The 54,656-nt window shown below is 57.3% G+C and carries 66 protein-coding genes and 3 pseudogenes (2 of these 69 cut by a window edge); 29 read left to right on the top strand and 40 right to left on the bottom strand.

What is annotated here, in order from left to right:
* From ACA068_RS11065 to ACA068_RS11055, 3 genes and pseudogenes are all read right to left on the bottom strand, one after another.
* Window positions 1–263, bottom strand: partial view of a diguanylate cyclase gene (locus tag ACA068_RS11065; RefSeq protein ID WP_497309761.1) — the 5' portion only. Its footprint begins 1,309 nt before the window's first position; only the first 263 of its 1,572 coding nucleotides appear in the window; the start codon lies at window positions 261–263; the stop codon falls past the left edge of the window.
* Window positions 264–328: 65 nt separating this feature from the next.
* Window positions 329–826: pseudogene (locus tag ACA068_RS11060) on the bottom strand (aldolase); the annotation flags it as partial.
* A 50-nt stretch (window positions 827–876) separates the two neighbouring features.
* Window positions 877–1,127: pseudogene (locus ACA068_RS11055) on the bottom strand (HAD hydrolase-like protein); the annotation flags it as partial.
* Window positions 1,128–1,199: 72 nt separating this feature from the next.
* Here ACA068_RS11055 and ACA068_RS11050 point away from each other — a divergent pair.
* A complete protein-coding gene (locus tag ACA068_RS11050; RefSeq protein WP_497309759.1) occupies window positions 1,200–1,667 on the top strand; it encodes a hypothetical protein in 468 nt (155 codons plus the stop codon).
* Between the two features lie 102 nt (window positions 1,668–1,769).
* Here ACA068_RS11050 and ACA068_RS11045 read toward each other — a convergent pair whose 3' ends face one another.
* Entirely contained in the window at window positions 1,770–3,518 is a 1,749-nt protein-coding gene (locus tag ACA068_RS11045; protein WP_497309757.1) for a L,D-transpeptidase family protein, read from the bottom strand.
* Window positions 3,519–3,599: 81 nt separating this feature from the next.
* Between ACA068_RS11045 and ACA068_RS11040 the strand changes: the two genes are divergently transcribed.
* The 12 genes from ACA068_RS11040 (at window position 3,600) to ACA068_RS10985 (ending at window position 13,748) form a co-directional block, all read left to right on the top strand.
* A complete protein-coding gene (locus tag ACA068_RS11040; protein ID WP_497309755.1) occupies window positions 3,600–4,304 on the top strand; it encodes a murein L,D-transpeptidase catalytic domain family protein in 705 nt (234 codons plus the stop codon).
* A 160-nt stretch (window positions 4,305–4,464) separates the two neighbouring features.
* Window positions 4,465–6,165, top strand: a complete 1,701-nt coding sequence (locus ACA068_RS11035) for a copper resistance system multicopper oxidase (RefSeq protein ID WP_497309753.1) — start codon at window positions 4,465–4,467, stop codon at window positions 6,163–6,165.
* Window positions 6,166–6,175: 10 nt separating this feature from the next.
* Window positions 6,176–7,063, top strand: coding sequence for a copper resistance protein B (locus ACA068_RS11030; RefSeq protein WP_497309751.1), 888 nt, complete (start codon window positions 6,176–6,178; stop codon window positions 7,061–7,063).
* 54 nt (window positions 7,064–7,117) lie between these two features.
* The gene (copC, locus tag ACA068_RS11025) at window positions 7,118–7,489 is read left to right on the top strand and encodes a copper homeostasis periplasmic binding protein CopC (protein ID WP_497309749.1); all 372 of its coding nucleotides are present in this window, start codon (window positions 7,118–7,120) and stop codon (window positions 7,487–7,489) included.
* A gap of 3 nt (window positions 7,490–7,492) precedes the next feature.
* Complete coding sequence (gene copD / locus ACA068_RS11020) at window positions 7,493–8,425, top strand: copper homeostasis membrane protein CopD (RefSeq protein WP_497309748.1); 933 nt, start codon at window positions 7,493–7,495, stop codon at window positions 8,423–8,425.
* A gap of 86 nt (window positions 8,426–8,511) precedes the next feature.
* A complete protein-coding gene (locus tag ACA068_RS11015) occupies window positions 8,512–8,904 on the top strand; it encodes a hypothetical protein (protein WP_497309746.1) in 393 nt (130 codons plus the stop codon).
* A gap of 100 nt (window positions 8,905–9,004) precedes the next feature.
* Entirely contained in the window at window positions 9,005–9,412 is a 408-nt protein-coding gene (locus tag ACA068_RS11010; protein ID WP_497309745.1) for a hypothetical protein, read from the top strand.
* Window positions 9,413–9,510: 98 nt separating this feature from the next.
* Complete coding sequence (locus ACA068_RS11005; RefSeq protein ID WP_497309743.1) at window positions 9,511–9,780, top strand: heavy-metal-associated domain-containing protein; 270 nt, start codon at window positions 9,511–9,513, stop codon at window positions 9,778–9,780.
* A gap of 160 nt (window positions 9,781–9,940) precedes the next feature.
* Window positions 9,941–10,732 (top strand): transporter substrate-binding domain-containing protein, encoded by a 792-nt coding sequence (locus ACA068_RS11000; protein ID WP_497309741.1) that lies wholly within the window; start codon window positions 9,941–9,943, stop codon window positions 10,730–10,732.
* Window positions 10,733–11,383: 651 nt separating this feature from the next.
* The gene (locus ACA068_RS10995; RefSeq protein WP_497309739.1) at window positions 11,384–11,767 is read left to right on the top strand and encodes a hypothetical protein; all 384 of its coding nucleotides are present in this window, start codon (window positions 11,384–11,386) and stop codon (window positions 11,765–11,767) included.
* Between the two features lie 155 nt (window positions 11,768–11,922).
* Window positions 11,923–12,291, top strand: a complete 369-nt coding sequence (locus tag ACA068_RS10990; protein WP_497309738.1) for a hypothetical protein — start codon at window positions 11,923–11,925, stop codon at window positions 12,289–12,291.
* A gap of 71 nt (window positions 12,292–12,362) precedes the next feature.
* Window positions 12,363–13,748 carry a restriction endonuclease gene (locus ACA068_RS10985; RefSeq protein WP_497310571.1) on the top strand — a complete coding sequence of 462 codons (1,386 nt, stop codon included), beginning with the start codon at window positions 12,363–12,365 and terminating at the stop codon, window positions 13,746–13,748.
* A gap of 47 nt (window positions 13,749–13,795) precedes the next feature.
* Here the strand turns inward: ACA068_RS10985 and ACA068_RS10980 are convergent, their stop codons facing one another.
* From ACA068_RS10980 to ACA068_RS10815, 34 genes and pseudogenes are all read right to left on the bottom strand, one after another.
* Window positions 13,796–14,326, bottom strand: a complete 531-nt coding sequence (locus ACA068_RS10980; protein WP_497309736.1) for a lysis system spanin subunit — start codon at window positions 14,324–14,326, stop codon at window positions 13,796–13,798.
* Window positions 14,323–14,760: a cell wall hydrolase gene (locus tag ACA068_RS10975; protein WP_497309734.1), complete on the bottom strand. Its 438-nt coding sequence runs from the start codon at window positions 14,758–14,760 to the stop codon at window positions 14,323–14,325. Before ACA068_RS10975 ends, ACA068_RS10980 begins: the two co-directional genes overlap by 4 nt.
* 58 nt (window positions 14,761–14,818) lie before the next feature.
* Window positions 14,819–15,226 (bottom strand): tail fiber assembly protein, encoded by a 408-nt coding sequence (locus tag ACA068_RS10970; RefSeq protein ID WP_497309732.1) that lies wholly within the window; start codon window positions 15,224–15,226, stop codon window positions 14,819–14,821.
* 10 nt (window positions 15,227–15,236) lie between these two features.
* Window positions 15,237–16,115, bottom strand: a complete 879-nt coding sequence (locus tag ACA068_RS10965) for a hypothetical protein (RefSeq protein WP_497309730.1) — start codon at window positions 16,113–16,115, stop codon at window positions 15,237–15,239.
* Window positions 16,116–16,126: 11 nt separating this feature from the next.
* Window positions 16,127–16,726 carry a YmfQ family protein gene (locus ACA068_RS10960; RefSeq protein WP_497309728.1) on the bottom strand — a complete coding sequence of 200 codons (600 nt, stop codon included), beginning with the start codon at window positions 16,724–16,726 and terminating at the stop codon, window positions 16,127–16,129.
* On the bottom strand, window positions 16,717–17,760 hold the full coding sequence (locus tag ACA068_RS10955; protein WP_497309727.1) for a baseplate J/gp47 family protein: 1,044 nt from the start codon (window positions 17,758–17,760) through the stop codon (window positions 16,717–16,719). Before ACA068_RS10955 ends, ACA068_RS10960 begins: the two co-directional genes overlap by 10 nt.
* Window positions 17,750–18,148, bottom strand: a complete 399-nt coding sequence (locus tag ACA068_RS10950) for a phage GP46 family protein (RefSeq protein WP_497309725.1) — start codon at window positions 18,146–18,148, stop codon at window positions 17,750–17,752. Before ACA068_RS10950 ends, ACA068_RS10955 begins: the two co-directional genes overlap by 11 nt.
* 2 nt (window positions 18,149–18,150) lie before the next feature.
* Window positions 18,151–18,657: a phage baseplate assembly protein V gene (locus ACA068_RS10945; protein ID WP_497309723.1), complete on the bottom strand. Its 507-nt coding sequence runs from the start codon at window positions 18,655–18,657 to the stop codon at window positions 18,151–18,153.
* Window positions 18,654–19,769, bottom strand: a complete 1,116-nt coding sequence (locus ACA068_RS10940) for a phage baseplate assembly protein (RefSeq protein ID WP_497309721.1) — start codon at window positions 19,767–19,769, stop codon at window positions 18,654–18,656. Before ACA068_RS10940 ends, ACA068_RS10945 begins: the two co-directional genes overlap by 4 nt.
* A 2-nt stretch (window positions 19,770–19,771) precedes the next feature.
* Window positions 19,772–21,058 carry a DNA circularization protein gene (locus ACA068_RS10935; RefSeq protein ID WP_497309719.1) on the bottom strand — a complete coding sequence of 429 codons (1,287 nt, stop codon included), beginning with the start codon at window positions 21,056–21,058 and terminating at the stop codon, window positions 19,772–19,774.
* Window positions 21,055–23,118, bottom strand: a complete 2,064-nt coding sequence (locus tag ACA068_RS10930; RefSeq protein WP_497309717.1) for a phage tail tape measure protein — start codon at window positions 23,116–23,118, stop codon at window positions 21,055–21,057. Before ACA068_RS10930 ends, ACA068_RS10935 begins: the two co-directional genes overlap by 4 nt.
* Window positions 23,119–23,248: 130 nt before the next feature.
* Window positions 23,249–23,545: a phage tail assembly protein gene (locus ACA068_RS10925; protein WP_497309716.1), complete on the bottom strand. Its 297-nt coding sequence runs from the start codon at window positions 23,543–23,545 to the stop codon at window positions 23,249–23,251.
* Window positions 23,542–23,889 carry a phage tail tube protein gene (locus ACA068_RS10920; RefSeq protein ID WP_497309714.1) on the bottom strand — a complete coding sequence of 116 codons (348 nt, stop codon included), beginning with the start codon at window positions 23,887–23,889 and terminating at the stop codon, window positions 23,542–23,544. Before ACA068_RS10920 ends, ACA068_RS10925 begins: the two co-directional genes overlap by 4 nt.
* 60 nt (window positions 23,890–23,949) lie before the next feature.
* Window positions 23,950–25,446, bottom strand: a complete 1,497-nt coding sequence (locus tag ACA068_RS10915; RefSeq protein ID WP_497309712.1) for a phage tail sheath subtilisin-like domain-containing protein — start codon at window positions 25,444–25,446, stop codon at window positions 23,950–23,952.
* Window positions 25,446–25,652, bottom strand: a complete 207-nt coding sequence (locus tag ACA068_RS10910; RefSeq protein ID WP_497309710.1) for a DUF2635 domain-containing protein — start codon at window positions 25,650–25,652, stop codon at window positions 25,446–25,448. Before ACA068_RS10910 ends, ACA068_RS10915 begins: the two co-directional genes overlap by 1 nt.
* Window positions 25,649–26,239 (bottom strand): phage tail terminator protein, encoded by a 591-nt coding sequence (locus ACA068_RS10905; protein ID WP_497309708.1) that lies wholly within the window; start codon window positions 26,237–26,239, stop codon window positions 25,649–25,651. The genes ACA068_RS10910 and ACA068_RS10905 overlap by 4 nt, the downstream gene beginning before the upstream one ends.
* A gap of 78 nt (window positions 26,240–26,317) precedes the next feature.
* The gene (locus ACA068_RS10900; RefSeq protein ID WP_497309706.1) at window positions 26,318–26,839 is read right to left on the bottom strand and encodes an HK97-gp10 family putative phage morphogenesis protein; all 522 of its coding nucleotides are present in this window, start codon (window positions 26,837–26,839) and stop codon (window positions 26,318–26,320) included.
* Window positions 26,829–27,194: a phage head closure protein gene (locus tag ACA068_RS10895; RefSeq protein WP_497309704.1), complete on the bottom strand. Its 366-nt coding sequence runs from the start codon at window positions 27,192–27,194 to the stop codon at window positions 26,829–26,831. Before ACA068_RS10895 ends, ACA068_RS10900 begins: the two co-directional genes overlap by 11 nt.
* A complete protein-coding gene (locus tag ACA068_RS10890) occupies window positions 27,195–27,545 on the bottom strand; it encodes a head-tail connector protein (RefSeq protein ID WP_497309702.1) in 351 nt (116 codons plus the stop codon). It abuts the gene before it with no gap.
* A gap of 2 nt (window positions 27,546–27,547) precedes the next feature.
* Window positions 27,548–27,835, bottom strand: a complete 288-nt coding sequence (locus ACA068_RS10885) for a DUF7210 family protein (RefSeq protein WP_497309700.1) — start codon at window positions 27,833–27,835, stop codon at window positions 27,548–27,550.
* 41 nt (window positions 27,836–27,876) lie between these two features.
* Window positions 27,877–29,094, bottom strand: coding sequence for a phage major capsid protein (locus tag ACA068_RS10880; protein WP_497309698.1), 1,218 nt, complete (start codon window positions 29,092–29,094; stop codon window positions 27,877–27,879).
* Between the two features lie 2 nt (window positions 29,095–29,096).
* The gene (locus tag ACA068_RS10875; RefSeq protein WP_497309696.1) at window positions 29,097–29,981 is read right to left on the bottom strand and encodes a head maturation protease, ClpP-related; all 885 of its coding nucleotides are present in this window, start codon (window positions 29,979–29,981) and stop codon (window positions 29,097–29,099) included.
* Between the two features lie 16 nt (window positions 29,982–29,997).
* Complete coding sequence (locus tag ACA068_RS10870; protein WP_497309694.1) at window positions 29,998–31,419, bottom strand: phage portal protein; 1,422 nt, start codon at window positions 31,417–31,419, stop codon at window positions 29,998–30,000.
* Window positions 31,419–33,179 carry a terminase large subunit gene (locus ACA068_RS10865; RefSeq protein ID WP_497309693.1) on the bottom strand — a complete coding sequence of 587 codons (1,761 nt, stop codon included), beginning with the start codon at window positions 33,177–33,179 and terminating at the stop codon, window positions 31,419–31,421. The genes ACA068_RS10870 and ACA068_RS10865 overlap by 1 nt, the downstream gene beginning before the upstream one ends.
* On the bottom strand, window positions 33,145–33,672 hold the full coding sequence (locus ACA068_RS10860) for a phage terminase small subunit P27 family (protein ID WP_458725659.1): 528 nt from the start codon (window positions 33,670–33,672) through the stop codon (window positions 33,145–33,147). Before ACA068_RS10860 ends, ACA068_RS10865 begins: the two co-directional genes overlap by 35 nt.
* A 202-nt stretch (window positions 33,673–33,874) precedes the next feature.
* Window positions 33,875–34,162, bottom strand: coding sequence for an HNH endonuclease (locus tag ACA068_RS10855; RefSeq protein ID WP_497309691.1), 288 nt, complete (start codon window positions 34,160–34,162; stop codon window positions 33,875–33,877).
* 77 nt (window positions 34,163–34,239) lie between these two features.
* The gene (locus ACA068_RS10850) at window positions 34,240–34,557 is read right to left on the bottom strand and encodes a hypothetical protein (RefSeq protein WP_497309690.1); all 318 of its coding nucleotides are present in this window, start codon (window positions 34,555–34,557) and stop codon (window positions 34,240–34,242) included.
* Entirely contained in the window at window positions 34,557–34,928 is a 372-nt protein-coding gene (locus ACA068_RS10845; RefSeq protein ID WP_497309688.1) for a chemotaxis protein, read from the bottom strand. Before ACA068_RS10845 ends, ACA068_RS10850 begins: the two co-directional genes overlap by 1 nt.
* Window positions 34,929–35,133: 205 nt before the next feature.
* Window positions 35,134–35,616, bottom strand: a complete 483-nt coding sequence (locus ACA068_RS10840; protein WP_497309686.1) for a hypothetical protein — start codon at window positions 35,614–35,616, stop codon at window positions 35,134–35,136.
* A 328-nt stretch (window positions 35,617–35,944) separates the two neighbouring features.
* Window positions 35,945–37,591 (bottom strand): annotated as a pseudogene (locus ACA068_RS10835) (DUF5906 domain-containing protein); the annotation flags it as partial.
* A 65-nt stretch (window positions 37,592–37,656) separates the two neighbouring features.
* Window positions 37,657–38,694, bottom strand: a complete 1,038-nt coding sequence (locus ACA068_RS10830) for a PriCT-2 domain-containing protein (RefSeq protein ID WP_497309684.1) — start codon at window positions 38,692–38,694, stop codon at window positions 37,657–37,659.
* Entirely contained in the window at window positions 38,691–38,897 is a 207-nt protein-coding gene (locus tag ACA068_RS10825) for a TraR/DksA C4-type zinc finger protein (RefSeq protein ID WP_497309682.1), read from the bottom strand. The genes ACA068_RS10830 and ACA068_RS10825 overlap by 4 nt, the downstream gene beginning before the upstream one ends.
* On the bottom strand, window positions 38,890–39,378 hold the full coding sequence (locus ACA068_RS10820) for a phage regulatory CII family protein (protein ID WP_497309680.1): 489 nt from the start codon (window positions 39,376–39,378) through the stop codon (window positions 38,890–38,892). The genes ACA068_RS10825 and ACA068_RS10820 overlap by 8 nt, the downstream gene beginning before the upstream one ends.
* Window positions 39,379–39,530: 152 nt before the next feature.
* Complete coding sequence (locus ACA068_RS10815) at window positions 39,531–39,776, bottom strand: YdaS family helix-turn-helix protein (RefSeq protein WP_497309678.1); 246 nt, start codon at window positions 39,774–39,776, stop codon at window positions 39,531–39,533.
* A 106-nt stretch (window positions 39,777–39,882) separates the two neighbouring features.
* Here ACA068_RS10815 and ACA068_RS10810 point away from each other — a divergent pair, with 106 nt between their 5' ends.
* From ACA068_RS10810 to ACA068_RS10760, 11 genes are all read left to right on the top strand, one after another.
* Entirely contained in the window at window positions 39,883–40,632 is a 750-nt protein-coding gene (locus ACA068_RS10810; protein ID WP_497310570.1) for a S24 family peptidase, read from the top strand.
* 325 nt (window positions 40,633–40,957) lie between these two features.
* Complete coding sequence (locus ACA068_RS10805; RefSeq protein ID WP_497309677.1) at window positions 40,958–41,527, top strand: deoxynucleotide monophosphate kinase family protein; 570 nt, start codon at window positions 40,958–40,960, stop codon at window positions 41,525–41,527.
* A gap of 10 nt (window positions 41,528–41,537) precedes the next feature.
* Window positions 41,538–41,819, top strand: a complete 282-nt coding sequence (locus ACA068_RS10800; RefSeq protein ID WP_497309675.1) for a phage antirepressor KilAC domain-containing protein — start codon at window positions 41,538–41,540, stop codon at window positions 41,817–41,819.
* Window positions 41,816–42,199 (top strand): hypothetical protein, encoded by a 384-nt coding sequence (locus ACA068_RS10795; RefSeq protein ID WP_497309673.1) that lies wholly within the window; start codon window positions 41,816–41,818, stop codon window positions 42,197–42,199. The genes ACA068_RS10800 and ACA068_RS10795 overlap by 4 nt, the downstream gene beginning before the upstream one ends.
* Window positions 42,196–42,438: a pyocin activator PrtN family protein gene (locus tag ACA068_RS10790; protein WP_497309671.1), complete on the top strand. Its 243-nt coding sequence runs from the start codon at window positions 42,196–42,198 to the stop codon at window positions 42,436–42,438. The genes ACA068_RS10795 and ACA068_RS10790 overlap by 4 nt, the downstream gene beginning before the upstream one ends.
* Window positions 42,439–42,497: 59 nt before the next feature.
* Complete coding sequence (locus tag ACA068_RS10785) at window positions 42,498–42,842, top strand: YfdP family phage-associated protein (RefSeq protein WP_497309669.1); 345 nt, start codon at window positions 42,498–42,500, stop codon at window positions 42,840–42,842.
* 28 nt (window positions 42,843–42,870) lie between these two features.
* The gene (locus tag ACA068_RS10780) at window positions 42,871–43,692 is read left to right on the top strand and encodes a YfdQ family protein (RefSeq protein ID WP_497309667.1); all 822 of its coding nucleotides are present in this window, start codon (window positions 42,871–42,873) and stop codon (window positions 43,690–43,692) included.
* 76 nt (window positions 43,693–43,768) lie between these two features.
* Entirely contained in the window at window positions 43,769–44,194 is a 426-nt protein-coding gene (locus ACA068_RS10775) for a hypothetical protein (RefSeq protein ID WP_497309665.1), read from the top strand.
* On the top strand, window positions 44,191–44,736 hold the full coding sequence (locus ACA068_RS10770) for a phosphohydrolase (RefSeq protein ID WP_497309663.1): 546 nt from the start codon (window positions 44,191–44,193) through the stop codon (window positions 44,734–44,736). The genes ACA068_RS10775 and ACA068_RS10770 overlap by 4 nt, the downstream gene beginning before the upstream one ends.
* Window positions 44,733–46,811 carry a DNA cytosine methyltransferase gene (locus ACA068_RS10765; protein ID WP_497309661.1) on the top strand — a complete coding sequence of 693 codons (2,079 nt, stop codon included), beginning with the start codon at window positions 44,733–44,735 and terminating at the stop codon, window positions 46,809–46,811. The genes ACA068_RS10770 and ACA068_RS10765 overlap by 4 nt, the downstream gene beginning before the upstream one ends.
* Window positions 46,812–46,974: 163 nt before the next feature.
* Window positions 46,975–47,250 carry a pyocin activator PrtN family protein gene (locus ACA068_RS10760; RefSeq protein ID WP_154501318.1) on the top strand — a complete coding sequence of 92 codons (276 nt, stop codon included), beginning with the start codon at window positions 46,975–46,977 and terminating at the stop codon, window positions 47,248–47,250.
* On the opposite strand, the gene ACA068_RS10755 is transcribed toward ACA068_RS10760, so the two are convergent.
* On the bottom strand, window positions 47,225–48,376 hold the full coding sequence (locus ACA068_RS10755) for a tyrosine-type recombinase/integrase (RefSeq protein WP_497310569.1): 1,152 nt from the start codon (window positions 48,374–48,376) through the stop codon (window positions 47,225–47,227). The genes ACA068_RS10760 and ACA068_RS10755 overlap by 26 nt on opposite strands.
* A gap of 103 nt (window positions 48,377–48,479) precedes the next feature.
* On the opposite strand from ACA068_RS10755, the gene dusA reads away from it, so the two are divergent.
* Entirely contained in the window at window positions 48,480–49,490 is a 1,011-nt protein-coding gene (dusA, locus tag ACA068_RS10750; RefSeq protein ID WP_497309659.1) for a tRNA dihydrouridine(20/20a) synthase DusA, read from the top strand.
* Window positions 49,491–49,543: 53 nt separating this feature from the next.
* Here dusA and ACA068_RS10745 read toward each other — a convergent pair whose 3' ends face one another.
* Entirely contained in the window at window positions 49,544–50,374 is an 831-nt protein-coding gene (locus tag ACA068_RS10745; protein ID WP_497309657.1) for an undecaprenyl-diphosphate phosphatase, read from the bottom strand.
* Between the two features lie 500 nt (window positions 50,375–50,874).
* On the opposite strand from ACA068_RS10745, the gene ACA068_RS10740 reads away from it, so the two are divergent.
* The 4 genes from ACA068_RS10740 to ACA068_RS10725 all read left to right on the top strand — a co-directional run.
* Window positions 50,875–51,615 (top strand): winged helix-turn-helix domain-containing protein, encoded by a 741-nt coding sequence (locus ACA068_RS10740; protein WP_497309655.1) that lies wholly within the window; start codon window positions 50,875–50,877, stop codon window positions 51,613–51,615.
* A 28-nt stretch (window positions 51,616–51,643) separates the two neighbouring features.
* Window positions 51,644–52,393: an EAL domain-containing protein gene (locus tag ACA068_RS10735; RefSeq protein ID WP_497309653.1), complete on the top strand. Its 750-nt coding sequence runs from the start codon at window positions 51,644–51,646 to the stop codon at window positions 52,391–52,393.
* 30 nt (window positions 52,394–52,423) lie between these two features.
* A complete protein-coding gene (locus ACA068_RS10730; protein ID WP_497309651.1) occupies window positions 52,424–53,113 on the top strand; it encodes a winged helix-turn-helix domain-containing protein in 690 nt (229 codons plus the stop codon).
* Window positions 53,114–53,474: 361 nt separating this feature from the next.
* Window positions 53,475–54,656, top strand: the 5' portion of a protein-coding gene (locus tag ACA068_RS10725) for an undecaprenyl-phosphate glucose phosphotransferase (RefSeq protein ID WP_497309649.1). Its footprint extends 213 nt past the window's final position; only the first 1,182 of its 1,395 coding nucleotides appear in the window; it begins with the start codon at window positions 53,475–53,477; its stop codon lies beyond the right edge, outside the window.

The following is a 54,656-nucleotide window of genomic DNA, read 5'->3' as shown; positions in this document are numbered from 1 at the left end:
ATCCAGTCCACGAGACCGGTCAACACCAGGTCGGCTTTCATGAAGGTGTCTTCGGCCTGCTGTGCCATGGCGCGAGCCAGGTTCGAAGACGCGACTTGCGCCACGTCCAGCGCGTGGCGCCGAGATTGCTCCAGTTGCAGATAAAGCAGACCACAGAGACAGAGGCACACCGTCGCAATAAACAACACCGCTGCCCTGAGCAGAGATAACCGTTTCAAAGCGTCGCCCGGAATTTGCTGCGGGTCTTGAGTGTGGATAGGCAAAAGCTCGTCCTGTAAGGGCAAGGCATGGGCAAAGGCCCAAAGCCCTTATTTTTTGTGAGCTTAGTCTACGCGGGGGTGAGGGGCAATTGTCCTTTGGCTAGCCGCCGCATTGCCCTGTGCAAATGCGCCCGCGCGCTTTCGGCATCGCCCAAACGCATTTGCTCGTAGGCCCGCTGGGCAACTTCGTGGGGCACCGGCTTGAGTTCGCGCTGGGTCGCCATGGCCATCAGCTGCACTTGTGCGGCACGCTCCAGGTAATACAAATCATCCCAGGCTTCGGCGATGGTCGGCCCGGCGACAATCACCCCATGGTTCTTCAGGAACAGGATGTCGGCATTGCCCATGACACTGGCAATCCGGTCGCCTTCGGATTCATCGAGGGCCAGGCCGTTGTATTCCTCGTCCACCGCCGTGCGGCCGTAAAATTTCAGCGCCGTCTGGCCCAACCACAGCAGCGGCGGACCTTGCAGCAAGCACAACGCCGTGGCGTGAGGCATGTGGGTGTGGAACGCCACTTTCACCCTCGGCAGCTGTTTATGCAGCCGGGCATGGATGTAAAACGCGCGGAACGCGAACGGCCTGCTAGGGTGTGTGCCATGACGAGGTCTCCTTTTTACCAGTCGAGGGATGTGAACAAGGGCACGACCTGACCCAGCGTGCTCACAATATCGCGTCCGGCTGGTAATCCGGCAGCAATTGCCGACCCGTGCCGCGGTCGATCCATATGCAGCGAAAGTACATGTCGCGGGCGGCGGTGTGATCCAGCGTCGGGCTCGCGCAGATATGGACCACTTGATCACAGCTGACGCCGAGCTGCTCTTGAGCGTAGTCAAACAGTCGCGGATTCGGCTTGTAGGCACCGGCCTATGACGCAGGGCAAAACCAGGATGGCTTTCAGGAGCTACGATTACTCTTACATCACGACAGGGAATCGAAATGAGTAAGGCAGACGAACTCGCGGCGAAGCTGAAACAGACCCGGCCTACCAGCGCGGAGCAGATGATCGACAGTTGGCCCGGCCAAGTCTACGAGTTGTATGAGCAGATCGAAGTGTGGCTGCAGCCGTTGATTGAGGTAGGCCTGATTCTGCGGCGCAATCCCACGCATGTCTTCGAGTGCGATTCAGAGGGTGCGACTTACGACTATGCGATCGACCAATTACTGATCGAAGGCAATGACCACAGCCTCATCTTCGACCCTGTTGCGCGCTTCACTGAAGATGGCGCCGGGCGTGTCGAGATCCACTCGAAAGGCAAAGAACTCGCGCTGCTGCGCACGGTGGACAAGCATGGCGAGACGCATTGGTGGTTGCAGGTGATTGAGCAGGCCGCACAACAACTGGATGCAGTTGCGTTGACGGAAAACAATTTACTTTCGGTGGTGCAGGAAGGTCTGCAACTTTAACACCCGGACGAACAACGAAGGCAGATCACCAAAACCGGAAAGCGGAAAGCGAGCGGAAAGCGAGCGGAAAGGTGACGGACTTATTAAATCAAGCCCACTCCCCTACTGCCGCGCCGGCCCCGCCGCCACCGACCCCACTGCCGTATGCAAATCCAGCACAGGCACCGGCGACGGCCGATTCAGCGCCCGCAACACCGGCGCATCGTAACCATACACATCAGGCTTGAACGCCACTCGCCCGTCACTGCCCAAATCCACGGTCCAGTACGCCAGCAACACCGGCACTTTCACCGGAAGCCGAATGTTCTCGGTCTTGCCGCTGGCCAACTGCTTTTGAATGCCTTCGCTGTTCCACCGGACCGGGTCGTTGAACAACAACTCCACAAGCTGCAGCGGATTCTCTACCCGAATGCAGCCCGAGCTGGTCGCTCGGACAGTTTTGGCAAACAACTCGCGGTGCGGTGTGTCGTGGAGGTAAATCGCATAGTCGTTGGGAAACCGGATCACCACCTGGCCGAGGGAGCTTTCTGGACCGGCGTCCTGACGCAACGTGAGGCCGCGCGGGTTGGTCCAGTCGACGGTCGACGGGTCGAGCACATTGCCTTCCCGATCAAGCACTCGAATTCGGTTGGCGGCGAGGTAACCGGGATTGCTCTGAACCTTTGGCAACATATCTTCCTTGAGGATCGTCGGCGGCACCGTCCAGGTCGGGTTAAACGTGATGTAGGTAATCTGCGCCTGGAAGACCGGCGTATTGCGAGCCGTTTTACCGACCTGCACCCGGGATCGCCAAATCGGCAGGCCATCGCGGTACATCGCCACCTTGTAGCCGGCAATATCGACGATGACGAACGTGCCCTGAAGCTTGTAGAGCAGCCAACGCGCGCGCTCCATGTTCACTCGTACCTGATCGATGCGCGCGTCAACGGGCACGTTCAGCGCCGCCAATGTTGTCGCCCCTGCCATGCCGTCCGCACCCAGGTATTGCTCGTTTTGATACTTTTTCACAGCCGCGGTGACGGCGCCGTCGTACTTCGTGCCATGGATCAATCGTGGATCGAGGAAACCTGCCGCGACCATCCGCGCGCGCAACTGCGCGACCGCCGGTTCGTCCATGCCCGGTTTGAGCGAATGGTCGACCACCACTTTCGGCCAACCGCCCCGGTCCCGAATGCCGCGCAGTTGCGCCAGGGCCTGACGCAAACCGACGTACACCGCTTCTTGCGGCGGCGCCTGGGCAAACGCCTTGGCCACGTCGTGACTGTCAAGCGCGGCGAAGAAAGCATTGACGTCGTCCCGTGGATCGACGTCATTCGAATCAAAATTCCAGTGAATGTCGAGCCGCGAAGGGTCGACCTTGCCCCGCCGCAACTGCAGCAGCGCGGTGATAAAAGTATGGGTGGTCGCCAAATCAAAAGCTGCCCGCTGCTCGGGCGTGACCGGTGTCGTCTGCATCGTGGTCTGCGACCGGACTAATTCATCGATATGAAAGTCCGCCGGGGTCAAGCCATCGGCCTGAGTCGCGTTCAGGCTGGCGATCAACTGCGCGACATCACTTTCATTCGTCCACGCCGCGCGATAGGCACGATGTGTATAAAAATCCATGACCAGACGGCTGACGTCCACCCGCCGATTGCGTGGCGCAGTGAGCAATGGTGGAAACGCAGATTTCAGCGGTTCAAGCGAGGCCTGAATCGCTTGACCGACGTTATCGTCCGCTGCGGCCTCGATAATGGAGGTAGGCGCATTTAGCGGCTCGATCGACGACGTTTCCGCAAGTGCTGTGCCGCTGATCAGAAAGCCCATAAAAAATACGCGGCTTATGACGAATAACCTTGTTAAAAGCACCATGAATAATCCTTAATCCCCCGCATTCAACGCCCGGCTTACAACGCACTGCTAGACTCGAACTTAACATGATGAGACATCTATATGGCGCCACTACGTTTTGGCTATCTACTTTCGGCCCTGCTACTGACGGCAATGTCTGCACCGTCAGCCTACGCCGATTCGCTCGCGGCCGCCCTCATCAAAGCGGCCCCGAAAGCTAACGCCAACGTCATCAACCTCGCCGTTCGCGCCTCGCAATGCAGCATCGCTCAAGGCAAAGCACCTGTCCAAAGACTGGCCGTCATCGACTATTCCCTGCCTTCGACCGAACAACGTTTGTGGGTGTTCGATTTAAAGAAGCGCAAATTGCTGTTTCATGAACTGGTGGCTCACGGTCGAAACAGCGGCGAGAACATGGCGGTCAACTTTTCCAATCAAAACGAAAGCTTCGCTACCAGCCTCGGTTTGTACCGCACACAGTCAAGTTATGTCGGGCAGAACGGTTACTCGTTGCGCATGGAGGGCCTGGAGCCGGGTTTCAATGACAACGCGTTTGACCGGGCCATCGTGATTCATGGCGCGCCTTATGTGAGTCCGGTCCTGGCCCGTGCGAATGGGCGGATTGGCAGAAGCCTCGGTTGCCCGGCGGTCAGACCGGCGGTTGCTCGTCGACTGATTGATTCGATGAAAGATGGGCAGCTGTTGTTCTCTTACTATCCAGATCAGCGTTGGCTGAAGTCTTCTTCGTATATCAATTGCGGCGGCTCCACCGTGGCTGATACGTCCGAGCCCAAAAAACACCTTTAAGAAAGGGCGCCCGCTCAGTGAGCGCCTCTCTCCAGTTTCACCGCGCCTACACCCGCGAAACTGACAAAACTGTAATCTTAGCCTCAGCCTTCTGAAAGCCGCCGCCCGTTAACCTCGTCGTCAAGCTAGCTCCAAGCTGACGGATGGGGAACACAACGGCATGCATTCCAACACTACAAGACGCACCTTCGTGAAAGGGCTGGCTGCGGGCGGGCTGCTTGGCGGCCTCGGCTTATGGCGCACGCCGGTCTGGGCAATCACCAGCCCTGGCGAACCTCAGGTGTTGGCGGGCACCGATTTCGATCTGTCGATCGGCGAAACCCCGGTCAACATCACCGGCAACCCGCGCACCGCCATGACCATCAACGGCGGCATTCCCGGCCCGCTGCTGCGCTGGCGTGAAGGCGATACGGTGACGTTGCGCGTGAAGAACAAGCTCAAGGTCGACACGTCAATTCACTGGCACGGCATCTTGCTGCCGGCCAACATGGACGGTGTACCGGGCCTGAGTTTTCACGGCATCGAACCGGGCGGTCTGTACGTTTACCAATTCACAGTCCGGCAGAACGGCACCTACTGGTATCACAGCCATTCGGGCCTTCAGGAGCAGTCCGGCGTTTACGGCCCGTTGGTCATCGATGCCAAGGAGCCAGAGCCGTTCCAGTACGACCGCGATTACGTGGTGATGCTGACCGACTGGACCGACGAAGACGCCGTCAGCCTGATGAAGACGCTGAAAAAACAGTCGGATTACTACAACTACAACAAGCGCACCGTGGGTGACTTCATTCACGATGTCAGCGAAAAAGGTTGGGGGTCCACGGTCGCGGATCGAACGATGTGGGCCGAGATGAAGATGAACCCCACGGACATCGCCGACGTCAGTGGCGCCACTTATACCTACCTGATGAACGGCCAGGCACCCGACATGAACTGGACCGGTGTATTCCGCCCCGGCGAGAAGCTGCGGCTGCGGTTTATCAATGGTTCCGCCATGAGCTACTTCGACGTGCGCATCCCCGGGTTGAAAATGACGGTGGTCGCAGCCGACGGTCTGCACATCAAACCGGTGAGCGTCGACGAGTTTCGCATCGCGGTGGCAGAGACGTTTGACGTGATTGTCGAGCCGACCGAAGCGGCTTACACGCTGTTCGCGCAATCGATGGATCGCACGGGTTTTGCACGGGGCACGCTGGCAACGAAGTCTGGTTTGTCGGCGCCAATCCCTGCCCTGGACCCTCGACCGTTGGTGACCATGGATGACATGGGCATGGGCGGCATGGACCACGGCAGCATGGGTGATATGGCGGGCATGGATCACAGCAGCATGGCCGGCATGCAGTCTCATCCGGAGACGGAAAAGGACAACCCGCTGGTGGACATGCAAGCCATGACCACCTCGCCCAAGCTCGACGATCCCGGACTGGGCCTGCGCAACAACGGACGCCGAGTCCTCACCTACTCTGACCTGCGTAGCTCCTTCGAAGACCCGGACGGCCGCGAACCCGGCCGCACCATTGAGCTGCACCTCACCGGCCACATGGAGAAATTCGCCTGGTCGTTCAACGGCGTGAAATTCTCCGACGCCGAGCCGCTGCGCCTCAAGTACGGCGAGCGCGTCCGGATTGTGCTGGTCAACGACACGATGATGACCCACCCCATCCACCTGCACGGCATGTGGAGCGACCTCGAAGACGAGAACGGCGAGTTCATGGTGCGCAAACACACCATCGACATGCCGCCGGGCACCCGGCGCAGCTATCGGGTCACCGCCGATGCGCTCGGCCGCTGGGCCTATCACTGCCATCTCCTGTACCACATGGAAATGGGCATGTTCCGTGAAGTTCGCGTGGAAGAATGAGGCGCATCCCATGACCCGATTGACTCCTATCTCTTTGACACTCGTAACCGTGGCCCTGACGCTCTCTTCGACAATGGCCGCCACTGACGACATGCAGGGCATGGACCATAGCCAGATGACCGGCATGGACCACAGCCAAATGCAAACCATGGATGAGGGCCAGATGCAGCCCGCCGCACCGACTGAAAGCCGCACGCCGATCCCGACGCTGACCGATGCCGACCGCGCCGCCGTGTATGCCAGCCCGACCGGCCACGGCGTGCATGACACCGCACTCAACTACTACTTCCTCGCCGATAAACTCGAATGGCAGGACGCGGACAACGGCAGCGTCCTGGCCTGGGACTTATCAGGCTGGGTCGGCGGTGACCTCGACCGTCTGTGGCTTCGCTCCGAAGGCGAACGCACCAACGGCAAGACCGAAGACGCCGAAATCCAGGCCCTGTGGGGCCATGCGATCTCCCCGTGGTGGGAGGTGGTGAGCGGCGTGCGCCAGGATTTCAAACCCGGCGCCCCGCAAACCTGGGCCGCCTTCGGTGTGCAAGGCATGGCGCTGTACAACCTTGAGACCGAAGCCACAGCCTTCATCGGCGAAGGCGGCCAAACCGCTGCACGACTTGAGGGCGACTACGACATCCTGCTGACCAATCGGCTGATTCTGCAGCCGACTGCCGAACTCAACTTCTACGGCAAAAACGACCCTCAACGAGGAATTGGTTCGGGGTTATCCAACACCGAGGCCGGCCTGCGGCTGCGCTACGAAATCCGCCGGGAGTTCGCGCCTTACATCGGCGTGACCTGGAATCGCACCTACGGCAAAACCGCCGATTACGCCAACGACGAAGGCGAGGATCGCAGTGAAGCGCGCCTGGTCTTCGGCGTTCGGCTGTGGTTTTAAACGCGTCAACTCAAAAACCAAAAACCAACCGTTTAAAACGGTAAGAGGCCTCGCATGCGCATGATCAAAACCACCGTTATTGCCCTGGGGCTGCTGATGAGCGCACTCGCTCAAGCCCATCCGAAACTACTGTCCTCCACCCCCGCTGAAGGTGCAGACATCGCAACACCCGCCAAAATCGAACTGCACTTTTCTGAAAACCTCATGACCCAGTTTTCCGGCGCGAAACTGGTCATGACCGAAATGCCCGGCATGGCCCACGCCCCCATGCCAATGAAAGCCAAAGTCTCCGGCGGCAGCGACCCGAAAACCATGGTCATCACCCCTCTCTCGCCACTGCCCATCGGCACCTACAAAGTCGAATGGCGAGCGGTGTCTTCGGACACTCACCCGATTACCGGCAACGTTACGTTCAAAGTGAAGTGATTGATGAGCGACTCGATCGGCATTGCCCTACGGTTTGGCTTGTACGTGGATTTGATGCTGCTGTTGGGCTTGCCGCTGTTTGGGTTGTACAGCCTTAAAGGACAGGAACGCGTGTCGGGCGCTGTGCTGCCATTTCGGTTGATGATGGCGGGGACGGCGGCGCTTGGGGTGCTGTTGTCTGTCGCAAGCATGGTGGTGATGGCGAGCGCCATGAGCGGTGAAACGGACTTTGCCGAGTTGCGTCCACACATCGAGATGATGGTGTTGGAAACGGACATGGGCCTGGCCTGGGTGGTGCGTATTGTCGCACTGGTTGTTGGCGGATTGACGGTGATGCTAAACCATCGCGCCCCTGATGTTAGCTTGCTGGTTGCGGCTATTGCTGGCGGTATCGCCCTCGCCTCTCTCGCCTGGAACGGTCATGGGGCGATGGATGAAGGCATCCGCCGTGTCTGGCATTTCACTACCGACATCCTGCACTTGCTGGCTGCTGGGGTGTGGCTGGGAGCGCTGGTGGCGCTCGCGTTGATGGCGAAAAATGTTCTGCAAACCGAAGAGCGCATCCGACTGCTGGCCCGCGCAGTGAAACGATTTGAATCGGTGGGCGCGTTGATTGTGGTCGTCATCACCGTCACGGGTGTTGTGAACTATCTCTTCATCGTTGGGCTGAAGCTTGATGAAGTATTTCAAAGCACCTACGGGATTTTGCTGTTTATCAAAGTCGCCTTGTTTGCGGGGATGCTGGTGCTCGCCGCGTTGAACCGGTTTCACCTTGGACCGTTTTTGCAGAGGTCGTTGCGCAACGGGCAGTATCGGGTAGCGGCGAATGCACTGCAGCGCAGTGTGGTGATGGAGTTGGTTGCGGCCGTCCTGATTGTGGGGCTGGTGGCCTGGCTGGGGACGTTGAGTCCAGAGATGGAAATGGGTGCGGAGTAACGTAAAGGAGCGCCACTTGATATAGATCAACGACAGTCACCTACACAGCGCTAAGCTCAAGATAACCCTCAGATCGGATACCAGACATGCACGGGTTCCGCATTCATCTACCGCTGCTGATCCGCCAAGTGCTCGCACTGTGGCTCTTAGCCTTTGCGGTAGCGGCGAGCCAGGGTTGTCTTAGCCTGCCGCCCCATGATCTGAGCGCCGCCCATGAAATCACCAGCAGCGCTGGCCATGACGACAGCCATGAGCAGCATGCCAGCGGCTGCCTGCAATACTGCGAACACAGCGCCACAGCACTGAACCCCGCACTGACCCTGCCCACCTTCGAACACACCCTTTGGGCCGCCCTGCTTCTGTTGCCCGTCGTGTTTCTGAGTGCCCACTCCCCGACGCCGTTCGCGTTCCTCGCCTTGCACCGTCCAGCGCCGCCCAGACCGCCCGTCCGTCTGAGCTTCGTTCGTTTCAACGATTAAAACCTGCCCGGCATGCCGGGTGTCCGGCCGCACGCTTTGGCTGCGCATCTTCAGCGCAGCTCGCTACTTCCTGCACGTCTTTGACTTCCTGGAGATTGCCATGCACAAGCACCTTAAAACACTCGTTGCCGCACTGCTCATCAGCAGCCCATTGGTTGCCCTGGCCGTCGACGAACATCACCCCGACACACCACCCACCGCACCGGCCACCACCCAGACCCAGCCCAAACAAGACAAGGCCATGAGCGAACAGATGCAAAAAATGCAAACGTCCCACGAAAAAATGGCCGCCGCCAAAACCCCGGCCGAACGCCAGGCCGCCATGCAAGAAGGCATGGCTACGATGAAGGACAGCATGGGCATGATGCACAACCATTGCCAAGGCATGGGCATGGGCATGGGCAAAGGCATGTCCGGCGACAAGGACAACTCAGAACAGATGATGGGCATGATGATGAAAATGATGGATCAGCAGTCGAGCATGATGAAGATGCCGATGGCGCAGTAACCGCCTGAAAGAAGCGCTTGACCTTGCCATCGTGGCAAGGTCAACCCTCGAACCCTGTCATCACACCACCGCCACACACGGCGAAAGAGGTTCACGCAATGAACGGTACAGAATTGCAAGTCGAAGGCATGAGCTGCGGCAGCTGCGTCAAACACATCAATGCTGCATTGCAACCGATCGCCGGGGTGGGTGAGGTGACTGTCGATCTGGCGTCCGGCCGAGTCAAAGTGACCGGGGACACCGACAGCAATGCCCTGTTATCGGCACTGAATGAGGCAGGGTACCCAGCAAGCGTGTTGACAGGAGAAATCCCCGACAGTATCAAGAAAAAGTCGGGGTGCGGCGGCTCCAGTTGCTGCTGTCACTGAGTCCGAACGGTCAGGATGACATCGAGGCCAGACCGCATTTTGCAAACACAAAAATGGGCGCTCCCACAATGAGCGCCCTTTTTCGTCGTGGATAGCAGCCGAGAAACTGTTCCACTACACTCCATTTTCTTCAAGTCCCCCCTCATAAAAGCCCGCAAAAATGAAAACCATAAAATGCACACTGATGCTCGGTGGCCTGCTCGCGATCTCCTGCGGCGCTCAGGCACAGGACGGCCCTTCGCACCTGGACAGCATCATCCAGCAAGGCCAACTGCGCGTGTGTACGACGGGAGACTACAAACCCTATACCTACAAAGCCGAGGACAGCGAATACTCGGGCATCGACATCGCCATGGCCCGCTCATTGGCCGACAGCCTGGGCGTCAAGGTTGAATGGGTGCAGACCACATGGAAAACGCTGATGCCCGACATGCTGGCCGGCAAATGCGACATCGGCGTCGGCGGCATCTCGGTCACCCTGGAACGCCAGAAAAAAGCCTTCTTCAGCACCACACTGGATGTCGACGGCAAAATCCCCTTAGTGCGCTGTGAAGATCAGGCGCTGTACCAGACCGTCGAACAAATCAACCAGCCTTCGGTTCGTTTGGTTGAACCGGCCGGAGGCACCAACGAAGCGTTTGTTCACGCGTTTCTGCCCAAGGCGCAATTAAGTCTTCACGACAACGTGACCATCTTTCAGGAACTGTTGGATAAGAAAGCCGATGTGATGATTACCGACGCGTCGGAAGCGCTGTATCAGCAGAAACTTAAACCCGGGTTGTGCGCGGTTAACCCGAGCCAATTCATGCAATACGGTGAGAAGGCCTACTTGCTTCCACGCGATGACATGACCTGGAAGTTATACGTCGACCAATGGCTGCACCTCGCCAAGGTGACCGGCAACTACCAGAAAGTCCTGAGCCAGTGGATAGCAACGCCCGCCCCAAAATAACCGCCACATCCCATAAAAACAGGTCCACTAACTCCGAGCACCTTTGCAACAGGACTCGCCTCAAGCCTCGAGGCCTCATTCCTGATAAACTCCCGCCCTTCGCCCCACCTATTCCCAGACGCCCCAATGCCCCCAATCACCACCACACCCGCCCCGCTCTCTCGCCGCTTCTCCGTGGCGCCCATGATGGATTGGAACATCTAATCCTGAAAGCCTTATAGATAAAGGCTTAAAGCAAACCTTCTTTTCCAGCGTACCACTTTCGTACCACCCACTTATTTCCGACCGCACATAACCAGCGAATACCAGTAATTCTTGTCGCCAGTGTCTGTCGATCCAATCCCAGCCATTACCCATATCCCCGATTGTGCTCGAGTACTGACGCAAAAAAGCCCTACACCCTCGAACTGGGGTGTAGGGCTTATGTGGACGGAACATTCGGTGCACTGAGCTGCTGGCCAGCAGCCGGCACATCAGTGAGCTTATGTTGAAAATCAGTCAGGCGTTCAGCATCCCCTTTCCTTTAGGCAAATTACTGCTCATCCATCCCTTGCGCTCATAGAAAATTCATCTGCTTTAAACTGTTAACTGCTCTACTATGATGCTCTCCAACCAGATTCAACTAGCCAGATCCAGTCAAGGAAGAATGCCGTGAGATGTCTTGCCATCTTTGCCTCAGCCCTGCTGTCCACCAATGCATATTCCGCCAGCCCTACATCAACCAACGACGATGAGTTTTATAAGGACTATTCGGTCGTAAGCGCGGAAGGCAAACTGCCCATACGCAACGTTGTGGTAAAGAGGGTCACTGAACATTTCACGTCGTATCGAGGCTTTCAGCTCAACTGCGTGAGTCATAAGCTCGGTGAGACCGGGTTTTACAGCTCGCCCGATGCGGCACTGCGTGAGTTATCTACCCTCAAGCCATCAGACAGAGCCTTCAAATTGCTGACGAAGGAAGTGTGGGCAGCTGCGTGCGGGGCTGAACAGCCCACGGTGGTCAGCGATAGCGCTCAACCAGACAAAGCATCGTAAGCCCTCTCGCAAGCCCCCCCTGGCTCTGGCTTGGCCAGCGGCCTCAGCCAGGGTCGCCCTCCCCCTAGTTAGGGCGCGCAGTTCGTCGTCGCCCGCTCGCCCTACGTCCAGATCTCGATTACTGTATATGCAAACAGTATCTATTTGGTGTTGCCGTGGATCCGTATGAAATCGAAGACACCAGCGACTGGCTGGGATGCCCGACCGAGCTTGAGACTTGCACCCACTATCTGCGCATGCTGGAGAATGAGGTGCAGGAACTGACCCTTCAATTGCGCAAAGCTCGCGAAGACATCTTCGGCCTGGTGCAGATGCACGCTGATGCCACCAAAGAATGCGGGGCGATGCGGGCAGAACTGTTGAAGGCCAAAGCCGAACTCTTGGACGCAAACCGCAGAGCTACCAATATTGAGACGAAATTCAACTGGGAACTGATGGCCAAAGGGAAGCTAGTCAGCCACCTATACGACCAAATCACCACGCTGACTGGCGCTGACCCGCGCAAAAAACTGCCACTCCGCTAAACTGATGATCCAACAAGAGGACGCCACCGGCACCTCAGTTATCAATACTAATAGAAAGGGATGTGAGCAATATGCAGGTGGCCAACGCAGACAAACTTTTAGCGTTAATCACAGAATATGGCCAACTGAAATCCGATGTTAAAATTACACCTCAGGCTAGAGGACAGGCATTAAACGGACTAATCGCAAGAATGCTATTGTGCTGGGGCCTAGATGCCGAGCCTAATATCCGGCGCCGGGAGGGCAAAGGAGAAATTGATGTTGCGGTCAATATCAACTCTCGGCATTTTGTAATAGAAGCAAAATGGGAAAAAAAGAAAACTGACTTTAAAACTGTAGCACTACTAAAGAACAGAGTTAGTCAGCGCGTAGTTGGAACCTGCGGTCTAGTAATTTCTATTGCGGGCTTCACTTCAGAACTTATTAGGGACGCTGCCGCTGGTGGCTTGAATGTCATATTGATGGACAAAAATCACTTAGAGGCGATGCTTAGCGGCTTTGTGCCTCCACAAGAAATGATTGAGCAACTAGTAAAGAAGGCATCACAGGACGGCATTCACTATTCAGCCCTACACAACTTGTATCCACGTCCGTTTTTTTCTCAAATGAATCCGAGCTTCGGAAACACAATAAGCTTTTCACACCCGACAGACAACACTGCAACTCACCAGCTCAAAACTTGCATGAGCGACCTTCCTTTTGGACAGTTTGGAATTGTCGCAAAAAGCAACGATGAAATAATATTGACCACAACCGAAGGTCTTTTCTTAGCCGACCTCGAAAATAAGAACATTAAACCTCTGCTCAACTTTCCCGACTGCTCGGGAAACACGTTAATAGACAAAAATGGTGCGATTTATATTCGACGAAATTCCGGAATAGGGAAGTTGGAGAATGGAAAGCTAACCTGCATTGGCGGAGCGATCATTGGTGGATCAAACCTCATGGAGCATCCTGACGGCTCCCTCAGGGTTTTTTCAATGAACCGCCATGCGGCACCTGATGAAGGCGCCCGAACATTTATCGCAACTTTTGGAAATGAACTAGGAACACAGTCGACCGCATATACTAATGAAGCCCCACACCAGTTCATCTCGACATGCTATACCGCCGATGGAAACTTGATATTAGTTGGGCACGCTGGAATCGCCCTCCTAGCCGAGGACACACGAACCGTACTGCTCGACTTTAAAGACAGCCCCCTCTGCAATACAAATGGAATATTCAGAATCTCAGATTACGAATTTTACATATGCAGCAACAACACAACCATCTGGAAATTCAACAGCAAAACCAACAGTTTAATACCAGCAAAAAAATACCCGCTAATGGGCGGATGCTTCACCATCTGTGACAGTTTACAGAACGGGGGTTATTTATGGGGTAACTACCGAAACGAAGCGCAAGAACAAAAATGCTGCGTACTCAAATGGTCATCCGAACAGACAGTTTCATAGCGGTAAACCGTGCCTGATTGTCAGTCAATTTGGTTCCGCGGCTAGTATCATTCCTTTCGTGTACCGAGAGCGACCGCTCGTACATATTCCTGGCACGCTGAGAGAGCAATCAGTCCTTGATCCCCAACATCGGTGATTTCGATAATTCGTTGAGCATGCGCTGGGTCAAGTCGGACGCGCGTTCTTCCATGAACCACGCCGCCGGCTTCGGAGGAGGCAGGCACTGAACAGCCACTGGCTGGATCTGTGGTGTCAAGGAGGACTGACAACCGTAGATCAGTAGTTGCAAGGCGATCACGCAGGCGAGCCTGGTCCTTTTGTGCATTGGTCAAAGCCTCGTGGTGAGTTTGGTCGCTGGCAGCAAGGCGCTGCTCAAGCGCGAGTCGCTTGTCCTGATCGGCGCGCACCTGGGCTGCCGCGACGGCACTGATGGTGGTCAGGTCGGCTTGGTGCAGACCGGCCTGCTCGGAAAGCTGCTTGCCATAACGCCAGTTCTGCACCTTCCACACTCCCGCTGCAGTCAACAATAGAAGAGCGAACACTCCAGCAAGCGCCGCTTTCAGCGCCCCAGGAGTCATGGAACATCCTTAAAGAAGATGTGGTGCCCGTGATGCAGTGTCTGTGTGGCACCCTTAGTCCAAGTCGGCGCCTTCGGCATGGTGGTTGCGTAGTAGTGCGTCGCGCCACCGGTAGGATCCGGCACTTTTCCATCAATCACCTGGTCAGCAGCAATCCGCGCCTGGGCGAGCTCGCGGAACGGGATAGCCTTTGCGCCACTTAGGTACGGGAAGTTCGAGTCGTTCTTGTTCCAGCAGCTGAACTGGTACTTCGCTTGGCACACGCCGGCATAGCCCTCGCCCCACCAATCCGGCTTGCCATCGCTGTGCAAATCAATCTCCACACGGTTGCGAATCGTCCAGGCCACGGCAATCTGACCGGCCAGGCTTTCACCGCGCGCCTCACCCCATAGCGTGCGTGCGAGGATGTCGCGGTCTTTCTCGGTTACAGGCATAACTTTCTCCAGGCAAAAAAATACCCGCTCGATGGCGGGTGCATTTCGTTCGGTTGAGTCAGGCTGGGACAACGGGCCAATCAACCGTTTCGGGGAAGGTTGCCTGATCCTCGATGCGATTCAGCGCCACCCGGTACTGCTTCCACTTCTTGAGCAGGGCAATATCCGCCGGCGTGGCGTCATCGACATCCACCGCGTCCTGCAAGGGCCCAATCTTCGTCGTGGCCAGGGCCATAAACGAATCGCGTTGTGACAAAGCCGTCGCCACCAGTTCGTCGCGAGTCGGTGCCGGGAGGTCTGCCAGCATCGGCATTCCCTCTGGGCCAGCGACAATGATTTTGTCGTGAGGCCGGAATGACATCACTTCAGCGTACAGCTCGTCCGTGATCTCGAGAGCGTCTGCGGGGAAAGCCGCGTAGTTCGCCGGGTCATCGTAAAAGCCGCCGCTGGAGGGTGAATACCACATAAAAAGCTCCTTAATAGCTGATAGCGACCCATTGCGCGTTGGCGACAAGGGAACCGCCTACGGTGGTCGAACCCTTGGTCAGGGTGGCGATGTTGTACGCGGTGAACCCAGCAGAGACCGCTTGGTAGGTCCAGAGCCCCACATTCGGATTGCCGTTTGAATCTTGAAGCCCCAACCAAAACAGTTGGTTGGCAACTGCCACCGGGAACGCGATGTTGACGCTGGTCGCCGTGCCGGTGGACTGCCCCCACTGAATATAAAAATCGCGCTTAACGCCGGCGACCATGATCGGGATCTTGATAAATCCGTTGGTCGCCAGGGTGCCGCCGAGTTGCCCCAACGCCAGGCTGTGGCGGCTAAGGGTCGCATCGGCGACTTGCACCGGGCCACCAGCAGACTCGATCACGACCCAGGATCCGGTGCCGATAGAACTATTCCATTGCAACCACAGGTCACCGTTCGCAATAATCTCGCCGCCTTGTAGGGCCGCATGCGAACCGCCGACGATAGGCTTCGCGCCCAGTCCGTCTGGGTTAAATGTGCTAGCCCCGGTGTTCGCCGTTTTCGCCTTTACTTTCAAAGTAAGGCCATCGGTAAGCGCCCCGAGTGCCGGTGAAAACGTTGCCACGTATGTGTTCGCCGCTCCAGTGTCCAACGCGTATAAGCCGGCGCCCGCCTGCAGGAGTTTCTTGATGGCCAGGACCAACTGATTGTTGGTGTTTTCAACTGGAGCAATTGCCCCTGCCGCGAGTACCGCCAGTATTTCTTCAGTAACCGCATTGCCCCACGCCGAAGGAATCAGTGATCCCGGCGTGCCGGTGGTGGGGTTCTCATCAATAAACTTGCCGTCTACCAAGCCAATGCTCGGCACACTAATAGGAAAATCCACGTTCTTACCCCTCAGTCATAATTGATATGCACAACGGTATGCGCCGGCGCCGGCCGACGGATCGAGCACTCCAACGGGTTGCCAGGGTTGGCCCCGAAACGCTCCCCCCAGTAGCTCACGCCAAAGCGGCGGCCTTGCTTCTGGCGCCCGCCGGTGTTGAGCGTCCACATGAATTGCGCACGCCACGTGCCGAAATGCGCCGAGCCAAAACGAGAACGCCCCATACGGGGCGCTCGGTGTTCAGTGATGGTCGCGTCAGGGTAGCCCTGGCTCACAGCGATCTCGATGAAGTACGCCGGGCTCTGCCCCCCGACCTCAACGAGCCGCCGCCGAACAGCCAAGCGGCGATCCTCAAAAGCGGGGTTAGGGCCGAGGCACTCGTCAGGCAGCCCCATTACCGCTTCCCAGTCAGGAACAAGTTCACTCACGCTCGCAGGATCCATCTCGTTCAACAGGTCCACCGCCCGGGCATCCACGCGGGAAAACTCAAGGGCGACTCCGGTCAGCACCAGATCAATTTCCGGTACCAGGTCCGGATCCCATGCGGGCCCTGCGGGCAACAACCCACGCAGCTGAAGTCGGTATTGTTCGGCGGTTCTGGCTATAGCCATGTGATACCTCCGAACGTCAGCAGTTGATTGGAGGCCGCGACGACATCAGCCGCCGGCACAATAAGGTCATGGTCGGTCTCGCCGGACGATCCACTGATGGCTTCAGCAATGTGGGTCAGCAAAAGTGTTTCGCCTAACCCGGCTTCACGGTCATGCAGATCAACCAGCTGATCCTGAATCGCCACCCTCACCGCAGAGGTATCCGGTACCGCGTGGATGCTGTACAGCACAGGAACCTTGACTGGCGGCAAGACGTAAAGCTCTGCCGTCACGGGGCGCCTGAATGGCGATTCGATGTAAGCCTTCACCTCGGCCAGCTGCGTTGGATTCGGGATTGGCTCGAAATCCCCGTCGCGCATTACGAACAAGCCAACGGTGCCAGGCCCCAGATAATTACGGCGACACCAGGCGCGGGTGATTCCCGGTACCTCCAAAGCCCAGGTTTCATAGTCGTCCGCCGAGCCACCGTGCGGGATTACTCGATAAGACCGAACCACCCTAGCGCGTAATGACTCAACGCTTTCTTTGGCGATGCCCCCCACCACACCAGGCGCCAGAACGGTGAACAGGTTGGTCACACCCGCAACCGGCTGGACCAGGGCCAAGGTCAGCCCCGCATCAGCGTTGCCCAATACGCCGGCGTCAACGGCCTCTACCGTGGTGGTGTTCAGCCCGGCCACGGTGGTGACGCCTGTCGTCACTTTGTAGGTACGCCCATCCCCTGCTTGCAGCACCACATCAACGTCCAGTACGGCGCCTGCCGCCGCAGTGAAGCTCACCGGCCCCTCTGCAGGTTGAGCAGGCTTACGAGGCTGATTCAGTCGCAGCAGCGCGATACGTTCCAACGTTTCTTCGTCGGCCCGATCAGGCAATATCTGTTCAGCGATCCAATCGAGATAGCCGTACAAGCCGTAGGCCGTGCCACCCAAGGTTCTGGCCAGCACCTGGGCATCGGAGCGGCGCAGCGAGTCGCTGGCCAGATCACCCTGGGTGCGCCCAATCAAGACAGGTAATGAAGGCGTTTCAAACGGCATAGATCACCTGCCAAGAAGAGGGTTGTTTGATTTCAAGCCGAGCACCGCTGGACACCGTTAGCGTGGGAATCAGATTCAACCGGTTGATATCGACCTTTTCACTGGCAATGGCGACGTCGGTCACGTGCCCATCATCCAGCAACCATTGCAGGGCTTCGCGCGCGTAGGCCTCTGCATCGCGTTGTGTTTGCGGTGTCAGCTTCACCCGCCGCAACAGCCACAAGCGCGAACCGATACGGTCATCGGCAATGGCTGGGTAACTGTCACCCCACCAGCCGAAGCGCTCGTCGTCATCGATACGGTCATCTGTTTCGGCGCGGCGCCAGGTGTAAAGGCTGATGATCACTGCACGAATGAGCGAAGCCTCAAGATCAGAATTGATGACCATGATCAACCTCCCGCGATCGGTGCGCCGCTCTGGCCACTACCGGCTTGAACGCCACTGTGAGGGTGATGAATCTGGCTGACACCAGCTGCCACCTGATCACCTTGTGAAACAATATCCCCGGTCTGGTTGATCACCGGGCTGTCGATGTTCACCGCCGTCGTCGCCTTGATGTTGAGCGTGCCTGTCTCTATGTCGATGATCCGGCCACGCTTGAAATGAATCCGATCGCCTTCGTCGGTGTAGATAGCCACCTCACCAGGCGCCAGACCCTGTATGCGGTACCGGCGATCAGCCGCCACCAAAACCACTGCATGGGATCGGTCACCGCCGATGAACGCGGCGAGCACCTCGGCCCCGGGCAACGGGTTGCTGGTGAGTCCATATGGCTCGAAATGTTCGGCGCCGTCTTTTAGCTCGCCGGCGGTGAGGCGAACTTGTAGGCCCTGGAGCTTCTTGGCTGCATCGACCAGCACGACCGTGCCGCGAGCCAGCATAGTTTTCAGGTTCATTTTTTGGGCTCGTAGTCAGCAGGGATGAGGTATTCGAAGTTGTCGCCTTTGCCGCCCTTCTTCACTTTCCGTTTGCTGTGCGGATCCTTGGGCTCAGGCTCAAAACTCTCAGGCGGCCCCAGCTCCAGCTTGGTGATCGTCCCCTGCTCGCTCAACGTGTAGGTGATGCGCGAGATCAACATGTCGCGATTCATGCCAATGATTGGGTCGATCACGCGGGTGATCATGTTGTGTCGCCAGAGCTGACCATTGGATTGACGCCAGCCCTGCACCACATAGGTGACGGTCATCGCCTTCCCCATACGGCTGCTGCGCTCCCAATTGGCCCGGGCACTCGCGAGCTCATTGGTCACTTGTCCGGATTCCTGAATGATCAAGACGCGCTTGCGGGTCGTGCGGTCATCGGTCAGGACGGCGGAAACTTCCGCGGCGTCAGGGCCGAACTCATCGTCGGTCCCGCTCTTTTGTCCCAGCACCTGGTACTCGGAAAATACGCCGGAGAAATCGAGCGGCGCCTCGCCGGTCTTGACGTTCTTACCGACCTCCACCGCGTCAAAGGTACGCCCGCCACTGCCGGGGCTGGCCAGCACTGCCGCACCGCGCGCGTCGTCAGTGGAGAACACCCGAAATAATGTCAGCAACCTGTCGATAGAAGCGAATGCCGTCTCTCCTGGCTCGATGGTGTGGTCGGAAAGTTTTCCGCCCTCAGGGATCTCGCTGGTGACCGCGATGCCATAAGGCGCAGCCAACGCCTTGACGATGGACAGCACCGACTGGTTGTTCCATTGACCCGGCTTATTGACTGCCGCGCAGTCGACCAGGTCCGCGGTCAATGATCGGCCACTTATGGATTTGGTGATTTGTTTATCGTCATGGCTGACCGGCGTTGCGAATACCCAAGCGGTCAGCACCAGGTCATCACCGATCCGCACCTGGCACTTGTCACCCTGCCGGATTGGAATGTTCTGAATCTGCCCTGGCCACTTCCAGGTCAACGACACGTTGAAGGAACGGGCCTGATCTTCAAGCCCGGCAGTAATTTCCACGGATTTCCAGCCGAAGTAATCCATGCCGCCAACCGTGAGGGTGACCGCGTTTTGATCATCACTCATGGTTACCTCTGGGCGATTTTGATGGGCACTGAGGGCACGAAGCCCGGGTGCTGAATGCGGTTGCGCTGAACAACCTCTGGCGCCCGTGTGGCATCACCAAAACGACGATAAGCAAGCACCAACGCCGACAAGCTTTCCGCAGGGGTGACCTCAACGAGCTTCACGCCCGACTGCGCGACGGCCGTCAGGTGTTTCACCACGGTTTGGCGGAAAGTGTTTAACACCAGATAATGCGCCGGGTCGGCCTTCAACGACGCCTCATGAATGGCTTCATTGAGATTATCCCGCAGCTCGATCACATCATCGGCGACCGGCACGTCCGGCCGCACAATCGGCTGCACCGCCTGCTGATCAACCGACGGCATCGACTCTATTGACTCTGGCTGCGTGGCCACAGGCAACTCGCTGACGATCAGGCCGATCTGCACCAATGTCGAATCCTGCACCAGGTTTGCCGCCGCCTGCGAAGCAGTGATCGCATCGGTTCCGCCAACAGTGCTTACGGTGTTGATGCTGCTGACAGCTTCCGTTTGCTGGGTGGCTTCGGCAACTGCCGCGCGATAACCGCCGCCAGCATTACCGCCTGAGCTAGACCGACCGCTCGAACTTGAGCCAAAAAAATTGAAGCCTGAAAAGCTGCTGAAGTAGCTGGAAAAGAGCGAGGACAGCGAACCGGGGGAATTGATCAGCGACTGCGCGAAACCCGTGACATCCGTGAAGACACTCAAGAACGGCGCGAACTGCTGCTGGATGACAGAGAAGACGTTCGTCAGGCTGTTGCGCATTTGCATCAGCCCCAATCGCGCCTGGTTCACTGTGCCCATGGCGGCCTGATACCGATTGAGCGACGACGTCAGCAGGCTTTCAGACGAATTCACCACCTGAGCTTGCGTGTTGACTTTGGCCGCCGGTGTCTGCAACGGCATGTCCGGATAGAACGTCAGATCAAAGCTGATCATGCCGCCGCCCATGAGGTCGTGAGACATATCGCACTCGCCGGCCTTGACTTGCATTTTCCCAAGCCACGGGTGGACCAGCTCCCCACCACCGGGAGTGTTCAACGCTTCGATCAACTTGTCTCGACGCTCGAAACAATCATCACCGATGACCCATCCCGTCATCTTGTGCACCTGGGACTGTTTGCCCAACTGCTCGAAGAATGGCGTATCCCGCTGCGGAAATTCGTGCAGCTGTCCCTTCATGCCAACCGGCACCGACGTCTGGGGGATCAAGAAGCTGATCCCCCGGAACGAAGCCGGCAACAACTTATCACGCCACGTCGCCGTCATTGGTTAGGCCTCATAATGCCAATAGTTCGGGTACCGACACTGGGCTTGATGTTCAGGCCCGGCTGGTTGGTTTTGGCTTGATCAACGGTGGTACCCGGCGGTGCGCCGTTGAGATTGATGTTGAGCTCACCATTGAGTTTCGGCGCCTGATTGGCCGATGCCTGCTGAAGCAGGCCGCTGGATTGGTTGGCCAGATTCGGCCGACTCAACAACTTGTCAGTGCTCGGGATGCCTGCCGCGTTTTTCATCATCCGTTGATAACGCTGGGCACCTTCTACTGCCCCGGCTTCAACGAACGCGCCGTCACCACCGCCCGGTCCTGCGTTGCGTACGCGCTGCTCTTCGGCGAACTCGTTAGCTTTGTTGGTGGCGGTTTTGATGATTCCCTCACCACCTTCGCCACCGCCGAAGTACTTCATCATCGGCTCTATAATCGGTTTCAATCTCGCCCATAGCTTCTGGAACCACTCAGTGATGGGTGCCCAGTTCTTGGCAATCATCCCGAGCGGCGTCCACTCAAACATGCGCCCGAGGAAATCCATTACCGGCGTGGAGACGGCGACAAGAACATCCCAAAGCGCCGAGAACAACTCAGTCAACGGCCCCCAGTTTTCCATCACCATCGGGATCGGAGTGAATGCAAAGGCCTGCTTAAACCAGCCCCACAGGATCATGGCCGGACCTTTGATCTTTTCCCAGATCGCCTCGAAGTACGGCGCAACGGTCGCCCAGTTGGCAATCAACAGGCCGGCCGCGAGCGCGATACCTCGAACGATTATCCCGATCGGCGACATAGCGGTGACGGCACTGAGGATCTTGGTTGCAACCACAGCGCCCATCACCGCAACACGCAGCACACCGAAGGCAACGCCAGCGCCCAACACCCCACGAATAACGCCAGGGTGTTCACCGGCAAGTGAAGACATCTGGGAAATGGCCGGCCCGATCTGATCCATGAAGTCATTGAACGGAGGTAGGAGACCAGAACCCACTGCCACACCCAAGCGTGTGACCTTGTTGGTCAGCAGCTGCATGGAGTTGGCAGTGGTCGCGGACCGCGCTGTGTACTCCGCCTCCATGGAGCCAGCGAACTTCCCTTCCGTGCCCACGGCCTTGAAGCTGGACTTCAACAGATCGAGGTTGGTCAGCAGTGGCGCGATAGCAGACACCGACTCGGTACCGAAGAGCTGCGTCAGTAACCCGGCCTGCTTCGCCGGATCGACCTTGGCGATGCGCTCCAGCACATCTTCGATCGTGCCCTGAGCATCCTTTTGCATGCTCTTCGAAACTTGCTTCACATCCAACCGCAGCGACTTGAAAGCCTCCGATTGTTGTTTGGTGGCCGCGCTGCCCTTGGTCAGCGACAGCATGAAGTTCTTCATGCCCGTTGCCGCTACTTCACTCGGGACACCCACGCCCGCGAGCGTGGCACCCATCGCGGCAACCTGACCTGCTGACAAGCCGGCGATGCCACCCAACGAACCGATACGGGTCACGATGTCGGAGATCTGTGCGGCCGACGAAGGACCGATGTTGCTCAGGTAGTTGATCTTGTCAGCCAGGGTAACGACTTCCGGCTGCGTCATTTTGAAGGACGTGCGCCACTTGGCCATCATGTCGCCGGACTGATCGGCGGTCTGATCGAAGGCGATGCCCATTTTCACCGCGTCCTCGGCGAACTGCTTGAGCTCACCACGGGCGAAACCGGCCTGGCCACCGGCGGCAACAATGGCCGCAATGCCACTCGCTGCCATCGGCATTTTCTCCGACATATCAAGCACGTCCTGCCCCATCTGCTTGAACTGTTCGGGCGTGTCGAAGGTAACGACCTTCTTCACATCGGCCATGGACGTTTCGAATTCCATGGCAGCACGGGCACCAGCAATGAACGGCGCCGCAAAGGCGCCGCCTTGCAACATATCCTGGAAGCCGATGTTGCCAAGGCCTGAGCTGTTCATCTGTTTGCGGAAGCCCGCAACGTTCTTACGGATCCCGGTCAGTGTCGGCGACAGCTTGTCGACGCCGGTGATCAACGCCTTGAGCTGGAACTTGTCCGCCATCACTGCACCTGCTGAAGTTCGTTAATGCGTTGGGCGTGCTCAAGGCATTCCGTGAGCGCATCCAGTGGCCTGGCCATCATCTGTTCGGGGTCAACTTTCCAGAACCAGGCCAGGTCGTAGGCGACTGAAATCAGGTCGTTGATGGAGCCGACGCCGCACTCATGAAAAAACCGGCGACCGCCCAGCTCAGCGCGTTGAGGTCAGCCAGGTCCAGCTGGTTGACCGACGACGGCGGGATGCCGGCGCAGATCGCGATGTATTTAGCTGCGACATCCATGTCGAGCCCGACCTCTTCGTTCTTGTCGATCCGATACGGCAACGCCTTGATAGCGCGCACTTCCTGTACGGTCGGCCGACGCAAAGTCAGCTCAGTCAGTGGCTCGCCGTGGGCCTCGATGGCCGCCTGAAGTTTCACTGTGCCCGTCATTGCCACACCCCTTTGATGCCGTCGAATTGCAGTTCAATGGTGCCGTCATCGCCTTTCGACGTCGGCTCGTCGACCAGGTACGCACCCGAGAGCACATAGACCTTGCCGTTGTTGAATTCACAGGTGACCGTCATATCCGTGCCTTCGGTCAGCGTCTTGATCGAAAGCGCCGGATCATGGATGACGGTCATTTTCAGATAGGGCGCCAGCTCCTCCTCCTTGTAGTAGCCCGGATAAACCGTCTCCCGTTTTTTATCCATCAACGGCGCTTCGGCGCCACCGGTGACGGTCAGCTGCATTCCGTCCACCTTGATGTACGCCGTGCCCGCTACTTTTTTGCCCATGGGTTGAATCTCCAGAATGAAAAAGCCCGCTCGGGGCGGGCTTGGTGATCGTGGTCAGCGTTACGCGGCGGCGTCGTACTGGAGGCGGAACTGGTTGAGCAGCGCAAAAATGCGCAGGCCGTTGATGTAATCCGGCGGGAACAACACGTTCACTCGGCTCGGGTCATTGCTGTCGCGCTCCACCACCAGGTGCTCAGCGAACAGGTCAGCGTTTTCCACATGACCTTCCTGTTCGAGCTTGGCGTACTGCGCAATCAGCTCGCCGCGGATGGTGCTCGGCGTGACGATAGGCTGGCCGGCGCCGAAGCGCGTACCATCGCTGGCCAGCTTGTGGCGGCCGTACTTGCTGGTAATCACGCTCTGCATGCGCCGGATGATGAACGCCGACTGGTGCATGGTCTCGCTGTCCAGGTACGAGTTGTCCGCCTGGCCATACGCGTTCTTCTGGTAGGTGGTGATCGAGCGCTGGATGCGCACGTAGCCGCCTTCGTAGTAGGCCGTTGCAAGGCCGTAGGTCAGCAGCGATTGGCGCTCCGTGAGCGTGAACCGCTCGCTGGCCGGTGCCGGATCCAGCCCGGGTAGCGAGCCGCTTTGCGTTGGCCGGCTGGCATCTGCCGAGATGAATACCGAAGTGCGCGCCGCCAATGCCGCTGCCTGCACCCATACCGGTTGGGGCACACCCGGCTCCACTGCCTGAATGGTCATGTGCTGATCATTGCGTGCCTGGCCTGCCGCCACCAGCGTACCCAAGGTGCCACGCTTCGCCGTGTAGACGTGGCCGAACAGTTGTTTCGCCCAGCTCCAGCGGCCGGTGTTGTCGTCCATCGCATCTTTCCACGCGTTCAGCGTGGTCGTGTCCGACCAGGGCACGCAGATGAATTCGAAAGGCTCATCGCCCAGCGCCGCTACAGCATCGATCTGGTCAGGCGCACCGACGCCTCCCGTCATCAGGGTTGCAACAACAGTCAGGCCCGTAGGGGTCGCCTCGCCATTGGACTTGCCAAGGCGATTCAGGACCAGACCAATGTCGTTGCCGCTCTCACCCTTCCACTTACAAGTGAGCGTGACGACTCCCGCGACAGCCAAGGCGGTGACTGGCAGGTCTGGCGTGGCGTTGATCTTCACGGCCAATGCCGACGCCGCGATGGTCGGAGTAGCCGCCGCAACAACGACCGACTGCACACGAACACCACCGACGTACAGGTTCAACAACCCCGGCTCGGTCGCGGCACCGGTGATAGTGACCGTCGCTGTTGCAGCGGTACCGGTAGCGTTTTGAAGCGGCAGGCACCAGATCTCGCCGATCGGATCAGTCTTGCGCCAGGTTTCGTACATCGCCGCCAGCATCGAGCCTTGCCCGCCGATGTCCTTGGCCAGACCCAGGCTCGACACCAGCACCAGTTGGCCAATGCTTTCGCTGGTGGCGTCATCGTTGACCTGGGCGACAATCAATCGACGCATGGCCGACGACGCACTGTTGGCCGCCGAGTTATCCATCTCCGCATAGAACAGCGGCACGCGGATATCGGCGGGGATGCTACTGAATCCGATAGCCATTATTGCGCTTCCTCGGGTTTCGGCGTGGTGACGCCCTTGGTGGATTGGGCTTTATCAGCCTTGAGGGTTACGTCCCCATCCGCTTGGCGGCGGCGCCACCATGCGTTGTCTGGGACTTCCCGGCCTTCAACAGGCAACAAGTCGCCAGCCTCCGGATCGGGCACAGAGCGGCCAGAGGCCGGCACCACAGTGATGCGTTTGGTCATGGTGTTACGTCTCCTGAGAATTTCGCTTCGATGCGCCCATCCGGGCCAGGTCGCTGCAGGTTTGGATCTGCCGGGTCGATGCAGTCCATGTCGAAGTCAACGCCGGTGAACGGCGGCAAACCGTCGATTTCGAGTTCGTGCCAGGTTTCGGCGGGTTCGTCTTTGCTGTTGCGGCCAAGCTGGAACTCAGCGACAAAGCTGTAGCGGTAGATCACACGGGCGCGGTTGATAACAATCAGCTCGCCGCCGGCGTACTCAATAAACTCGTATTCATCAGTGGGCTTCCACCCGACCAACGCTCGCCACAACTCCTTGCGCAGACCGTGCAGCAGATCCACCGCCTGCTGGCCGCGCTCGTCGCGAGTATCTAAAACGACGATCACATCGAACTGATCGGTGATCTCCTGCCGCACACCGTTTTGAACGTCGTTCTTTGTAGCTTGATCGCCGGTGGAAATGACGTAGGCAGACGGTCGATGTAACTGTTCGCTGTTCGCTACGGCCTCAAAATCGATCCCGCCTGCGACTCGACCACCGTACGACGGGCAGCGCTGACGCAGATGAGCTACCAGTGAAGTGATATCCATTGAGAGAATTCCGGACGTAAAAAAACCCACCTGAGTGGGTCTGTTTAAAATGAGCGCCGTTGTGGAACCGCGGTCTATTCACTTCAGCGAATCGGCAAAACCGCGGGTGAGCACTTGCTTGACTCGACTCGATCCGAGCTCAAGGGCCTTCTCCATAAAGTTACCCCGGGGGTCCACTCTCCAACCTTCAAGCTTCCTGGCTTCGGCCAGCTTGGCCCTTGCGCCAGCTGCACGTCTATTTTTCCTGCCCTTCCCCATACCAGGCGCCAACCGTTTTATCGCCTCACCTTTGCGCACCCCGTAATGCAGGTACGCAGGATAGAAGGCATCCATGCCCGATATTTTCTGCGGGGAGATACGCACCAGAAAGCCGGACCGGCTGACTTTGTATTTGATCGAGCGTCGAAGCGTCCCGCTTTTCTGACCCGGATACTCTTCAGCTTTTGACGTTTGCTTGCGGTTGACCAACCCCTTTGCGAGCCGCTGAATCAGCACGCCCGCGAGCCGCATGGATTTTCGAATTTCCTTTTTTTCGAAGTCGAGTTTTCCATACGAATCGAACGCACCAAAGTGCATATAAGCCGCAGGTCTATTCTCCATAAATCCCTCCGCCTTGCTGCGTCTGGCCCAGCTCTTCAACCTCAAGAACGGTAAAACGCGTTTTGCCGTTCATGTTGAAGCCGCGCTTCACCCTGTATTGCGTGTCACCGTGGACCACCTCAAATGCGGTAGTGATGCCCTTGCGATAACGCAGGACGACGCGATGAGTGACTTTTGAATCGGTTTGAACACTGCCCGAGTAGATGGCAGACCCCACAGGTTCGATCTTTGCCCAACGAGGGTTGAGGTCAGAAAAAACGGACTCAAGCCCCATGTCATCAGCAGGCACATCATCACGTCGACGCAGGGTCACATGCTTATCAAGCTCGCCTGCACCTGGTTCGCGGTAGGCCATTTAAACCCCCATCTTCACCCGGTACGGGTGCAGCAACGACTTTGAACCCATGGGCAATTCAACGACCGATGCGACGTTGACGCCGGTCACACTGTCCTCGCGATTGGCATACAGATGACCGAGGATCAGCAAGCACGCCGCCGTAATCGACGGCGCAATCACAATTGGATCATCGCCGGCTAGACCGTCGAGGACCGCCGCAGCCAAGGCGGCGGTATCGGCGTAGAAGCTGCGCTGCAAATACTGCGCGGCACTGTCCTCGGCAGCAGCGAGCAACACCTCGACATACCCCCGATCTTCAGTTTCTGCGCGCAAATGCTGCATCGCCAGATCAACCGATATCGCTCCCATGATCAGTTCGCCTTCTTTTTCTTCGACGCGGCGGTCTTGCCCGGGGCCGGATCGTCATCGCCCCCCACTGCATCCGGCGGGGTCAAACTCAACTGCCCAGTGGTCAGCGCCATCGAGTTAACGACGGGCTCCTCGTCCAGGGTGACAACCGGTTCAGCGTCCGATTCATCGAGCGCGGCATAACCCTTGGCGATCAGTTCGCGGCCGTGCTGATCGTGTGTTTCGAATGACCGTCCCTCAACCACCGTCTTGCCGCCGAGGTATAACGGTTTCAGCGTAATCAGTTTCATGGTGCTCTCCAGTTGGCCGCCCGGAGGCGGCCTTGTGAGGATCAACCGCCTGCAGGTTCAGGGGCGGTGAACGGGCCATAGACGAAGGCTTCCGGACGCTTGACCACCAGAGCCAGTCGCTCTTCGCAGCGGATCGTGATCATGTTCTTCTCGAAGTCATCGGCGTTTTCAGTGCTGATCACCACGTTCGCGTCCTCGCGATCGAAGAGCTGGGCGCCGGTCTGGAAGGCACCGGTGAGAAACTTCCCTTCGAAACCCACCGCTTCGGTGGCCACCACCGGCAAGCCCCAGAGCACAGGACCGGCCAGGCCCAACGGATTGGCCAGGATGTAACGACCGAGCGTGTCTTTCGTCAGCTCGATTTTTGCCCAGTCCATGAAGTGCAGGACGTGACCACTCGAAGGCAGGCGGGCCAGTTGGCATTGCAGCATCGCCAGGCGCAGATCATCGATACCCGACTGGTGATCGACTTCGAACGCCGGATCGTAAACGGAGGCTTGTGGCACGATGCCGTGCAAGTGAACCCCGGTACCGTCGGCGAACAGAATCTCCTGCTCTTCGACGTACTTCAGCCCATAACGCATTTCGATATCGATGGTCGAACCGAGTTGCGCAAAGTCGTCCAGAATCTGTTTCGACGCTTTGAACAGGTGAGCGATGGTGGACACCCCGGTGATCTTTGGGGTGAACGTAATGCCCGAATACGGCTTGGCCGTTCCTTCCGCCACAGCTCTGGCCGCGTTGACAAAGCCAGTCTGTTGCACCCAGAAGATGGCCGGCGAGCCCGTCTTACCAGGTGCGATCAGGTCGCGGATGAACAAGCGCTGTTTCGGCGAGACATCGATGCCCGGGATACGCTGTGGCTCGACAACACCCGCCGGGACATCGCCGGACAACAGCGCCGCGCTGACCGGAATGCTCAGTCGCTTGTTACCTTCCACACTCGCCGCGAACGCCTTCAGCGCTTCGCTTTTGATGATGGTGCCACCCAGGGTTTCGCGGGACTGACCAGAGGCCTGTGTCGGCAGCCGGGCGAATTCCTGTTCGATCTCACCCAGTTGCGACTTGAGCAGTTTCTCGGCCTCGGACAACGAGTTGAATTTAAGGGCCAACTCGTCGACGGCCGCTTTGGTTTCTGAGGAAAGATTGCCGGCCTTCTTCGCTTCTGCCAGTGCATCTTCAGCCTTTTTGCTGAATTCGCTGCTGGCCTTGGCCAGTTCGGCGGAAACGTTCTTAAGCAGTTCGGTTGTATCGGTCATTATCAAGCTCCAGGGACAATAGAGGCTGCCGCTTTGAACTGAGCCAAGGCTCGTTCGAACTCAGCAATTGCTTCGGCCGGAATGGCCGGGGGTTCGGTAGCGCTCGGCGTACCCGGACCGGTAGCGCTGAGCGTGCCGGTCTTGATGTCTTGAATCAGGGAGCGCCGCTCACTGCGCGGCATTCCCTGTTTTGCGAGGATGACGTCCAGCCGGCGAGCCGCGATCTGTTGCGGGCTACCGGCCTTGGCGTCATGTTTGGTTGCATCGGAGGGCAGCAGCTGGTCGGCAAACCCTTCCTCGATCGCGACGGATCCGGCCATCCAAGTTTCAGCATCCATCAGTTTCTGCATGGCTTCGGTGGGATCACCGGTACGTGCGGCATAGATGTCGGCCAGGGCGATATCGATCTGTTCCAGGAAGTCCGCGACTTCCCGAATGTCGTTACGGTTGCCACCGACAATCGTCCACGCGTTATGGATCATCAGGAAGCCAGCGCGGGCGATCTGGACATCATCGCCAGCCATCGCAATAAAGGACGCAGCGGAAGCAGCGAGGCCCAGCACCTTCACGGTTACCTTGCCTTTGTGTTCGCGCAGTAGGTTGTAAATCGCCAACCCCTCGAACACATCGCCGCCTGGTGAGTTGATATTGACGGTGACATCAGCGCCATTCATCGACCGTAGTGCGGCGCTGATGCGCTTAGCCGTCACACCCTCCCCGGTCCAAAAGTCATAACCGATCGGGTCATAAATCGAGATGGTGTTCTCTTCGTCTGCCGCCGCCCGGATCTCGGGGTTCCAGCGCTCAAGCGCTAAGGGCAACATGTCGCAGGAAACATCCGCGCGCGGCCGGGCCGCCGGTGCCGCCGGAAGCGTTTTGATTGTCATGAAAACTCCGAGAGTGTCAGGCGGCTTTTTTCAGCCGGTCGATAGAGATCAGCGCGTGGGCCATGACGGTGCCGTCAGGGTCACCAGCCTGGAGAGCCTTGGCCGCTTCGCTGTAAGCCAATTGAATCGAGGCCTTGTCGCCCGCGTCATTGGCCACCATCAGGTCCTGCATGAACTTCGCGGCCTTCGCCGATAGCCCGCCGTTTTGACCCAACCATTCCAGCGAAACCATGGCGCCTTGCACGGTGTAGACCTCGCCACCCGGGATCGGCGGCAGGTTTTCTTTGCGCCGGACTTCGTTGCGGTTCATCCAGCCATTTGTCAGCGCTCCGTTGTAGTACGCAGAACGGCCAGCGCTATCTGCACGAAGAAGCCCCTCAACCGAGAACTCGGCGAAGAACTCGTCGGAGTCCTGATCACCGATCAGGCAACGGGTGATTTCCTGCTCGATGTTGACCAGCAGCGGGCGCAGGCAGTTGGTGAGGAAATGCAGGTTTTGCGATTCGGTGCTCGCCGCCCAACTGCTCTGCTTGTCCATGTGACCGACCATGAAAGGGGGCACCTGGAACCAACGGCAAATTTCCTCGACGTTGAAGGATCGCGTCTCCAGCATCTGGGCCGCTTCAGGATTCATCGTGATGCCCTGATACTTCAGGCCCGCCTCCAGCACCATGGTTTTGCCAGCGTTGGTCGAGCTGCTGAACGCGGCCAAGCTGGCCCGCAACAACTCACGCTGCTTGTCAGTGAGCGTGCCAGCGCCTTGAGCGCTGCCACCCTCGACCGTCAGGAAGCCGGAGGCTTGCAAGCCGTTGGCAAAGACCTTCGCCGCGGCTTCTTCCGCCGACATGGCGGCGCCGATGATGTCGCGCCCCGTGGTGATCGGCAGCATGCCGCACACGCCATCAAGACCGAAGCCACGGATGTGCACCAACGTCTTTTCGGGGATCACCCGCCTAGTACCGTTTTCGGTGTAGCTGTATTCCAGTCGCCCATTGGCCAGGCGCTCGACCTTCATGCACTGAGGCAGCAGCGGAATCAACGCCGTAATGCGGGTGCCGATCATTTTCTTTTCAATGAAGGCATTGCCACGCAAACAGATGCTGGCCACGACCATCAACATGAACCGCTGCGGGGTCATCTCGATGTTGGGTGAGCGACAGAGCACCCGGTACAACGGATGGTCTGTGGCCACTTCTCGTGACCCGTCCGGCATGCGTCGGTACAGCTTCAACGGTAAGGTCGATACCGATTCAGACAGTAGTCGGACACAGGCCCAGACGGTAGACAGACGCAGCGAACTGTCGACGGTTACCGACTTTCCGCTGCTGGATGTACCGATCCATTCTTGCCAGAACGCGGTGTTGTTCAAGCCGATCGGCACGCCCAGCCATTGCTGGAGGGCGGCACGAACTCGCCCGGTTTTCGTTTCCCGCGCCATTAGATTCCCACCATGATCGGATTGTTGTAGAAGCCATCGCGGTCGCCAGAAACAACAGGCTGAGAATCTGCCGCACCAATGCTCATCGCCAGCGCAACAACGCCATCGATTCGACCGGTGCTTCTACGCTTGGCAAATATTCGATTGTCTTTCTGGTCCGCATCCAGCACCGCGCTGGCTGCGTTCCAACGCAGCACAGGGTTGGTCTTAATCTTGATGCTCTTTTCGGTGAGCAGTGTTTCTGTCAGCTCAATAGAGCGAGGCATCCACAGCCCGGTTTCTTTCGAGACGGTGTAACCCTGACCATGCGGCAGCAACGGTACGTCGATACCTTGAGCTTCAAGTTCAGGCGTGAAGTACTTGATGCGGTACGGGTCGAACGCGATGCCTTGGATGCTGTATCGCACCGCCAGCTCGCCCACGCGTGCAGCGACTGCCGCATAGTCGACAGCCATACCTGGTGGCGCATGCAGGAAACCGCCACGCACCCAAGCGTCGTAGGGCACACGATCGACGCGAGCCCTGTCGAGCATGCTGTCTTTGGGCGTCCACAGTTCAGCGACTGCCAATTTCAACCGTGGGAAATACAGCACCAGGGCCGTGAGATCTCGCGAACCGGACAGGTCGAGGCCGCCATAACAAGGCTCTCCCTCGGGAATCTGCTCGAGATCGTAATCATCTTCGCAGGCCATCCAGATGTTTGCGGCCAACCAAGGGTTCGCTGCATCCACCCATTCACAGAAGTTGAGTCGGCGCACGCTCGACTCTTTCGAGGGCATGCCGCGAGCTTCAGTGACCTGCTCGCGCAAGTACTTGAGCCCCGGCACCCCGCCGTTTGCATCACCGGGCTTGCCGAAGGCCAGGCTAGGGTTCGACTTGTACCAGCAGCCTTCGTCCTTGATCGGGTCATCACCCGGATCAAGTGAGCAGATGAAGGCAAAGAAACTGTCGTCCTGCTTATCACCCTTGCAAAGCGCGATGCCGTATTCGTGGTACTCGTAACAGATCGTCGTACGGTCGTGACCGCTGTTGGTGATCATCACGATCATGGCTTGGCGCCGGCTTTTGGTGCCGGCCCGCATCATGTCCACGACGGTCCGCGTTTTGTGTTCGTGGATCTCGTCGAGTAAAGCGATGTGAGGTCGCGGCCCCGATTGGCCATCGTCAGCACTAATGGGGCGAAAGAAGCTGCCTGATGCCGGGTGTGCAAGGTTCCAGACTTTCTCACCGCGCCCCGACTGCTCGATTCGGTCAGCCAGCAACTGCGACTGATCGACCATTGCCACCGCGTCGCGGAACAGGATCATGGCCTGGTCTTTTTTCGTCGCAGCGGCATAGACCTCGGCACGGGCTTCGCCATCGGAGGTCATGCCCAACAAGCCGATACCGGCCGCCAGCGGCGATTTTCCCGACCCCTTGCCGGTTTCGACGTAGGCAGTTCGGAACCGGCGGTATCCATCGGCCGCTTTCCAGCCGTACAGCGAGCCGATAACGAAGGCCTGCCAGGGGTTCAAGATGAATGGCAGCCCCTCATATTCACCACCGTTGAGGCACAGCACGTTTTCGTAATAGCCGATGGCACGCTGCGCAGCGGCCAGATCCCAACGCAACCCACGTGATGGCCCGAGCCTCAGGTCGTTGAGGTGCCGCTGGCAGGCGTTGCGTACGTCGGGACCGGCGATGATGCGGCCGGCCAGCACATCATTTGCGAAGGCGGCGGTGCGATCAGAAGTATGTGTCGACGATTCGTTTTTGGTCATTGGGGAAAAGCTCTCCCTGAGGCGCCGCGGGCTTCAGTGATCGGCGGGCCATGGGCGAGAATCCGAACTTACCGCCGGCGTCATTGGCGCGGCGCTCCGCGTCGTTTCGCAGCTTTCGCCAGATCGAAAGGTCTTGGGCGCCGGTGCGGTAGGTCTGCACGTCACCCTTGGTTGAGCTGGACAGGCTTTCGTTGAGCTCCTGAATTTTCAGAGTCCAGCGTCGGTAGTCCGACACGGCTTCGCAGTACTGAGCCATGACCTGCATGTCCATCTTGGAGATGAGCCCGAGCGTCACCAGGTCAGGCACCACCCGCTCCCACTCGCGCCGCGCATCTTCGTCGAGCCAGTCAGGCATCGGCGGCGCTTCAACCGGCATGACCGGCTGGCTTTGCTCACGCAGCAGGTCGCCGCGGTTCTTCTTGCTGCGATTGCCATTGATCAAATGGACGACGGCCGGCAGGGCTGGTCGCCCGGAGTTCTCGTTTCCGGCCATTTCAAACCTCGAATTTCACACACGAACACCTAACGAACCGAAGGGGTACCCCCCCATTTTTCCCGCTTTTGTGTAAAGACCATGGCGAGGGGTCAGCGAGAAAAAAGGTGCAGACTTTTTGCCCACCCCCCCCTAGGGGCGTTGACGTGCCGCACCATCTCGGTGCATAGAGGTCAGGGGGGCACAGCGCACCGCATGGGAGTCAGCCCTGAGTCCAGTGGTGGCCAGGGTCCAGCGGTATCCCCTGCTCGCTGCATCCGATCTCATGCCCGCGCTTCTCAACGCGCTGCTTGGTCGAGTCGTGATGCACCTTGCAGAGCGCCTGCCAGTTGCCTTGATCCCAGAACAACTTCTGAGCCCGAGCAATGGCAGCCTTGTTGCCTGATTTGATTGCGTCCTTCAGCCCGTGCCGGATCTTGTGGTCTACCACCCGAGAGGCAGCAATCAACCCCTGCTGCTGGCACATCACACACAGCGGGTGCTTCAGCAAGTAGGCGGCTCGCGCCTTCTCCCATCGACTGTCATAAACCCGAGGCTCATTCGCCGACGGCTTAGCACCAGGCCTGCTCATTGGCTAACCCGATCCACTGCCTCAATCGCTTTGTCAGCAGCTTGAGTTGCAGTGGTCGCAGCCTTCGACGCCTTGTCAGCAGCAGAGCCGGTCTTGCGGGTCAGCTCATCCAGCCGCATATCCCGCTCAGCCATCGCGGCGTCATAGGCGCGGCGGATCTCCTCGACCTGCTTGGCCTGCTTTTCAGCGAGCGCCCACGAACAGGCCTGGTAACCCAGCACCGCACCACCACCGACCAGAATGACTGCGATGGCCCAGACTTCAGTCCGGCGCCACCAGCGGCGAGCGATAAATTCCATTGCGCATCTGTCCATCAGTTGGCACCCCCAAGTTGCTGCCGCAGACGGGCAATCTCTTGGCTTTGCGACGTGACCTTGTCCGTGAGTTGGGAGACTTGGCTGGTCAGCGCATCAATGCGTCCTTCCATCCGGCCAACTGAGGCAGCGAGATCGTTACGCTCTTTAGCGAACTGATCAGCACGAGCCTCTGCCTCTTTTCGGGCGGTGCGTTCGGAGTCGAGCAATTCGTTCAATCGCCGGACAGTACCGATGTCGGCGTTGTCCATTGCCCGGTCCGCGGCGTCCTTCGACAGGAAGCGGCGAAGCCAGAGCAGCCCGCCAAAAATTACGGTGGCACTACCGCCCAGCCATGTGGCCGTGCCGGGGCCGAGGTCAGTAGGGTCCATCGCTACTCCATGAATAAAGTGATCTGCGAACGCAGAAACCCAGCGGGCCGAAAATAAAAACCCCGCCGAAGCGGGGTGTGGTGACCGGCTCAGGGAGGCCGGGTGAAGCTGCACAGCACGTGCGAGGTCAGCGCCAAGGCGCAAATTCCATATCGTGGAGACTTTTTACCCCCTCAGTACGGAACCGAAAAGGGGGCATTTTCGGTTATCCGACTTGACGCAACTTTGACGCAGCTTTGAGAAGACTTTGAGGCATTCCGCCCCGACCAGTGGCAAGCCACTTGCGTGCCCCAGCTCGATCAGTGAGCACCTGCAACAGTCTCTGATGCAGGCAGTGCACCTGGTCGTAGTAGGTCTGCTTGGCGCTGGATGCCATCCCTACCAGGTGCATCTGCATCAACCATGTCGGCGCCGGATCATCGCCATATCGCAACGCAGCCAGCCGCTGCAACATCACTCCCCGATCATCCTGCCGTGCGATCTCTGCCAGGGCCGCTGTGATCTCTTGGGCAACGCTATCAGGCCCTGCACCAGCACCGAGAATGATCCGTGACCCGGGTGTACAGCGTGGCGCACAACCACCCCATTCCATGATCGTTGCCATCGGACTGCCCATGCCGCCGCTCTCACCGTTCTTACGGCACTGCTCTCCCCAGTGGCTCAACAGCACTTCAATTTCTTCGATCATCACCAGCTCCCCCGAACAAACCGAACCCGACACAAAAAACCAACAACCCGACACAAACCTGACACACCTAAAAACCTTATAAAACAATGCCTTAAAACAACTGTGTCAGGTGTGTTAGGTGTGTTGGGTAGTTCTTCACGCATTAAAAAACAAAAAGAATGTTGTTTTGAGTTGGACTGTTGATGAGGTGCGTATGCCTGCGCACGCGTTAAACCTGACACACCTGACACGGACCGATCCAAAGCCAGTAACAGCGCGGCCTGTAGCTGTGTCAGGTTGCCGTGGCCAGCCTGAAACAGAGGAAACACACCTGACACACGATTGGTCGTCATGCCGCCGCACTCCCCTTGTCAGCAAACTTCACGTGATCCCAGCTATCCACACTCCAGCCGCCAGAACGAGCCTGATCTCTCCACTTGGCCACAGCCGTTCCGAGCGCGCCAGCGGTCATGGATGGGGCGGGGGAAGGCGCCGGGTCAATGCCAGACCAAGGAAAGAAGAAGGTGCCGAACGCCCGCCGCGCCCCCTCCATCCAAGGCACGCGCTGCACCTTGTCCACCTCAGTCGAAATGAACCCGCTGAATTTCGTGTGACTCAACGAGTGCTCTTTGTTCCGGTGGCACCATTCCAGGAAGAGCGCGTACAAATCACTACTCACGCAGATATCGAAAGGCGCACCGAGCAAGCCATGACGCCACTCACGGAGGAAGGTCTGCCAGCTGGCCATGCTCAGTTCCACCAGCCGCTGGCGGGCATCAGTATTGGGCGGACGTGTACGCTCATCGAAGTCGCCCAGCGGATAGCTGAGCAGGTAGTCGTAAAGTGCCTCTACTCCGCCATTCGCCAGTTCGTGCGCGACCTTCTTCTGAGCATTGGCAGGTAGCGTGCCCTTGGGCCACACCACCAACATGCGCCGGTCGTTCTCACCAATAGGCCAAGGCATGATCTCGTTCGAAAGGAACACAGCGTTCATGTGGTTGGCCTCCTCCCAACCGTTCACAAACTTCGACTCCATGCGGACCGTTTTGCCGGTGACCATGTGCTTGATCTTGCCAACCTGGTTGTATCGCTGGTCCCGGCTGACGACCTCTTCGAACACGCCGTAAAGCTTGTTCGACTGCCACACAGTCCAGTTCGACTCAAGCTGTGCCTGGCCGACAGTTGCGCCGCAGTCACCGTAGATCTGACCCATGATGTCGCTGAACAGCAAGCTTTTGCCGCTGCCTTCCATTGTCGAATGCAACAGCACGGCGGTATCCATCTTGGCACCGACGTTTTGCAGCGGGTATGCCAGCCACTTCGTCAACCAGTCAGTCGCAGCCTTGTCGCCGTTGCACAAGAACGGAATAAGCGACTTCAGCGCGCGACATTTCTCCAGATCGCTATCGGGCACCAAAGGCAAACCCTCGAAAGTGTTGATGTACACCTCGGGGTCTTTCGTCATGCACGGATCGAACACGATGTGTTCCATGTCCACCGTGCGACGATCCGGACTGTTCAACCACATCCCGTACGCATCACCCAGGGACATTTTCAGCGCGCCCTCGGGAATCCGCCGGCGCTTTTGGATATCCCACGAGTCCTTGGTGCCATCGATGTAAACGTAACGCTCAACAGGCGCCATCCCGTTGCCGCTGACCTGTTTGAACTTGGCCTCGGCCTTCGCCTTGTTGGCCAGGCGCTCAGCCATGTCATCGGCGATGACCTTCTTCACCGGCAACTCCAACCAGTCTTTGGCCAGCGGTTTGGTCACAAGCATTTCGAAAGCCGATTTCTTGATGATCACTCGCTTGAAGGTGTCGAAGATCGCTGTCTTACCCTCAACCAAAGCAAACCGGGTGAAGATCCGTTCAGCCGTCCACGGATTCCCCCCGCCCCCCTCTGGAGCAGCAGCGCCGTTTTCGGCGGGCTCTTCCAAAGATGGGGCATGGGGAAGATCGTTCAGTTGGGCAGATGCAGCAGACAGTGCCGCCGCGTCGAGCTGGGCACGAACAACATCAAGACCTTGCTCGATGTGCAAATCATTCCAATCCTTGGCCATCAGGCAGCCTCCCCAAAATAAGGAAACGCAGCGAAGCCACCAACCTCAACGGCAGCAGCTTCTGCTTTAGTTCGTCCGGGATTGCCAGGTGCGTCCGGATCATCGTCACCCGCAACAACAATTGCCGCCTCCGGATGAAGAGAACGAATGGACCTGACGACATTGACCAGGTTGCCCGAGTCAACGGCCATCGCTACCGGCCACCCACTTGCCATGTGCACACTGGCAGCAGTCGCGTAGCCCTCGGCAGCCGCAACGACAACCGGCGAATCAACAACGCCCAGCACATGAAAGCAGCCCGACTTGCGGCCGTATTTCGGAAACAGCTTGGTACCCTGCCCATTGATCGATTGAAGGCTCCAAAGCTTGCCCGCCAGATCCCGCAGCGGAATCGCAATGCTGCCGGGCTTAAACATCAGGAAGCTCAGTGATGCCGGACGTGGCTTAGGCAGGTTGTTGAAGAACTGCATGGCGTTGCTGCCGGACCACACCTGGCAGCGCTTGTTGTGGTCATCGATGGACAGAATCACGGTGGTATTGAAAAAGCCGATACCGAAGGCACCGACTTGTTTTCGTTCCAGATAAGCGCTCTGCCCCTCTGGCCGGCAGTGCTCGTTCCAGATCCGCTGACAGCTTTCCGCGACCAGTGAACGCATCTGCTCGAGTAACGCCTCATCAGCCTCGACTTCAGCCTGACGCTGTTTGCGCCGCGCCTCCGCCTCCGCCGCGAACCGCTTCTTTTCCTCGGCGGTCATTTCAGTTTTTTCAGGACGCCAGCCAGCATCGTGTGCCTGCTTGATCACAGTACCCATGCCGGTACCGCCCTTTTTGAATGACTTCCAGACGGACAAGGCCGCCTTACCGTCGTAGCTTTTACTGCTCTGGCTCCAGATATTCCAAGGGCCGTAACCGTCCTGGCCAAACTCAGCCTTCAAGCCCATACCAACCTCGACCCACGTATCTCGTGAGTCCGGCGATATGTATTGAAGAAGATGCGGCAGATCGGAAAGCTGTAGAGGGATTTTGTCGTCGCTCATCGCCGCGCCTCCCGCAACCCCTGACAGTGGACGCAGGTTTCGCAACCTTCAATCGTCTGCTGTCGAAGCAACGGGATAGGTTCTTCGCAGTCTTCGCAGAACTGCGCGCTGACGCGGCTCGTAGGCACACGACGATTGCGATGGATGGCAACGTCGAGCAGGTATTGCGCCTGATCATTGGCGCGATCGATATCGTCAGCCATCGTTGCGGTCCTCCATCGCCTGACGTGCACCGGCCATGATGCCGAGGACTTCCCGAATCACGTCCATGCCCTGCTTTTCAAGGTCAAGGACTTCGCGAAGCTCCCAGACGTTGTCGGCAGCGCCATCGTGCATCGCGGCAACGAACTCACCGGTCTCGCCGAGCAACTTGCCAACCGCTTTCAAGGCATCACGTGTCGCCGGTACCGGCACAGGGCGATACCAGACCGCCCCCGCCGGGCGCATCAGCGCGTCGAGCAGACGGGCATCGCCAGTCAGCCTGATCAGCTCTTCCAGCTCATCAGGATTCAGCCACCGGCGCTCTTCATCAAGCTTGAGTTTCTTCTGGAGGGTGTCGTTCTCCAACACCATGTCAAAGGCAAGGGCAGTGATTCCGCCCTTGTAGTCACGACCAGCGCGATAGATCGCCTGGCGCAAAGGAAGGACCGGACCAGCGTCCGGCAAAAGATCTGTGCGACTCATAACCGTAAATCCCCTGTTTACGGTGTAGCCATAGTTCAGGTCTGAACCTATCCTACAACCACGACCGATATGCATGTGCTGTGTGTCGTCGTAGCTGAGCTGGGGGATCTTTGGTGAGAGGCCCCAGCTCGGCACCCTAATTAAGCAACTTTCTACTTCTGAAGGTCTTGCGGTACACAGAAAACGTCCGGACGAAGTCGGAACCGAGAAACTCCGGTCATCAACTCGGCCCGCACCACAAGCTCTGCGGGCAAATATCCCCGCTTCAGCCAATATGAAACGATCTGCTGCGAAACCACACGTCCCGGGCTCGACATGGCCTGCGCAAAGGCAACCTGACCTTTGGCAGCCTCGACAGCTTCAAGGAGCGCCAAGCGCATCTCATTAGAGTGGTTCATGGTGGATCTCGCGCAGAAAGTACAAACAGAAATTACAGCTAAATTTGTATTTATGCAACAAATTAGCGTGTTGGATAGGATACAAAAACATTTGTATTATTCAGGGATGACTAAAGCCTCCAAAAATCCGTCGGCCGTAGCAGCGTTGTTTAAAGCTCGCCGAAAAAAACTCAAGCTCAGCCAGGTCGCACTCGCCGAAAAAGTGAGAGCTCTCTTGGGGCCCGAAGAAACGTTCAGCCAACAGACCTACGCTGCATTCGAGGCGGGAGACACCAAAAACACCCGCTTCTCTATCCAGATCGCCCAGGTACTCGGCATCTCAATTGATGAAGTTGCCGCCTTGACCGGCGAACGAAGAACATCAACCACCCCTGAGGCGGTCATGCTCGGCCCGATTGAAGTATGGGATGACGAGACACCACTAGATGACGATGAAATCGAGGTTCCATTGCTCAAAGAAGTGCAGCTTTCGGCGGGAAGTGGCAGAGCTGTAACGCACCACCAGGTAAGGTCCAAGCTGAGATTTGGCAAGCTAACTCTACGCAGACAAGGCGTCGAACCTGACAACGCAGTCTGCGTCACCGTCTCAGGCAACAGCATGGAGCCCGTACTTCCAAACGGCAGCACCGTCGGCGTTGACCAGGGGAAAAAGGAATTTAAGGACGGGGACATTTACGCGCTCAGCCACAATGACGAGCTCCGCATAAAGATGCTCTATCGCTTGCCGCTCGGCGGAATCAGGATGCGAAGCTTCAACAGAGACGAGTACCCCGACGAGGAGTACACGCCGGAAAGAATTCACTCGGAGTCGATAGTCATCATCGGCCGAGTGTTTTGGTACTCCGTTCTACGCTGAAAACGAACAAATCAAAGCCCGCTTATAGCGGGTTTTTTTTCACCCAAAAACCAAATACAATTTTGCCTGTTGACCTAAATACAAATTAAATTGTAGTCTTGCTCTCGTACCCCTCTCACCAAAGAGTACGAGCCATGCAAACCACACAGCACAGCAACACCCGCTGCCCGGTCTACTTGCACCCAGCAGCCGCTACCAGCCTCGCAGCCGTTATTGCCATTCAGCAGAACACCGGCCTACTGGTCATCACTAACACGCGCGCCAAGCCCCGCAGTGCCCAGCTCATCGGCACCACTGAAACCTCTCCATGGGGAGGTGACGCAGCATGAGGCAACTCTTAATCGGCCTTGCCGGCCTTGCTCGCACAGGCAAAACCACTGCGGCCAGCCACCTCGTGAGCGTTCACGGCTTTCAGTCTTACGCCTTTGCGGATCCGTTGCGCGAGGGCCTGATGAACATCTTCAACCTGAGCCCCTGCGACTTCGACGACGACCGCAAAGAACAGCCCATTGGCTGGCTCGGACGCTCCCCTCGCGAACTGATGCAGTCATTGGGCACTGAGTGGGGCCGCAACCTGGTGCATTCAGAGCTTTGGTTACTGCTAGCCGAACAGAACCTCGAATTCCTAGGGCAGACCAACGACACCGCTACCGGTTTCGTGATCAGCGACCTGAGATTCGAGAACGAAGCTGACTTTGTTCGCAAGCGCGGCGGCATCGTGATCCACGTCCTTCGCCCGGACGCTACGAAGGTAAATCCACACGCCAGCGAATCAGGCATTGCCATTCAGGACAACGACCTCGTGCTGCACAACGACGGCGCCCTTGACGACCTCATTGGTCAGATGGACGAGTTCTTCACCGCCTTGACCGCACGCGTCGACGACGCAGCCTGAGGACAGCGCCATGAACCGCACCCTGGACGAAACCGCCGCAGTACTCGGTCTCAAACCCCGCAAATTTCGCAGCCACCTTCGCGAGCTCCGTGTTTTGACCCAAAGCGGCGAGCTCGCCAGTCAGCACCGCGATCGTGGCCACCTGTTCTCAGATCCACGCAGCCGCTGGAACGACAACATCAAAGGCTACAGCCACTACGCAGTAGTGATGGTGACTGAGCGCGGCGTCGAGTGGCTGGCAAAACAGCTCGGCATCGGCATCAAGGCACAGAACAAGGATGCTGCAGCATGAAAACAAACTACTTCAACGCATATACCCAGGCCCTCGGCGCCCTACGGTTGATCCCGATTTATCTGGACAGCCCGGGTGTGGTCAGTCGAGCCACGCTCATCGGCGCCGCCAGCGAAGCCATTGACCTGCTGGGCAACATTCCCTGCCGCACTCTGGAACTGGCCGAAGTCTTTCGCTGCGTCAACGGCGTGATTCTTGAAGGGCAAGTGGCCTACGTCACCCCAACCAACTCACCGGAATACCCATTCGGCGCCGTAGTCGCTGACGGAAACGGCCGGATCTGCGCTGCTGCCATGGGCAAAAGCAAAGAAGGCCTCGCCGAAATGATCCGCCTGAAGTTGGTGCCCCGATCGGAGGGGCACGGGGAGGAAGCCGCGTGAGCAACACACTTGACCTATTGCGCCGCCAGTTCGCCACACCCTGCCCGACGCTGTCGGCGGTACGCGAACAGTATTTCCCGCACATCCGGACCGACCGCTATCTGCTGACGGAAATCAAGGCCGGGCGCATCGCGCTGGTGGTAAAGCGCCTGCATGGGTCCGCACGCGCACAACGCGTGGTGTACCTGCACGACCTGGCCGACTTCCTCGACGCCCAAGCAACCAAGGAAGCAGCCTGACTCACCGGTGACCCCTGCCGACCAGGGGCAAACAACTCGCATTCAATGAGGCACAGCACATGAGCAAAGCACGCCCCTTCATCGACACGCTACGAGACATCGAGGCCGGCGGCCTACTCGATGAATTGAGCGAGGCCCAGTACAGCCTGATCGATGCCATTCGCCTGTCCGGCAAAGCCGGCAAGCTGGTGATCGAACTGAACTACAAGCCCGACGGGCGCGGCCAGATGAACATCAAGGCTGACGTCAAAGTGAAGGAACCGGTTCTGTCCCGCGGTACTTCCCTGTTCTTCCTGACCCCCGAGGGCAACCTCACCCGCCGCGACCCACGGCAGCAAGACTTGCAGCTTCGCCCTGTGATTGAAGAGGAAGGCCCTGCAAGCCTTCGCAACGTTTCGCAGTAAAGCCTCTCACCAAAATGGAGCACATCCAATGCAGCAAGCAATTCAACATCTCGTGACCCTAGCCCAAGCCCTGGGCAAACCGATTGACCATGACGATCTGGCCGCACCATTCGCCCTGATTCCCGACGGCGTTGACATTAAGTCTCTGGAACATCTGCAACACGCACCAACGCGTGTCCGCCAGAAAATCACCGTGCTTGATGCCGACAGCTTCATTGCCTACGTCAACCGATTTGCTACTGCGGCAACTGCGGTCTTCTGCAACGGGCCCGAAGGCCGCACATTCTCGGCGGTGATCGACTACCACCAACCCGATTTGCCAGCCTGGAGCGATCACACCGCAACCTATTGCTGCCCCATCACTGTCGAGTGGGGCCGCTGGAAAGCCGGCGATCGCAAGCGCATGGACCAGGCCACATTCGCCGAGTTTGTTGAAGAGAATGTGAAAGACATCGTCGTACCGGACGACACACCAACAGCGCCAAGCGCCGCCGACATGCTGGAGATCAGCAGAACACTGGAAGCGAAGAAGAACATTTCATTCCGCCAAGGCACTCGACTGGACAACGGCCAGGTCCAGTTGACCTACAACGAAGAAATCGACGGCCGTGCCGGCGAGACCGGACAGCTCAACATTCCCGAACAGTTTTTCATCGGCGTGAAACCTTTCCTCGGCGGTGACGCCTTCTGCGTCCCCGCGCGCTTTCGCTATCGAATTGTCGATAGCCGCCTGCAAATGTGGTTCGAGCTGGTACGACCAGAAAAAGTACTGGAAGAGGCCTATAACGCGGTCCGCACAAAGATCAAAGGCGCGATCAACGACGTACCACTGTACGAAGCAACCCGGTAACTAACCCCGAAGCTATACCCCGCTGCCGTCCTCTCACCAAAGATCCGGCGGCGGGCTCTACTGAGGTACACAGCACATGCAAAATGAAACTAGCATCATCCTCTTCGGCCTTCTGGTCGGCTGGCTGCTGACATCCTTCTACTTTTTCAAAGCAACGAAGCGGGTCAATCGCCGTAGCAGCGACGATCTCAAGCAGTATCAAGCTGATCTGTACGATGCCAAGCAGCGCTACCTTGCACTGTATCGGCAGACCTTGTCGTTCGGTACCTTCCTTACCCGAGAGGACGCGCACGTACTGCTCAACACGGCGGACAGCCTGCGTCTCGCCCAAGAAACATGGAAGGCATTCCCTGGCACCGAATTAGTAAACGCGAAAGCATATGCCCAGCAGATCCAGATCAAAAAACTTGCAGACCGAGCGCTATCGACGCTTTCGGTTGCGGATAAGTTGAGGACCGATTTCAACCGCAAGGAACTGAGTCTCGGGCGAGGTGCAGCATGACTTGGATTCTGACCCACAGCGGTCGACAGTTCGATCTGCTCGCTCCCACAGCAGCCATGATCAGCCCGCACGACATAGCCCACGCACTTGCCAACCTTTGCAGATTCAACGGCCACACGCGCGAACACTACAGCGTTGCCCAGCACAGCCTAATCGTGTGTGACCTGGTACCGAAGAAGGACCAGCTCGCGGCGCTGATTCACGACGCAGCCGAGGCATACCTCGGCGACATGACCAGCCCGCTCAAAGCGCTAATGCCCGAGTACCGCGAGGCTGAGCAACGGGTCTGGCTCGCCATCTGCGAACGCTTCAACATCCCCCAAGCCCTGCCAGAAAGCGTTATGCGAGCCGACATTGTGGCCCTTGCTACCGAACGCCGTGACTTGATGCCGCAACACTTCGGCGAATGGCAATGCCTCAAGGGCATCCCGGTAATGCCTGAGCGTATCACTCCGATATCCGCCCAAGTGGCGAGCATGAAGTTCTTCAGCCGCCTGATGGAGCTGATGCAGTGTGACCACCGCCGGAGGATGAGTGCATGACCGCATTCAAAAAGCACCCCTTCGACTTCAAAACTCAATATGGTTTGGGCTTCAACGCTCAGGATGAAGAGATCGTTGTCGACTTCTTCTGCGGTGGTGGCGGCGCCGGTACCGGGCTGGAAATGGGATTGGGCCGCGCGGTGAATGTCGCGAAGAACCACAGCCCTCAGGCAATCAGCATGCACACCGTCAATCACCCGGGCGCCGTGCACTACACCACCGACGTGTTCGACGGTGATCCGGATACCGAGTGCGGCGGCAAGGCCGTTGGTTGGTTCCACATGTCACCGGACTGCACACACCACAGCCAGGCAGCTGGCGGCCAGCCGCGCAAGCGCGAAATTCGCAACCTGTCGTGGATAGGTCTGAAGTGGGCCGGCAAGAAAAAGCCCCGCGTCATCAGCCTGGAAAACGTGAAACAGATCCTCCAGTGGGGCCCGCTGATCGCCAAGCGTTGCAAGTCGACCGGGCGGGTTATCACCTTGGACCTGGTACCGCACCCGACCAAACCCAAAAGCATGATTAACCGCATTGCCGAGCCGGGCGAAGTCGTTCCGGTTCACCAGCAGTTTCTGGTGCCTGACCCGAAGCGGCGCGGCCAGACCTGGGCAACCTTTGTCGCCGAGCTGCAGCACCTGGGCTATGTCGTCGAATGGCGTGTCCTTAAGGCCTGCGACTTCGGCGCACCGACCAGCCGCGAACGCCTCTTCATGATTGCCCGCTGTGACGGTGAGCCGATTTTCTGGCCCGCGCCGACACACGCCAAGCACCCGGTAAAGGGCCAACAGAAGTGGCGCACCGCTGCTGAGTGCATCGATTGGACTGTGCCGACCAAAAGCATTTTCGGACGGCCAAAACCACTGGCCGACGCCACGCTGCGCCGAATCGCCAAGGGCATGAAGAAGTTCGTCATCGATGCAGCCGATCCGTTTATCGTGCCGATCGCCAACTGGTCCGGTGAAAGTGTTCAGTCAGCGCACGACCCGCTGCGCACTGTCACCTCTTGGCCGCGCGGTGGTTCGTTCGCCATGGCCAGCCCAATCATCGCGCCAGCCACGCACCAGGGTAGTGACCGGATCAACGACCCGCACGCCCCACTGCCGACGGTGACCTGCGCCAACCGCGGCGAACTGACGCTGATCAGCCCGGTGCTGGTCGGTGCCGGTGGACCTGAATACTCAGGCAATCCGGCCGCCGTCGATCAGCCGGCCGGGACCCTGATGCCCCAGAACCATCGCGCGATCGCCGCGGCGCACCTGGTGAAGTTCCGGTTTGCTGATGAGGGCAAGGCTCTCAACGAGCCGCTGCCTACCATCACCAGCGGTGGAAACTACCAGCGCCCGGCCGGCGCCGCTCATGCAATGGGTATCTCGACGGTGTTCATGGCCCAGATGAATGGCGGCTTCAACACTACCGCCGCCAAGAGCATCGAAGACCCAATGACCACGGTGACCAATACCGGCAGCCAGCAGCAACTGGTGACCGCCAACCTGGTGCACCTGCGTGGCAACTGCGATGCGCGGGACACTGCCGATCCGCTGCACACCATCAGCGCCGGCGGCACCCACCACGGACTGGTCACCGCGTTCATGGAGCGTCAGTTCGGTGCCAGCGTAGGCCAGGCGGTGGATGAGCCAGCACCAACTATCACGGCAGGCGGTGGCGGAAAGAGCTCGTTGGTTGAGTTCCAGCTTTCTCCGGAGGTTGAAGCCGGTGCACTCCGGGTCGCGGCATTCCTCATCAGCTACTACGGTACCGAGAACGTGAGCGGCGCCGGCGAGCCAGCACCGACCATCACTACCAAGGACCGACTGGGCCTGGTCACGGTGACCATCAAGGGCACGCCATACGTGATCGTCGACATCTGCCTGCGGATGCTGCAACCGGCCGAACTGTACAAAGCTCAGGGTTTCCCCGCCGACTACATCATCAGCCACGGCGCCGACGGCAAGCCGTTCACCAAAACCCAGCAGGTCCACATGTGTGGCAACAGCGTCAGCCCACCGCCGATGGCAGCGCTTGCCCGGGCAAATGATCCATGGCGACAAGCACAAGTACTTAAGGAGGCCGCATGACAGCCCTTCGCCGAACGGTCCGAATCCGCCAAGGGCAAATGCCGCCCCTCGATCTGCAAACCATCTGCGACAAATGCGACAAGTCGCGGGCACACGGTAACCACGAACAATGCAGCAAGCTGCGCCAAGCCGAAGGCATAGCGCTCCGTGCAGGAGTCACCCAATGAATACAGCCTTCATACTGATGGCGCAGTACAACGGTCGCGCAATCATCCCACTGGACCAGGTGTGCAAGGACTACTTCACACACCTGACCACCGAAATGTTCCAACGCAAGGTGTTGGCGGGGCAGATCAAAATCCCGATCACCCGCCTGGAACCCAGCCAGAAAAGTGCAAAGGGTATTCACATCACTGACCTTGCCGCCTATCTCGACTTACAACGGGAAGCGGCAGTCAAGGAATGCAACCAGCTCAATGGCTTAAAACGCGCCTCTTAAGCCATTTCAATGAAGCGGCGCCTAGTTGCACAGGCGCCTTCAATATCTTGTCATGCCACTCCCATCCCGAGTATTGATCTCCCCTGCCACGCAGATGGGTATAGCGCCTCAACGAGTTCCAATCCCGGTGACCTGAAACGCTGGCCACACGCGGAATATCCCAGTCCATTTCAAACAAACGACTAACACCGTCGTGCCTCAGATCGTGAAAGTGCAGATCATTAATATCGGATAACTTGCAGGCCTTCGCCCACGAAGTAGAAATAGACTCCGGGCTATAAGGGAAAATATCGTCACCGGCTTTGGGCATTGTTTGAAGAATCTTCCACGCCTCATCCGGCAAATAACACCACACGTCGTTGCCGATCTTTTGCCCAGGATTTTTCATATCCCGAACCATCACCCGCTGACCAGCCTCATCAACATCAGTCCAGCGAATGCGCGTAATCTCATCAAGGCGCCGAGTGGAAAAGATCGCGAAGCCCACCACCTTGAGCATATTGATGGCGCTGCGCCGGCGCGCCTGCATTTCTTCGTAGTAACCAAGGATCTTGTTTAACTCGTCCAACGACGGGCGACGATCCCTCTCCCGGCTTTTCATGTTGTAGCCGAGCTTGCGCAGCACTTTCCGTGCATCACCCATCGCATGCGGGTCAACTTGATACCCCCAAGCCGGACGAGCAATTGATAACACTGCGCCGAGGTGGGCCAGATCGTTGCCCGCAGTTTGAGGCTGCACCCCGCCACCTGCTTTACTCATGCGCCAAAGCGCGTAGTCCACCAGTTGCTGACTATTCAATTCGGAATCGAGCAACTTGCCGAAGTCTGTTTCCGAAATGGCATTCAACGTGGCGCGCTTAGTTTTCCCAAGCGGCCGCGCCTTCTCCATTTCGTCCAGGTAGCGAGCGATCATGTCACTGACCGTGACGCCTGCTCGGTTCGCCCGCTCGATCGCACCAGGCTCATCTAGCTCCGCACCGCGCTTTCGCGCCCAGGCCTGAGCCGCCTGTTTTCGGGCGAAGGTCTGGCTCTCTTGGTAGACTTGCACTCCGTCGCGCTTGATGCGGATCTGAGCGGTGTAGCTCACAGTCCCATCCGCCAGTTTTCTTGCCCTGATAGTCGCCATATTGAAAGTGGTACGCGTCAGTTTTGAAGTGGTACATCGTACCACCGACATACGAAAAACGCCCGAAAACACCCTAAAACACGCTGAAAATACGTAGACCGAAATGCAGCCAAACACGCACTCCAGACCAGTAAACATAAGCCCTGCGCTATCTCGACGGTTCAGTGTTGCACCTATGATGGATTGGACTGACCGCCACTGCCGTTTTTTCCTACGTCTATTATCGAAAAACGCCCTCCTCTACACCGAAATGGTCACCACCGGCGCACTCCTCAACGGTGATCACGAACGCTTCCTCCGTCACAACGAAGCCGAACACCCGCTGGCCCTGCAACTCGGCGGCAGCGTCCCTCTCGACTTGGCCGCCTGCGCCCGCATGGCCCAGGACCACGGTTACGACGAGGTGAATCTGAATGTCGGCTGTCCGAGTGATCGGGTGCAGAACAATATGATCGGCGCGTGCCTGATGGGGCATCCGCAGTTGGTGGCGGATTGTGTGAAGGCGATGCGCGATGCGGTGTCGATTCCGGTGACGGTGAAACATCGGATCGGGATTAATGGGCGGGACAGTTACGAGGAGTTGGTTGATTTCGTCGGGACGGTTCGGGATGCCGGGTGCACGAGTTTTACGGTGCATGCGCGTATTGCGATTCTGGAGGGGTTGTCGCCGAAAGAGAACCGTGACATTCCGCCCCTGCGTTATGACGTGGCGGCGCGGTTGAAGGCGGATTTTCCAGAGCTGGAGATTGTTCTTAACGGCGGGATCAAGACGCTGGAGGCCTGTCACGCGCATTTGCAGACGTTTGACGGTGTGATGTTGGGCCGCGAGGCGTATCACAATCCTTATGTGATGGCCGAGGTGGATCAGCAATTGTTCGGCAGTACGGCGCCGGTGATTAGCCGGGCGGAGGCACTGGCGCAGTTGCGGCCTTATATTGCGGCGCATATTGATGCGGGCGGTTCGATGCACCATATCACCCGGCATGTGTTGGGGCTGGGCACCGGTTTTCCGGGGGCACGCAAGTTTCGGCAGTTGTTGTCGGTGGATATCCACAAGGCTAAAGAGCCTTTGGCGTTGCTGGATCAGGCAGCTGAGTTGCTTGAAGGGCGTTGATCCGTTTTATCTTTTAAATACCAGGCTGGTGGGTCCGCAGCCTGGTTCAAGTGTCAGAGCGCTGCTTCAGTCCAGTTAACCCAACCGAATGCCCATGTGGCCAGGATCACCAGACCGAATGCAATTCGGTACCAGGCGAACGCGGCGTAGCTGTGGCTGGCGATAAACTTGAGCAAGCCGCGCACGGCGATCATGGCGAAGAAGAACGCGGTGACGAAGCCCAAGGCGAAGACTGGCAGGTCGCCGGCCTGGAACAGATCCCTATACTTGTAGCCTGAGTAGACGGCGGCACCGACCATGGTTGGCATGGCCAGGAAGAACGAGAACTCGGTGGCCGCCTTGCGCGACAGTCCGAATAGCAACCCACCGATAATGGTCGATCCAGAGCGTGAGGTGCCCGGTATCATCGCCAGGCATTGAGCGAAACCGACCTTTAACGCGTCGGTCCAGCGCATGTCGTCAACATGGTCGACATACACCACATGTTCGCGCCGCTCAGCCCACAACATAATGATGCCGCCCACTACCAATGCCACCGCCACGGTGATTGGATTAAACAGATACTCGTGGATCTTATCGGCGAACAATACACCCAGGACAACGGCAGGCATAAAGCCGATCAATAAGTTCAAGGTAAACCGTTGCGCATTGCGTTGGGTTGGCAAGCCTGTGACGATCTCGAGAATCTTGCGCCGAAACTCCCAGACCACGGCCAGGATGGCCCCCAGCTGAATGATGATATTGAAGGCCATCGCACGCTCACCGCCGAAGCCGAGCAGGTCCGCAACAATGATTTGGTGCCCTGTACTTGATATGGGTAAAAACTCTGTCAGTCCTTCCACCATGCCTAAAATCAATATCGTTACGGTAGTCCAAAAATCCATTAATCCCCCTCATCCACAAAAGCAAATCTGCTGACGAACTCACGGTTTTATCGCCAACGAGTCAGTAAAACGCATTCAGCCCTGGATTTAAACTCAACGTTAACAAATGTCATAACCTCCCCCCATGAGCCAGGACGTTATATAACAAGAAATATCAGTTAGTTCGAAACTAAAGACATACTCAAACTAGCACTTAAAGCAGCCTAATTCTGGCAACTCATACGCTCCCCATAAAAAATCCAACTACGGCGGCTTCAGCCACCCACCCAGGCTTATTGAACTGGAAAAGCGGGACATTGCGCGAAAAGATGGCACAATGATGCCCCTTTGCCACCGTGCATGCCAAGCATCCCGAGCACAAAGGATCTCGCCAGATTGGCCAACAATGTTAAAAAAATTGTGACGTCTGCTTGAAAACCCGGGAAATGTTACCAATTGTCAGTCACAAATGAGAATTGGTGCATTAACATCCAAATGTCAGCACCCAGCCGAGTCAAAGCATGATGCTTACAGGGAAATTAACGAATACCAGCCACAGCCACACAAAGGAGGTGACGGGCATTCTCACCATTGGGCGGACCCATAGTTTAGCTGAGGGTTTCAGGACATTAGTTGCAAACTATGTAGCGCATGATATACCCGTTGACACTACGTGTTACAACAACTTGTATAGAAAGAACAAGGACTCCCATTCATACCGTGCAGTATTCATTGTCATTGACAGCCCTCGGGTGTTTGATGAAAGCATCGCCTTGGTGGAAAATATGCGTGCCGACAACCAGGCCCTTATTATCTTTGTAGCCATCACCGGCAAAGGCACCTACAACAAGATGAAATACTATCTTGCCGGCGCCGACCACTGCATTAAATTCAGTACGTTTCCTGAAGATAACCCGGACGTACTTTCCGAGTTTTTTAATAGCGCAGAATGGCACAAGCAGCACAATCTGCTCTTGGACCCGATGCGTATGTGCCTGATTGGAGACTATAAAAAGCTGGATGTATCGTTTCCGGAAATGAAAATTCTTGAAGCATTTTCCGAAACAAGAAACCAAATATTGAGCCATGATGAAATCGCCAGAATCATGGGTCTGAATATAACTTTTTATGACCCAAGAGCTTTGGAAAAATCTATCAGCCGCCTTCGCGGCAAGATAAAAGGCATGTATGGCACCAACGCCATTCAAAGTATTCGTGGGCATGGATATCGTCTTGTCAGGGGTCTGATCTCGACCGCCTGATAATTAATATGCAGGGAGTTATCGCATTATGAGCGCAACGATGAGCGCGTCACACATCTATCGTGCGAGTCATTATCTGTCTCGACAATTGATCCTAACTCGTGACGACTGCCCATTTGGCAGCGAAATCAGAATTCAGTTTGACGACAGTCAGGCTCATGCATCCTTTGCTGCACCGCAAGAGATGAACGGCATTTACAGTCAAGTGCTCATGCAGACCCGGCTGATTGCCTTTTCGCTAAAAGATCAAAATATATCCATTAAAAACAAATACTTAAGTCGCAGATTTGTTTGCGTTGGACAATCAGACCTCACCGATTCCGCACTGACGGAAGAATTGATACAGTCCAGCGAAGCCCTGCGCAATTTTGGCCAGACACTGGTTATCGCTTTCAATGAACTACCCCTTTCGGCAGTCAGCTTCATTGATAAAAAGAAAATCCTCAACAACGTATATCTGCTGAAGGATCACGGCGTAGAAATCGCGTTCGATGGCTATAACTTCGAAGATGAAAGTATCGAAATATTTACAACCCTGAATATTTTCGACTATATAAAGATCCCCCTTTCAGCCCTAGACTTGAGCCTTAAACTGACAGGCAACCCCGATTTATTCAACCGACTCCACGACCGCATGACCATGCTGACTCACACCACCAAAGTCGCCTTTATAGCCGACCGAGTAGAGCATGCTGCTAGCCATTTACTGGCACGCGCACTGCCATTTGATTACTTTCAAGGGAGCCATTACTCCCCTGCCGACAACCTATTAAACTAAAAACCGAGTGTGCCCCTTCAGGAGAGAGACATGGAAAGCAGTACACCCCTCCCCAGAAAATATTTTGTCGTCGTTACTCATAGTCCGGCATTACAACTTGAGCTTGAAGCATTACTATCGAGCGCGCGCTATAACTCATTCGGTACGCCACAGGCAAAGATGTTTGTCGAAGGTGTTGCCCTACCCTCTTCCGCCCCCAAACTCATGGAGTTTATTTCCCCTCACCTGGACAGGATTGTCCCTCCTGTTATCAGGAATGATACACAGCGCATACTCTCGACATTCGAATCCGAGTGGCGAGCGGCCCAGTCCGATACACGGTGCAATAATATTTCCTCACTGGCAGATGAAGATCGGGATGACACCAGGGATTCACTCTCCAACGTGACGGCGAGACCACACTATCCTTATTCCGAAGCCTGGCGACTGAGCAATGCCAATGGCGCTTTGATTAAAGATGATGTCGAGATTGTATTGACTGGTCTTGAAGCCACACTGGTAAAAAAGATGCTGCACCATGATGACCGGGTAGTCAGCAAAGATGACCTTATTCGGAGCATTGGCAGAGAACCCGAACATTATCGAGGCCTGGAAATGTGCCTGAGCCGGCTACAGGAAAAGTTTAAAAATGCCAGTAATGGCGAACGTCTTTTCCGAGCAGTCAGAAATCGTGGTTATTGCCTGATTCAAAAAATCATACGGGGGAAAAGTCTCACCTGAGTTAATGAAATGCCACCAATGGTAGTGCATACAAAAACAACAAAAGCACCCCACCATTTCACCCTCCAGCGCGTCCCGTGCCCTCAGACAAATCCCGCCCTCCTCACCCTTGAATCCACTTAAATTATCGACCTTTTCTAACACCTCGCCATCTCAACATAATCGCCAGATAAACAAACCACTCGTTAAAAGTCGTCAGACAGCTTTCTGCCCAATAAATTAATCTATTCACTGACGAGCGCGCCGCACAGTGGCGTTTCGACCGTCAATGTTTTGCCCTCTTATAAAAATAATAATGTTTGTTACATCAACTTGGCTCTTGTCTGTCGACACGCGAATGGACGTATTTTGGGGATATCGCATGGTTAACAATCTTCGTATCAATCGAAATACCCACCTCAAAGGATTGACCTTCTGGGGACAATGGGCACTGGGTCAGGGCTTTGTTGTGGCCCTGTTGTTTCTATTGGTTTATTACCAGACCGGAACGGTAGAGTTCTATTATCGGGTGTGCGCAATTCTTGCGGTACTTGCCTCGGTGCCCGCCTATACATGGTGTGGCGTCTATGCGAAGAAAGATAACTACCTTGAGGGATTGGGACGTTTGTTGATGGGCTGGACAATGACCCTGGCGGCATTGGCCTGTGTGGCGTTCATCTGCAAGGCCGATGAACTGTTCTCCCGTCAACTGATCCTGGTATGGGCAGCCTGCGGTTACCTCGGGCAGGCACTGTTGTACGTTCCGCTGCACGGTTTCTCGCAATACTATCAACGCTCACTTCAAAGCGAGCATATAACCCTGATCGTCGGTACGGGTGAGTTGGCGCTGGGACTCGCCAGGAAGCTGCGTAGCCTGGAACACTTCCCGCTGGTGGGGTTGGTCAGCACCGACACCACGCTCCCGCTGGCGATGGGGTCACCGCCAATCGTAGGCCCGCAGGAGCAGTTGCTGGAGTTGATCAAGGCCCATGACATCCGACGTTTGTACATCACGCTGCCCCTGAGTGAAGCGGCAAAAATCGAAGCCATGTATGTCGATTTGCTGGGGGCCAACGTCGATGTGGTCTGGGTGCCGGATTTGAACAGCCTGACGCTGCTCAATCACTCGGTAAGGGTCGTGGACGGCTTGCCGGCGATCTACTTGAATGAAAGCCCGTTGACCAGCCAGCCAACCGCCGCGCTGAGTAAAAGCTTGCTGGAAAAGAGCGTGGCGCTATTGGCCATTGTTCTTCTAAGCCCGCTGCTGTTACTGATTGCCCTGGCCGTTAAACTCAACTCCCCAGGCCCGGTGTTCTTCAAGCAGGACCGCCACGGCTGGAATGGCAAGGTGATCCAGGTCTGGAAGTTTCGCTCGATGCGCGTGCACGATGATCTAGAGGTCAAGCAGGCCAGCCGTAACGATTCACGAATCACTCCGGTTGGACGCTTTATCCGTCGCACTTCTCTGGATGAGCTACCGCAGCTGATCAATGTGCTGCAAGGCCATATGGCCCTGGTCGGACCACGTCCCCACGCCGTTGCACACAACGATTACTACTCCGGG

The organism is Pseudomonas sp. LBUM1660 (genome assembly GCF_059695935.1).
The sequence above is the reverse complement of the archived record's forward strand: the minus strand, read 5'-3'. Positions and strand labels throughout refer to the sequence as shown.

Excerpts from the sequence above, each read along its gene's own strand:
- ACA068_RS11050 (WP_497309759.1), top strand. The coding sequence starts at position 1,200 with ATGAGTAAGGCAGACGAACTCGCGGCGAAGCTGAAACAGACCCGGCCT.
- ACA068_RS11045 (WP_497309757.1), bottom strand. The coding sequence starts at position 3,518 with ATGGTGCTTTTAACAAGGTTATTCGTCATAAGCCGCGTATTTTTTATG.
- ACA068_RS11040 (WP_497309755.1), top strand. The coding sequence starts at position 3,600 with ATGGCGCCACTACGTTTTGGCTATCTACTTTCGGCCCTGCTACTGACG.
- ACA068_RS11035 (WP_497309753.1), top strand. The coding sequence starts at position 4,465 with ATGCATTCCAACACTACAAGACGCACCTTCGTGAAAGGGCTGGCTGCG.
- ACA068_RS11030 (WP_497309751.1), top strand. The coding sequence starts at position 6,176 with ATGACCCGATTGACTCCTATCTCTTTGACACTCGTAACCGTGGCCCTG.
- copC (WP_497309749.1), top strand. The coding sequence starts at position 7,118 with ATGCGCATGATCAAAACCACCGTTATTGCCCTGGGGCTGCTGATGAGC.
- copD (WP_497309748.1), top strand. The coding sequence starts at position 7,493 with ATGAGCGACTCGATCGGCATTGCCCTACGGTTTGGCTTGTACGTGGAT.
- ACA068_RS11015 (WP_497309746.1), top strand. The coding sequence starts at position 8,512 with ATGCACGGGTTCCGCATTCATCTACCGCTGCTGATCCGCCAAGTGCTC.
- ACA068_RS11010 (WP_497309745.1), top strand. The coding sequence starts at position 9,005 with ATGCACAAGCACCTTAAAACACTCGTTGCCGCACTGCTCATCAGCAGC.
- ACA068_RS11005 (WP_497309743.1), top strand. The coding sequence starts at position 9,511 with ATGAACGGTACAGAATTGCAAGTCGAAGGCATGAGCTGCGGCAGCTGC.
- ACA068_RS11000 (WP_497309741.1), top strand. The coding sequence starts at position 9,941 with ATGAAAACCATAAAATGCACACTGATGCTCGGTGGCCTGCTCGCGATC.
- ACA068_RS10985 (WP_497310571.1), top strand. The coding sequence starts at position 12,363 with ATGCAGGTGGCCAACGCAGACAAACTTTTAGCGTTAATCACAGAATAT.
- ACA068_RS10980 (WP_497309736.1), bottom strand. The coding sequence starts at position 14,326 with ATGACTCCTGGGGCGCTGAAAGCGGCGCTTGCTGGAGTGTTCGCTCTT.
- ACA068_RS10975 (WP_497309734.1), bottom strand. The coding sequence starts at position 14,760 with ATGCCTGTAACCGAGAAAGACCGCGACATCCTCGCACGCACGCTATGG.
- ACA068_RS10970 (WP_497309732.1), bottom strand. The coding sequence starts at position 15,226 with ATGTGGTATTCACCCTCCAGCGGCGGCTTTTACGATGACCCGGCGAAC.
- ACA068_RS10960 (WP_497309728.1), bottom strand. The coding sequence starts at position 16,726 with ATGGCTATAGCCAGAACCGCCGAACAATACCGACTTCAGCTGCGTGGG.
- ACA068_RS10955 (WP_497309727.1), bottom strand. The coding sequence starts at position 17,760 with ATGCCGTTTGAAACGCCTTCATTACCTGTCTTGATTGGGCGCACCCAG.
- ACA068_RS10950 (WP_497309725.1), bottom strand. The coding sequence starts at position 18,148 with ATGGTCATCAATTCTGATCTTGAGGCTTCGCTCATTCGTGCAGTGATC.
- ACA068_RS10945 (WP_497309723.1), bottom strand. The coding sequence starts at position 18,657 with ATGAACCTGAAAACTATGCTGGCTCGCGGCACGGTCGTGCTGGTCGAT.
- ACA068_RS10940 (WP_497309721.1), bottom strand. The coding sequence starts at position 19,769 with ATGAGTGATGATCAAAACGCGGTCACCCTCACGGTTGGCGGCATGGAT.
- ACA068_RS10935 (WP_497309719.1), bottom strand. The coding sequence starts at position 21,058 with ATGACGGCGACGTGGCGTGATAAGTTGTTGCCGGCTTCGTTCCGGGGG.
- ACA068_RS10930 (WP_497309717.1), bottom strand. The coding sequence starts at position 23,118 with ATGGCGGACAAGTTCCAGCTCAAGGCGTTGATCACCGGCGTCGACAAG.
- ACA068_RS10925 (WP_497309716.1), bottom strand. The coding sequence starts at position 23,545 with ATGACGGGCACAGTGAAACTTCAGGCGGCCATCGAGGCCCACGGCGAG.
- ACA068_RS10920 (WP_497309714.1), bottom strand. The coding sequence starts at position 23,889 with ATGGGCAAAAAAGTAGCGGGCACGGCGTACATCAAGGTGGACGGAATG.
- ACA068_RS10915 (WP_497309712.1), bottom strand. The coding sequence starts at position 25,446 with ATGGCTATCGGATTCAGTAGCATCCCCGCCGATATCCGCGTGCCGCTG.
- ACA068_RS10910 (WP_497309710.1), bottom strand. The coding sequence starts at position 25,652 with ATGACCAAACGCATCACTGTGGTGCCGGCCTCTGGCCGCTCTGTGCCC.
- ACA068_RS10905 (WP_497309708.1), bottom strand. The coding sequence starts at position 26,239 with ATGGATATCACTTCACTGGTAGCTCATCTGCGTCAGCGCTGCCCGTCG.
- ACA068_RS10900 (WP_497309706.1), bottom strand. The coding sequence starts at position 26,839 with ATGGAGAATAGACCTGCGGCTTATATGCACTTTGGTGCGTTCGATTCG.
- ACA068_RS10895 (WP_497309704.1), bottom strand. The coding sequence starts at position 27,194 with ATGGCCTACCGCGAACCAGGTGCAGGCGAGCTTGATAAGCATGTGACC.
- ACA068_RS10890 (WP_497309702.1), bottom strand. The coding sequence starts at position 27,545 with ATGGGAGCGATATCGGTTGATCTGGCGATGCAGCATTTGCGCGCAGAA.
- ACA068_RS10885 (WP_497309700.1), bottom strand. The coding sequence starts at position 27,835 with ATGAAACTGATTACGCTGAAACCGTTATACCTCGGCGGCAAGACGGTG.
- ACA068_RS10880 (WP_497309698.1), bottom strand. The coding sequence starts at position 29,094 with ATGACCGATACAACCGAACTGCTTAAGAACGTTTCCGCCGAACTGGCC.
- ACA068_RS10875 (WP_497309696.1), bottom strand. The coding sequence starts at position 29,981 with ATGACAATCAAAACGCTTCCGGCGGCACCGGCGGCCCGGCCGCGCGCG.
- ACA068_RS10870 (WP_497309694.1), bottom strand. The coding sequence starts at position 31,419 with ATGGCGCGGGAAACGAAAACCGGGCGAGTTCGTGCCGCCCTCCAGCAA.
- ACA068_RS10865 (WP_497309693.1), bottom strand. The coding sequence starts at position 33,179 with ATGACCAAAAACGAATCGTCGACACATACTTCTGATCGCACCGCCGCC.
- ACA068_RS10860 (WP_458725659.1), bottom strand. The coding sequence starts at position 33,672 with ATGGCCGGAAACGAGAACTCCGGGCGACCAGCCCTGCCGGCCGTCGTC.
- ACA068_RS10850 (WP_497309690.1), bottom strand. The coding sequence starts at position 34,557 with ATGGACAGATGCGCAATGGAATTTATCGCTCGCCGCTGGTGGCGCCGG.
- ACA068_RS10845 (WP_497309688.1), bottom strand. The coding sequence starts at position 34,928 with ATGGACCCTACTGACCTCGGCCCCGGCACGGCCACATGGCTGGGCGGT.
- ACA068_RS10840 (WP_497309686.1), bottom strand. The coding sequence starts at position 35,616 with ATGATCGAAGAAATTGAAGTGCTGTTGAGCCACTGGGGAGAGCAGTGC.
- ACA068_RS10830 (WP_497309684.1), bottom strand. The coding sequence starts at position 38,694 with ATGAGCGACGACAAAATCCCTCTACAGCTTTCCGATCTGCCGCATCTT.
- ACA068_RS10825 (WP_497309682.1), bottom strand. The coding sequence starts at position 38,897 with ATGGCTGACGATATCGATCGCGCCAATGATCAGGCGCAATACCTGCTC.
- ACA068_RS10820 (WP_497309680.1), bottom strand. The coding sequence starts at position 39,378 with ATGAGTCGCACAGATCTTTTGCCGGACGCTGGTCCGGTCCTTCCTTTG.
- ACA068_RS10815 (WP_497309678.1), bottom strand. The coding sequence starts at position 39,776 with ATGAACCACTCTAATGAGATGCGCTTGGCGCTCCTTGAAGCTGTCGAG.
- ACA068_RS10810 (WP_497310570.1), top strand. The coding sequence starts at position 39,883 with ATGACTAAAGCCTCCAAAAATCCGTCGGCCGTAGCAGCGTTGTTTAAA.
- ACA068_RS10805 (WP_497309677.1), top strand. The coding sequence starts at position 40,958 with ATGAGGCAACTCTTAATCGGCCTTGCCGGCCTTGCTCGCACAGGCAAA.
- ACA068_RS10800 (WP_497309675.1), top strand. The coding sequence starts at position 41,538 with ATGAACCGCACCCTGGACGAAACCGCCGCAGTACTCGGTCTCAAACCC.
- ACA068_RS10795 (WP_497309673.1), top strand. The coding sequence starts at position 41,816 with ATGAAAACAAACTACTTCAACGCATATACCCAGGCCCTCGGCGCCCTA.
- ACA068_RS10785 (WP_497309669.1), top strand. The coding sequence starts at position 42,498 with ATGAGCAAAGCACGCCCCTTCATCGACACGCTACGAGACATCGAGGCC.
- ACA068_RS10780 (WP_497309667.1), top strand. The coding sequence starts at position 42,871 with ATGCAGCAAGCAATTCAACATCTCGTGACCCTAGCCCAAGCCCTGGGC.
- ACA068_RS10775 (WP_497309665.1), top strand. The coding sequence starts at position 43,769 with ATGCAAAATGAAACTAGCATCATCCTCTTCGGCCTTCTGGTCGGCTGG.
- ACA068_RS10770 (WP_497309663.1), top strand. The coding sequence starts at position 44,191 with ATGACTTGGATTCTGACCCACAGCGGTCGACAGTTCGATCTGCTCGCT.
- ACA068_RS10765 (WP_497309661.1), top strand. The coding sequence starts at position 44,733 with ATGACCGCATTCAAAAAGCACCCCTTCGACTTCAAAACTCAATATGGT.
- ACA068_RS10760 (WP_154501318.1), top strand. The coding sequence starts at position 46,975 with ATGAATACAGCCTTCATACTGATGGCGCAGTACAACGGTCGCGCAATC.
- ACA068_RS10755 (WP_497310569.1), bottom strand. The coding sequence starts at position 48,376 with ATGGCGACTATCAGGGCAAGAAAACTGGCGGATGGGACTGTGAGCTAC.
- dusA (WP_497309659.1), top strand. The coding sequence starts at position 48,480 with ATGCAGCCAAACACGCACTCCAGACCAGTAAACATAAGCCCTGCGCTA.
- ACA068_RS10745 (WP_497309657.1), bottom strand. The coding sequence starts at position 50,374 with ATGGATTTTTGGACTACCGTAACGATATTGATTTTAGGCATGGTGGAA.
- ACA068_RS10740 (WP_497309655.1), top strand. The coding sequence starts at position 50,875 with ATGATGCTTACAGGGAAATTAACGAATACCAGCCACAGCCACACAAAG.
- ACA068_RS10735 (WP_497309653.1), top strand. The coding sequence starts at position 51,644 with ATGAGCGCAACGATGAGCGCGTCACACATCTATCGTGCGAGTCATTAT.
- ACA068_RS10730 (WP_497309651.1), top strand. The coding sequence starts at position 52,424 with ATGGAAAGCAGTACACCCCTCCCCAGAAAATATTTTGTCGTCGTTACT.